Genomic DNA, 55,607 nt, shown 5'->3' on the forward strand with positions numbered 1-55,607 from the left:
ACGGCTCGATCCACTTCGGATCATCTGCCGAGATCACCCCACCCATGCCCAACCAACGCGCCAACCGCACCACTGGTTACGGGACAACCTTTAGGTGGCACCGATCCCGCCCGTTGGCCGTCTTGTAGGTCGCGGCGCCGCTCCCTCCCCCCGGAGCGGCGCCGCGCTCACTCCGAAGCCGGAACCGCCGCGTCCAGGAGGCGTCGCAGCCGTAGCCCGTCCGGGGCGACGGCGGTGGTCAGCGCGGCGGGCCCGGCGAGCGGGCCGCGCACTCCCTGCCCTTCCTCCGGCCCCGTGCCCAGGATCCGCACCTCGGGCGGGTCGTCGTCGAACGCCGGGTCCACCACGAGGAGCTGGCCGGTGGCGCGGTTGCCGCCGAGGACCGCGGCGGTGTCCCAGCCGGGAACGCCGGGCCCGTACCCCGTCTCCTGGTCGAGCAGGAGGCGCCCGGCGCGGCGCACCGTCAGGCGGCTGCGCAGCCGCCCCGGCCGTTCGCCGCTGCGCCCCAGCACCTGTTCCTCGCGCAGGACGAGGCGCGCGGTGGGCGCGAGGTGGACGGTCGTCGTCATCCGCAGATCGCTGCCCTCGGCGGAGATGAGCGGTTCCGGCAGCCAGGCCAGCCTGGCCCCGTCGCCGACGGTCAACACCACGTCGTACGTGGCGGGTTCGGCGGTACGCCCCGGCAGCGCGACGGTCGCGGCGGCCGCCGTGACGCACAGGTCGGCGCCGTCCTCGACGGTGGCTTCGACGCGCAGCCGGTCGCCGCCGAGCGGGGCGCTCATGGCGCCGACGACACACACCCGGGCCTGCGCCCCGTACGAACGGACGCGGCGCAGCGCGAGCGGGCCCTCGCCGTCCAGGACGGGCAGGCCGGTGACGCCGCCGGCGCCGGCCCGCGCGGTGATACGGGCCGTGGCACGCAGGCCGTGCGGCACGGGCGTGCGGTCCGGGAGCCGTACCGGCCCCGGGGCCTCGGGCCGGATCCGTTCGGGAGGCGCCAAGGTCATGCGGGGCCCGCGCTCCAGTCGGCGAGGCGTTCGCGGACCCAGTCCGAGACCGGCCGCACGCCGTTCTCCGCCTTCAGGGAGGTGAAGACGACGGGCAGGTCGCCGCGCTGGGTCTTGGCGTCGCGGGCCATGCCCTCCAGGTCGACGCCGACGTAGGGGGCGAGGTCGGTCTTGTTGACGACGAGGAGGTCGGCGGTGGTGACGCCGGGGCCGCCCTTGCGCGGGATGTCGTCGCCGCCCGCCACGTCGATGACGAAGATCTGGGCGTCGACCAGTCCCCTGGAAAAGGTGGCGGTGAGGTTGTCGCCGCCGGATTCCACCAGGATCAGATCGAGGGGGCCGACCGCGTCTTCCAGGTCCTCGACGGCTTCGAGGTTGGCGGAGATGTCGTCGCGGATGGCGGTGTGCGGGCAGGCGCCGGTCTCGACGGCGGTGATGCGCTCGGCGGGCAGGACCGCCTCGCGCAGCAGGAACTCGGCGTCCTCGCGGGTGTAGATGTCGTTGGTGACCACGGCGATGGACAGTTCGTCACGCAGGGCGCGGCACAGCGCGGCGACGGTGGCGGTCTTGCCGGTGCCCACCGGCCCGCCGAGCCCGATGCGCAGCGCGCGGCGGGTGCCGTCGGGGCGCCTGGCCTCCGCGGCGCTGTAGGTGTGCCGGTGGGGGAACCTCTCGTCGAGGTCGTGATCGAGATGCATGGCTGCTCCGTGATCGTGTCGGGTGCGGGTACGGGGGCGGCACGGCTTACGAGGCGAAGAGCCGTACCGGCCAGGCGGCGTGCTGCTGAGCGGTGATGTCGAGCAGCGGCGCGGAGGCGGCGGGCAGCACGCCGGTGCCTTCGGAGGGGACCCGTCGCGCCGCTTCGACGGCCTGCTGCGCGACCTGGTCGAGCGGCGCCGCCAGGCGGGCGAGGACCGCGGTCGCGTCGAACGGGTCCAGGCTCAGCAGACGTACGGACGCGGTGGCCGGGCCGCTGATGTTCTCGTACGCGGCGGCATAGGCGGCGTCCAGTGGGCCGAGCCCCGCCGACCGGGCCGCCAGGCCCAGCACGACGGGCTGGTGGGCACCGCGCGGGCGCGCCGCGGCGAGCGCGTCCAGCTCGGCCGACGGCCAGGTCGCGCGGGCCGCGCGCATCATCTGCCGCCCCAGCCTGCGGGCCGTGAGCCGCAGCGCGGGTACGGGCGTACGGGCGTCGGCGGCCTCGTCCAGCTCCAGCGGGTCGCACCCTGCGGCCGCCGCGGCGGCCAGCCCGGCGGCGACCAGCCCCGCGGTGTGCAGCCGCCCCCGGCAGAACGCCTCCAGGCTCGCCGCGTCCCTGATACGCCCGGCGGTGACGGCCGCCTCGGCGCCCCCGGAGTGCGCGTGCCCGCCGGCGGGGAACCGGCCGTCGGCCAGGACGAGAAGCGCCGCCCTGCTCACCGCCGCACCCCTTTCTTCGGCCTCTCCCGCATGTCCAGGCCCCTCAGAAGAGGAAGTACCGCTGGGCCATGGGCAGTTCGGCGGCCGGCGCGGGCTCGACCACGTCCCCGTCGATGGTCACCGTGAAGGTGTCCGGGTCGACGTGGACGCTCGGCAGCGCGTCGTTGTTGCGCATGTCCGCCTTGGTCACGCCGCGGGTGCTGCGGATGGCCTGGAAGGACTTGGCCAGCCCCAGCCGGCCGGGCAGCCCGTCCGCCAGGGCCTGCTCGGACACGAAGTTGACGGAGTTGGCGCCCGGCGCCCTGCCGAACGCGCCGAACATCGGGCGGGGCAGCACCGGCTGCGGGGTGGGGATGGAGGCGTTGGCGTCGCCCATCTGCGCGTACGCGATCTGGCCGCCCTTGATGACGAGCTGCGGCTTGACGCCGAAGAACGCCGGGTCCCACAGCACCAGGTCGGCCAGCTTGCCGTCCTCGACGGAGCCGACCTCGTGGTCGATGCCCTGGGCGACGGCCGGGTTGATGGTGTACTTGGCGACGTAACGGCGGGCACGCGCGTTGTCCGCGAGCAGGTCGCCGGGCAGCGCGCCGCGCCGCTTCTTCATCACGTGCGCGGTCTGCCACGTCCGCAGGACGACCTCGCCGATGCGGCCCATCGCCTGGGCGTCCGAGGACATGATCGAGATGGCGCCGAGGTCGTGCAGGATGTCCTCGGCCGCGATGGTCGAGGGCCGGATCCGGGACTCGGCGAAGGCGAGGTCCTCCGGCACGGCGGGGTTCAGGTGGTGGCAGACCATCAGCATGTCGAGGTGTTCCTCGACGGTGTTGACGGTGTGCGGCCGCGTCGGGTTGGTGGAGGCGGGCAGCACGTTCGGCTCGGAGACCATGGCGATCATGTCGGGCGCGTGGCCGCCGCCGGCCCCCTCGACGTGGTACGCGTGGATGCCGCGCCCCGCGATGGCGGCCAGGGTGTCCTGGAGGAAGCCCGCCTCGTTCAGGGTGTCCGTATGGATGGCGAGCTGGGCGCCGCTCTCCTCGCACACGCGCAGACAGGCGTCGAGTACGGCGGGGGTGGCGCCCCAGTCCTCGTGGATCTTGAAGCCGAGCACGCCCGCGCGCAGCTGGTCGCGCATCGAGGCGGCGGACATGGTGTTGCCCTTGCCCAGCAGTCCGACGTTGACGGGCAGTCCGTCCATCGACTCGAACATCCGGGCAACGTGCCAGGCACCGGGCGTGATGGTGGTGGCCTTGCTGCCCTCGGCCGGGCCCGTGCCGCCGCCGACCAGGGTGGTGACGCCGGAGGCCAGGGCCTCGTCGACCTGCTGGGGGCAGATGAAGTGCACGTGGGTGTCGATGGCCCCGGCGGTGAGGATCTTGCCGTTGCCCGCGATGACCTCGGTCTCCGGGCCGATCACCAGGTCGGGGTGTACCCCGTCCATGGTGTCGGGGTTGCCGGCCTTGCCGAGCGCGACGATCCGGCCGTCCCGTATGCCGACGTCCGCCTTCACGACCCCCCAGTGGTCCAGGACGATCGCGCCGGTGACGACGGTGTCGGGCGCGCCCTCGGCGCGGGTGGCCCGGGACTGGCCCATCGATTCGCGGATCACCTTGCCGCCGCCGAAGACCGCCTCGTCACCGGCGTGGCCCGGACCGCCCGAGCGGTCCTCGGTGATCTCGACGAAGAGGCCGGTGTCGGCCAACCGCACGCGGTCGCCCGCGGTCGGGCCGTACAGGTCTGCGTAGGCGGCGCGGGTCAGGTCAGCCATCGAGGGGGCCTCCGGTCTCGCCGCGCAGGCCCGCGACGATCCGCTTGCCCGCGACGGGGACGAGTTCGACCTCGGTGGGGATGCCGGGCTCGAAGCGCACGGCGGAGCCGGCGGGGACGTTGAGGCGTTTGCCGTGCGCGGCCGCACGGTCGAAGTCGAGGCCCGGGTTGGCCTCGGCGAAGTGGTAGTGGGAGCCGACCTGCACGGGGCGGTCGGCGGCGTTCAGCACGGTCATACGGGTGACGGGGAGCCCCTGGTTCAGGCGCACCGGCTCGTCGGCGTGGAGGATCTGTCCCGGGATCATCGGCGGTCTCCCGGCTTCAGTTGATGGGCTCGTGGACGGTGACCAGCTTGGTGCCGTCGGGGAAGGTCGCCTCGACCTGTACGTCGTGGATCATCTCCGGGACGCCTTCCATGACCTCGTCACGGGTGAGCACCTTGCGCCCGGTCGACATCAGCTCGGCGACGGTACGGCCGTCCCGCGCGCCTTCGAGGATGTGCGCCGTCAGCAGCGCGACGGCTTCCGGGTGGTTCAGCCGTACCCCGCGGGACCGCCGCTTCTCGGCCACGTCCGCCGCCACATGAATCATCAGGCGTTCCTGCTCATGCGGGGTCAGTTGCATGCCTTCACCTCACCGTCTTCGCGCTGGGCACAAATGCCCAGGTCACGGGTGGCGACACACCCGCAAAAGCAGATGTATCACACACTGTTTAAAGGCGGAGCAAACTGCTCGCCAGCTCCGCTCCATCAACGCCCCGCCGCCCGCAGGCTAGTTCGACGCGATTTCGCCGGCGTTAACCCGGCGAGTCGGCCGCGAAACGTCACCGGCCCCGGCCCGGCCCCCACTCCCGCCCCCGCGTCCGGTATCCGCTCTTGACGCGGCGCGGATCGGACACGATCCTCATGGCCACATCAAAACTCTCGGCGCATACCCCACAACACCCCCACAGCGCCATCCCCCCACACCAGCATCGGAGCCACATCGTGACCCGCGTGCACCCCACGCCCCAGACTTCCTCCCTCCCCCACACCCCTCGTTCCGCTCGTCCCGCGCGAATACGTCGTACCGCGCTCGCCGCCGGCGCGTGCGCCGCCCTCGGCGCCGCGCTGCTGGGGCCGGTGGCCGGGGCGGAGGCCGCGCCGGCCACCGCCCCTGACATCCCGGTCGCCGGCGTCAAGGCCCACCTCGACCGGCTGCAGGCGATCGCGGACGCCAACGGCGGCAACCGCGCCCACGGTACGGCCGGCTACCGGGCCTCCGTCGACTATCTCAAGGGCAAGCTGGACGCGGCCGGATTCACCACCACCGTCCAGGAGTTCACCCGTAACGGCACCAAGGGCTACAACCTCCTCGCCGACTGGCCGGGCGGCAGCGCCGAGCGGACCGTGATGGCCGGCGCCCACCTGGACTCGGTGACCGAAGGCCCCGGCATCAACGACAACGGTTCCGCCTCGGCGGGCGTCCTGGAAGTCGCGCTCGCCGTCTCCCGCACGCATTTCAAGCCCGCCCAGCACCTGCGGTTCGCCTGGTGGGGCTCCGAGGAGAACGGCATGGCCGGCTCCCGGCACTACGTGGACTCGCTGGCCGCCGGCGACCGCGCGAAGATCGACGCGTATCTGAACTTCGACATGATCGGCTCACCGAACCCCGGCTACTTCGTCTACGACGACGACCCGCGCCTGGAGAAGGTCTTCAAGGACCACTTCGCCGCCGAGAACATCGCCACCGAGATCGAGACGGAGGGCGACGGGCGCTCCGACCACGCCCCGTTCAAGGACGCCGGCGTCCCGGTGGGCGGGCTGTTCTCAGGAGCCGACTACATCAAGACCGCGGAGCAGGCGAAGAAGTGGGGCGGTACGGCGGGCAAGGCGTTCGACGCCTGCTACCACGCGTCCTGCGACACCGCGAAGAACATCGACGACACGGCGCTGGGCAACAACACCGCCGCGATCGCCGACGCGGTCTGGAAACTCGGCTCCTGACCCCGGCCCCGGCCGGACCCGCCACCCGGCGGCCGCCACCGCGCGTCCCGTGCGGCCCGGTCAGCGCTCCCCCGCGCCCGGGCCGCCGTGCTCGCCCGTCGCACCGCGGTCACCCGCCGTACCGCGGTGCTCGGCCGCGATGCCGAAGCGGCGCCATTCACCGGGCGGCGACGCGAACGGCCGCACCACGGAGACCGTGCTGATCACCTGCTCCTCCGCCGCGGCCTCCTCCGCCGCCCGGTACGCCTCCAGACGCTCCAGGTCGGCGGCGGAGACCAGCCCCACCAGAGGCTTGCCGTGGCGCGTGACGACCACCCGCTCGCCGGCGTAGACGACGCGGTTGATCAGATCCGCCAACTCTGCCCGGGCCTGCGTCACCGGAATCTCATAAGCCATGGACCCAGCTTAAGAGCCCGTGTCCACTCCCCGGCCGGGGCGGCGACCGGTCGGATGTCGAGCCGGGCGGCGCCGGTGCGGTGGCACTCCACGCGCACCGCGTCCTCGGCGGCCATCGCGCACCGCCTGGCTATGGTCCCGCTGCCACCCCGGCGGAGCAGCCGGGTGCGGGCGGCCCGGCAGCGGATGCCGGGCCGCCCGTGCCGGCCGCGGTCAGGCGTCGGTGCGGTCGGCCGGTTCGCGGCTGCCGCACTTGGCCAGGCCGCGGCTGAGCATGTAGCCCACGGTCAGCAGCGTGACGTAGAGCCACGCTTGGTCGGCGGGGAAGCGGTCCACGTCGCGGAAGCCGTCGCCGACGACGGCGGAGGCGACCAGGACCGCCACCACGGCGGCGAGGTAGACGAAGAACTCGGTGCTTTTGAACGCGGGTTTGGTCTCCGCGCCCACGCGCCGCTCGGTGCGGGCGGCCTGGGACCGGCCGGACTCCGGGTATCCGGCTGACGAAGCGGTAGCCATCGCGTCCTCCTGGACTCGATTCGGCCCGATGGCTCGGGTCCGCCGGGTGGGTACCCGGGCTCTCCCAACCGGAACGGCAGTGTCCGTACGGGCGGGTTCCACAAGGCGCGCTCCGGCCAGGGGCCGGCGCGGCAGGAGTCGCCTCGTGCAGCCCCGCGGGATTCCGGGCGGGCTCGGTGTGGCCCCGGAGGAAGTCCGGCACACGCCGCACACCGGGGAGGCGCCGGGGCGCGCGGGCGACTTCGGCCGGAACGCTGCACCACGGCGCTCCGCGGGAGTCGCTGTCAAGGCTCCGGTTGCGGCGGCCAGTTGGCGCTGGCCGTGCTCAGTTCCGTGTAGAGCGGGAAGACCACGGACAGCCCGGCCCGGAGGAAGTTGCGCAGCGGCGACCCGCTTAGGCCCACCAGCCGGACGCTGCCGCCTTGGGCGAGGGCCTGCCGGCGTATGTAGATCAGGGCCCCCAGCCCGCCCACGTCGCACCGTTCCAGCCCCGCGAGGTCGAGTATCAGGTGGTCGCGGCGCAGCGCGATCTGTCCTTTGGCCTTCATGCGCAGCACGACCTGCGAGTCGTCGTTGAGCTGGCCGGTGACGACGATCACGGCACCGGTGCCGACGACCCGGGTGACGACCACCCGCAGCGGGATGCTCTCCTCGTCGCCCACGCGCCCGCTCCCTCCGCCCCGCTCTCACCACACGGGTATATGACCGCGAAGGGGTCGGCGCAATCAGGGCCGCCGGCTCGGACGGGCCGCTGGGAGGCCAGGAGGAGCAGCGCTTCGCGCAGTGGGGCCGGCGGGACGTCGAGCTGCCGGATGAGCACGCCGGCCAAGGGGCCGGAGCCCCTCGGCCGTGCGGGCCCCGGCTGCCGTCAGCGGCCGGGACCCGCACGAAACGGTTCAGCTGTCGGTCATGCCGCGCTTGCACAGGTTGTGAACCCTGCCGTCGGCGTCGTTCACGGAGTACGAGTCGCATACGCCGCGCCGGTTGGTGAAGATCCAGCGCTGCTTGAGCTGCGGGTGCAGCGGGTTGCCGAGCTCGACGAACTGGAAGCCGTGGCCGCGGTGCCCGGCGTTCTTCACGTGCTCGTACGCACGCGCCGGCGCCAGTCTCGGACCCTTGATCGGCGCGTTGTCCAGCCAGGCACCCCGGCCCGGCTGCGGCCGCCCGACGGCACCGCCGAGTACGGCGTCGACATACGCGCCGAGCACGGGCTTGGCGCGGCCGTTCCCGCGCTGCGGGACCTCGTAGATGAACCGCCAGCGGGTCACCTTCGCCATGTTCGTGGTGGGCCCCGTCGGCGCGTGCCCGTAAGCCGTCACCAGCCGTGCCCCGGGGTAGACGGCGCGCACCTTGTGCGTGGCCCGGCTGTAGGTGAGGCGCCACAGGGCGTCGGCCCGGTCCCGGCTGTCGTACCGCTTGGTGTCCTCGTGGGTGGCGGCCGGCCCGGCCGGCGGAGGGGCGGGCGCGGCGGCGGAGGTGCCGGCGGCGCCGAGGACCGTGGTCGCGGTGAGGGCGGCGGCCCCCAGAAAGACGCGTATGCGCATGGTGCGGTTCTCCCTGCTGAGGTGTTCGGAGTACTTCCAGAGCAGCCCATGAGCGGTCGCATCGCACGGCGTATCGGGCATTTGCGTGACACAGGGGATGTGCGCGGTAACTCCGGGCAACCGGCGGCATCGGCGGGGCACGCAGAAGGACTTGGCGCGCCGGGCGCCCCACCCTCCCAACCTGATGACACGACAGGTCGCCAGCGCCTCACGTCCCATCAAGTCGCCCCCATGCCCCTCTTCCTGACTCCTCGTGCGCGTTTCGCCCTCAGCGATCACCCACCCCCTCTCCCGTTCGGGACATTGCTTCGGCCGACAGAACGTGCTCCCATCTAGCTCTACGTACGTTCTGTACATTTTTTACAGATGGACAGGGAAGAGGAGTCCTCCATGAACCGTCCCGCGGCCCGCCACGTCCTCCCGGAGTTCACCGAACGCACCTCTTACGGGTCCCGCACCATGGACCCGTACTCCAAGCTGCTCGGCGAGCGGATCGTCTTCCTCGGCACACCGGTCGACGACACCACCGCCAACGACGTGATCGCGCAGCTCATGCACCTGGACTACGACGCTCCCGGCCGGGACATCTCGCTCTACGTCAACTCCCCCGGCGGCTCCTTCACCGCGATGTCCGCGATCTACGACACGATGCAGTTCGTGGGCTGCGACATCGAGACGGTCTGCCTGGGCCAGGCCGCCTCCGCCGCCGCGGTGCTGCTCGCGGCCGGCACGCCCGGGAAGCGCCTCGCCCTGCCCGGCGCCCGGATCCTCATCCACCAGCCCTCGTTCGGCGAACCCGTCCAGGGCCAGGCCGACGACCTCCGGATCCAGGCGGACGAACTGCTGCGCACCCGCGCGCTGCTGGAGGAACTGCTCGTACGGCACACCGGCCAGCCTCCCGAGCGGATCGCCCAGGACCTCGAACGCGACAAGGTCTTCAGCTCCGAGGCGGCCGTCGAGTACGGCCTCGTCGACGGGCTCACCCGCAGCCGCAAGCAGCGCCCCACGACGTCCGGTGCGAGGTGAGCCGGGGTGTTTCCGCCCGAACTGCCGCCGCTGCCCGCGCTGACGCGCGCCGAGGGTGAGGTCGTCGACAGCTACCTGGCGGTGCTGGACCTGCTGGGCCGGATCAACCCGGCCCGCGGTACGGACACCTACGGCGCCCTGCGTGCCGCGCAGGCGCTGGTCGGCAAGTCCACCGCGCTGCGGGACGCGTTGACCTTGATGCACGACCGGGGCGAGAGCGAACTGCACGCGGGGGCGCTGGCGCAGGCCCTGCGCGTACTGGACGGCGAGCGCCGGGCCGGCCTCATTTCCGTGCCACCGCCGCGAGGTTGACGGCGCGTCGGCGAAGGGCGCCCGCACGGGGGTCGGGCGCCCTCCGCCAGGCCCGGCACACCCGTCACAGCGCCCCGGGGTGCCGACACGAAGCCCGATCGGGCTCGCCCGATCGGCGTATTCACGCGCGGCGCACCACACCACACGGCTTGCGCGAAGGGTGTACGTGCCGCTCGGAACCCAGTGTTCCGGGCCTGGTGCGGGGGTCGCCACCCGTCGCGCGCTCCCCGCGGAACAGCCGCTGTCCACCCGAACGGCGCAGACGTGACCAAGCTCACATATGCCGCTTCCGCTCGGAATCCGGGCGCCGGGTGCGTAACCATCGCTTCGACGACAAGCCCCCGCCACAGCGGTGGGGCGGTCCGGACGGACGCCCAATCCTGCCGCCGCACCGGACGTCTGGTCGATGCGCCTGGACGGCAGGAGCGGAGGACCCGAGCACGACGGGACCGCCGGCCGCCACGGCCGTACGGGCCCTTGGGGTGAAGTCGTGACCGCGACCGGGCATCTTCGCCTGCCCGAACCCGACAGGCACTCCTTCGCAGGCGGCAGACGAAGGGTTGCGCATGACTGCGCGTACCACCATCTCCCCCATGCTGGCGCGAGCCGGAGTCACCTCCTTCCTCGCCCTCGCCACGATCGGCGGGACACTGGTCGTACCGGGAGCCACCGCGGACGCCGAAGCCGCGACGACCTCGGCAGCAGCACTGCGGATCGCCGCTTCCAAGAAGGGAGCGCCCTACAGGTACGGAGCCAGCGGTCCCCACCGTTTCGACTGCTCGGGACTGACCCTGTACTCGTTCAAGCGGGCCGGCAAGCGCCTGCCGCGCACCGCGTCGGCACAGTACAACCGCACCCGGCACCTCCCCGCCGCCTCGCGCCGCCTCGGCGACCTGGTCTTCTTCCACTCGCGCAGAGGCATCTACCACGTGGGCATCTACGCGGGGAACGGCCGGATCTGGCACGCGCCCAAACCCGGCGCCGTCGTGCGCCTGGAGCGCATCTGGTCGCGCAGCGTCTCCTACGGCCGGGTCCGCTGATCCGTGGGCCCGCGGGGCGGTACGCGTGCGGGTTCGCGTACCGCCCCGCGCGTACGGGGAGTGATCAGCGCCTCGGCGGATACCCGTACGCAATGGCCCCTTTCACCGACGACGACCGCACCGAACCATCCGATCCGCCCGGGCCGTCCAGGTCTGCCCGGTACGCCACCTGCGCGGACCGCAACGAGACGCCTCTTGAGCGCTATGACCGCAACTTCGGCGAACTGCTCCAGGAACTCCGCGTCCTGCAGACCGGTGTGCAGATCCTCTTCGCGTTCCTGCTGACGCTGGCCTTCACCCCGCGCTTCGTCTCCCTGGACGCCACGCAACGCGGTTTCTACGTCGGCACCTTGCTGCTGGCCGTGCTGGCGACCCTGCTGCTCACGGCGCCCGCCGCGGTGCACCGGGTGCTGTTCAGGCGGCGCGCGAAGGCGCTGGTCGTGGAGGTCTCGGCGCGGCTGACGGCGGCCGGCATGGCGGTGCTGGCACTGGCGCTGGCCGGGGCCGTGCTGCTCGTCGTCGACGTCGTGCTGGGGCGGGGCGCGGGCGTGATGGCGGGTTCGGTGACGCTGGTGACGTGCGCCGGCCTGTGGGCGCTGCTGCCGCGGGTGCTGGGTCACCGCAACGGCCACATCAAACCGGCGGAGCGCGGCCGCTCCTCCTGACCCGGTCCACCGGCTCGTTCTCCTGTGCGCCCCGGTTTTGTGACCTGGTCGTCCTTGCTTTGGCGACGGCAAACCGATGAAGTCTCCTTAGCACGTGAGGAGACCCATGCACACGCTCAAGCCCCAGCCCACGCACACCGGGAACGACTCGTGAACCTGCGCGGACTTCTGCGCCGCCGCTCGCCCGCCACCCCCTGCCCGGCCTGCGGCAGCACGGACGTGCTGTGGGAGGACGAGGGCGTCTACGGCGCCGGAGAACTGCTGTGGTGGTGTGCCTCCTGCCTGCATCAGTGGCACCCCGGCGACCTCGCTCCCGGCGCGCCCGCGGCACCGGCCGGTTTCCCGGGCCCCACCACCCCCGTAGCGCCCACCACCCCCGCAGCACCGGCCACTCCCGCACCACCGACCGTCCTCGCGGCCCCGCCGGCCCTTGCCGGCCCGATGCCTCCGGCCGTTCCCATGCCACCCGCCGCCCCTGCGGCCCCGGCTGTCCCCGCACCCGCTGCGGCCTCCCCCATCCCGGCCGTACCGTCCGAGCCGCCGAGGATTCCGCCGCCGCCCGGTCCGGTCACACCCGGCCCTGCCACCGTTGCCGAGCGGGTCATGTACGCGGCCGGGTTCACGCCGCTGGTCCCCTGCCCTGGTGCCTACGAGCCCTGGCCGTGCCGCTGTTCCTCCTGCGGCCGGGAGTCCAGCCCCACGTACCGGCAGGTGCGGGACGAGGGCGCGAACTGCGCTTGCGGTGCGGGCCGCCGTCGGAAGTCACGTTTCCTCGCCAGGCCCTGAGGACGCCGCCGCGCCCCCCGGGGCGCCCGGCGGCGGGCACCGGACCGCTAGGGAAGGAACAGCCTCCAGGGCAGGGCGACCCAGACGGTCTTGCCCCCGGCCTCGGTGGGCTCGACCGTCAGCTGCCCGCCGGACTCGGCGGTGAGGAAGCGGACGATGACCATGCCCCGCCCGTTGTCCTGCTGGACGGCGGCCGGCAGCCGCTTCGGCCAGCGCGGGTGGTCGTCGGTGACGCCGATCCGCAGCCGCTCGTGCCGGTCGAGCCGGACGTCGACGGTGAAGGCGGGCGACTGGCCGAAAGTGTGCTGTACGGCGTTGGTGGCGAGCTCGGAAACGATCAGACGTACGGTGTCGGCCGTATCCGTTCCGTCCGGCAGGCCCCATTCGGCCAGTACGCCCATGACGTGCCTGCGGGCCTCGGCGACCGATGCCGGTGTGCTGGACAGGGTGAGTGAGGATTCCTGGTGGTCTGCCATCGCGATGCCGTCCCTTTCCCACCGAGGCTCGAATCCTGCCCTCCGCCGAAGGGAGCCGCCGTCGCGGTCCGGCCTTTTCGGTCCCCTCGGCTCCGGCCTCGGACTGCTTCTGTGCGCCAGAGTGCCACTCATGCTGCAACTGTGACGGGCCATCCACCAGGAGGTGCATATATCTGTCGCCCGAAGCAGTGAACTCTGCGACGCGAGACCGGATTTGCGCGGCACACTGTCGGATCGGAATCGGCCATCGGCCGAAGGGCGCGCCCGCGGCGCGTTCTTCGCCGCACAGGACGGAGGACACGGTATGCGGTACGGGCCCGCGGTGCGCCGCCGCAAACTGGGTGCCGAGCTGCGGCGCCAGCGGATGCGGGCCGGACTCACCAGTGGTGGGGCGGCCTGCCTGGTCGGGTGGCACCAGTCCAAGATCAGCCGGATCGAGACCGGGCGCAGCGGGGTCAGGCCCGCCGATGTCGAACGGCTGCTCGACGCGTACGGCGTCCGGGAGGCGGAGCCGCGCGCCCTGCTCGCGGCGCTGTGCGGGGACGGCCCGGGGGAGGGCGGCGGCGCCGGCCGGCAGGGCTGGTGGCAGGCGTACCGCGATCTGCTGCCGCCGGAGTACCGGGATTTCATCAGCCTGGAGTACGAGGCGTCCCGGGCGCGCACGCTGGAGACGACGGTGGTGCCGGGGCTGCTACAGACTCCGGACTACGCGCGGGCGGTGACCCGCGCGGCGCTGTCGGGTCTGCCGGCGGAGCAGGTCGACGAGTTGGTGGACGTGCGGATCGCCCGTCAGAAGGTGCTGCGCGGCGAGCGGCCGCTGGAGCTGTGGGCGGTGCTGGACGAGGCGGTGCTGCGGCGGGAGGTAGGCCCGCCCGGGGTGATGGCCGCGCAGCTGCGGCACATTCTGGACGTGGGGCGATTGCCTCACGTGCGACTACAGGTGCTGCCTTTTGCGTCCGGTGTACACATTGGCATCACGGGTCCTTTCGTTATCTTCTCCTTTCCGCTCATTGCTGACCTAGATGTGGTTGTTCTCGACCATTTGACGAGTAGCCTCTACCTCGAACAGCAAGCGGACCTCAGGGCGTACAGCGATGCGTTCGACACGCTGCGGGGGCACGCCCTCTCATGCGAGAAGTCATCGGAATTCATCGCCCGGATCGCCGCTGCCCGACCGGCCGGCACCGGCGCCTGAGGAGGCACCATGTCCGTCCCGCTCCGGCACGAACCCTGCGGCCCCGCGGTGCGCGGCGCGCGGTGGCGGCGCAGCAGCCACAGCACCGGCATGAACAACTGCGTCGAGACGGCCCGCATCAGCCGCGGCCTGCTCGCCGTACGCGACTCCAAGAACACCGCGGGCCCGGCCCTGTTGTTCACCGCCGACGCCTGGACGTCCTTCGTCCACGGGCTGACCGACGCCCGCTTCGCCAAGGTGGGGTGAACCGGCGCGCCCGGCAGCCAGCCGCTCTCAGCCCGGCGGCGCGGTTCGTACGATCGTGCGGACCGCCTCCCGCAGCTGCCGGGGGGTCAGGTCGGCGCGGGCGGTGAGGCGGAGCCGGGAGACGCCGTCCGGCACGGACGGCGGCCGGAAGCAGCCGACCGCCAGGCCGGCGGTGCGGCAGTCGGCGGCCCATCGGACGGCCAGTTCCGGCGAGGGCGCCCGTACCGACACCACCGCGGCGTCCGGGCGTACGACCGCCAGCCCGGCGTCGCCCAGCCGCTGGTGCAGTTCGCACGCCACCTCGCGGACCCGGCCCGCCCGTTCCGGTTCGCGGCGCAGCACCTGGAGCGCCTTGCGGGCCCCGCCGACCGCCGCGGGGGCCAGCCCGGTGTCGAAGATGAACGTGCGGGCGGTGTTGACCAGGTGCTCGACGACCCGGGCCGGGCCGAGGACCGCGCCGCCCTGGCTGCCGAGCGACTTCGACAGGGTGACGGTGGCGACCACGTCCGCGTCCCCGGCCAGTCCGGCCGCGTGCAACGCACCGCGCCCTCCGTCGCCGAGTACGCCCAGCCCGTGTGCGTCGTCGACGAGCAGGGCCGCGCCGTGCGCACGGCAGGCGCCGGCGAGGGCGCGCAGCGGCGCGGCGTCGCCGTCCACGGAGAAGACGGAGTCGGTGAGGGCGAGCGCCCTGCCGCCGTGCCCGTCCAGCGCCTTGCCGACCGCGTCCGGGTCGGCGTGCGGCACCACGTCGGTCCGGGCGTGGGAGAGCCGGCAGCCGTCGATGAGCGAGGCGTGGTTGCCCGCGTCCGAGACGATCAGGCCGCCGTGGCCGCTGAGCGCGGTGACGGCGGCGAGGTTGGCCGCGTAGCCGGAGGACAGCACGAGGGCGGCCTCGAAGCCGCAGAACTCGGCGAGTTCGGCCTCCAGCCGGGTGTGCAGTTCGGTGCTGCCGGAGACCAGCCTCGACCCGGTGGCGCCGGCGCCCCAGCGATGCGCGGCCTGCGCGGCGCCGCGGGTCACCTCGGGGTGCCGGGCCAGGCCGAGGTAGTCGTTGCTCGCCAGGTCCAGCAGCGGCGATTCGACCGGCCGCGGCCGCAGCGTGCGTACGAGGCCGGCCCGTCGGCGCTGTTCGCCGGCCGCATCGATCCAGCCGAACGCGGCGTCCCCGGCGCCGGCACCGGGCCCGGCGTTCCGGCGGGCGGCGCCCGGCTCCGCCGGCACGTCGCGAGGCAGGGCCGGCACGTCGTGGAGTCGCGGCGGGGCTGGGTCGTCCTGATGCATCGGCTTCCTTCTCGTTTGTGGGCTGTCGATAGACGTTAGCGGTCGTTACTCGCTCCTACGGTGTGGCCATGCACACACCCCCGATCGGCGCCCTTGTTGGGTTCCTCCATGGTCGCGGGTGGTGGACGTACGCCAGGATCGTCGCCATGGATCTGCTGACAACGCTGGTGGACAAGGGGCTGCGGCGCGAACTGCCGACCCGCGAAGAGGCGCTCGCCGTACTGGCGACGTCCGACGACGACCTGCTCGACGTGGTGGCCGCGGCCGGAAAGGTGCGCCGCCGGTGGTTCGGGCGGCGGGTGAAGCTCAACTACCTGGTCAACCTCAAGTCCGGGCTGTGCCCCGAGGACTGCTCGTACTGCTCGCAGCGGCTCGGCTCCAAGGCCGAGATCCTCAAGTACACCTGGCTCAAGCCGGAGGACGCCTCCAAGGCCGCCGCGGCCGGGGTGGCCGGCGGCGCCAAGCGGGTCTGCATCGTGGCCAGCGGCCGCGGGCCGACGGACCGGGACGTGGACCGGGTGTCGCAGACCATCGCCGCCATCAAGGAGCAGAACGAGGGCGTCGAGGTGTGCGCCTGCCTCGGTCTGCTCTCGGACGGCCAGGCGGCCAGACTGCGGGAGGCGGGCGCGGACGCCTACAACCACAACCTCAACACGTCCGAGGCCACCTACGGGGACATCACCACCACGCACACCTACGCGGACCGGGTCGAAACGGTCCAGCAGGCGCAGGCGGCGGGCCTGTCCGCCTGTTCCGGGCTGATCGCGGGCATGGGCGAGAGCGACGCGGACCTGGTGGACGTGGTCTTCGCGCTGCGCGAGCTGGACCCCGACTCGGTCCCGGTCAACTTCCTCATCCCCTTCGAGGGAACACCGCTCGCCAAGGAGTGGAACCTCACCCCCCAGCGTGCGCTGCGCATCCTGGCGATGGTCCGTTTCGTCTGCCCCGACGTGGAAGTACGGCTGGCCGGCGGGCGCGAGGTGCACCTGCGCTCGATGCAGCCGCTGGCCCTGCACCTGGCCAACTCCATCTTCCTCGGCGACTACCTGACCAGCGAGGGCCAGGCCGGCAAGGACGACCTGGCGATGATCGCCGATGCCGGCTTCGAGGTGGAGGGAACCGCGACCACCACGCTGCCGGAGCACCGCGCGGACGCGCTCGCGGGCGGCTGCGGCGGCCACGGCGGCGCGGGCGGCGGCTGCGGGCCGTGCGGGGACGGCGAAGCGGAGGCGGAACCGGCCGGCGAGTCCCGTACGGACCTGGTCGCGGTACGCCGCCGGGGCGCGGGTACGGAGCTGCCGCCGAATGCCTGAGGCCACCCGGCTCACCGCCGCCGAACTGCTGGCGCTGGACCGGCAGCACGTCTGGCATCCGTACGGTCCGATGCCCAACCGCGTCGATCCGCTGGTCGTCGCGTCAGCGTCCGGTGTACGACTGAGGCTGGCCGAACCGGTCGAAGGCCGGACCGAATTGGTGGACGGCATGTCCTCCTGGTGGTCGGCGGTGCACGGTTACCGCCACCCCGTGCTCGACGACGCCGCCCGCGGCCAGCTGGACCGGATGAGTCACGTGATGTTCGGCGGCCTCACCCACGAGCCCGCCGTACGCCTCGCCGCCCGGCTGGTGGAGATCACCCCCGACGGCCTGGAACACGTCTTCCTCGCCGACTCCGGATCGGTGTCCGTCGAGGTCGCCGTGAAGATGTGCCTCCAGTACTGGCGCTCGGTCGGGCGGCCGCGCAAGCAGCGGCTGATGACCTGGCGCGGCGGCTACCACGGCGACACCTGGCAGCCGATGTCGGTGTGCGACCCGGACGGCGGCATGCACGACCTGTGGCAGGGCGCGCTGCCCCGCCAGCTCTTCGCCGACCCGCCGCCCCCCGGCTTCGACGCCCCGCCGGACCCGGCGTACGCGGCGCAGCTGCGCGACCTGGTGGCACGGCACGCCGACGAACTGGCGGCGGTCATCGTGGAGCCGGTGGTCCAGGGCGCGGGCGGGATGTCCTTCCACTCCCCCGGCTACCTGCGAGTGCTCCGCGAGGCGTGCGACGAGCACGGCGTCCTGCTCGTCTTCGACGAGATCGCCACCGGCTTCGGCCGTACGGGATCCCTCTTCGCCGCCGGACACGCCGGTGTCACACCGGACGTGATGTGCCTCGGCAAGGCGCTGACCGGCGGATACCTCACGCTGGCCGCGACGTTGTGCACGGCCGCCGTGGCGGACGGGATCTCCAGGGGCGAGGTGCCGGCGCTCGCGCACGGGCCGACCTTCATGGGCAACCCGCTGGCCACCGCGGTCGCCAACGCCTCGATCGACCTGCTCCTCTCCCAGGACTGGGCGCGCGAGGTCAAGCGGATCGAGGCCGGGCTGCGGGACGGGCTCGCCGGGGCCCGTGCCGTCGAGGGCGTACGGGACGTCCGCGTCCTGGGCGCCATCGGTGTCGTCCAGCTCGACCACGAGGTGGACATGGCGGCCGCCACGCGGGCGGCGGCCCGGGAGGGCGTGTGGCTGCGCCCGTTCCGTGACCTCGTCTACACGATGCCCCCGTACGTCACCGGGGACGAGGACGTGGCCCGGATCTGCGCGGCGGTGCGCGCGGTGGCGGCCGAGGGATGAGGGCCGGGCCCCGGCGGTGGAGCCGGGGCCCGAAACCTCCGAGGGGGCGGCAACCAGGCCCCCGCACGCTCGAAGACAGGAGAAACCCATCGTGTCGGTACTGTTCGTGACCGGAACGGGCACAGAGATCGGAAAGACCGTGACCACGGCGGCCCTGGCCGCGACGGCGCTGGCCCAAGGCCGCTCCGTGGCGGTGCTCAAGCCCGCCCAGACCGGCGTCGCCGCCGGTGAACCGGGCGATACGGCCGAGGTCGTACGGCTCGCGGGGCCGCAGGTCGAAACCGCCGAACTCGCCCGCTACCCCGAGCCCCTGGCGCCCGCCACGGCCGCGCGCCGCGCCGGCCTGCCACCGGTGCGCCCCGAGGAGATCGCCGAGGCGGCGGCCAAGCTGGCGGCCTCGCACGACCTCGTGCTGGTCGAGGGCGCCGGCGGTCTGCTCGTACGGTTCGACGAGCGCGGCGCGACCCTGGCCGACGCGGCACGCCTGGCCGGCGCCCCCGTGCTGGTGGTCGCACAGGCCGGGCTCGGCACGCTCAACGCGGTGGCGCTCACCGCGCTCGCCCTGCGCTCGTACGGCGTCGACTGCCCCGGCGTCGTGGTGGGCAGCTGGCCTTCCGCTCCCTGCCTGGCCGCCCGCTGCAACCTCACCGACCTTCCCGAGGCGGCCGGCGCGCCGCTTCTGGGCCGCGTCCCGGAGGGGGCGGGGAGCCTGCCGCCCGGAGAATTCCGCGCCAAGGCGCCGGGTTGGCTGGCACCGGCCCTCGGAGGCACCGCGTAGGAGCCGGTGTCCAAAACCCGGCATGGCCCGCCCGGTGGTCCCGCGGCACGGCACGGCGGGACACTCGAACCGGAGAACGTCGTCCGGCGAGAGGATCCAGCCATGCCGCAGCGCAGCAAGGTCGCGCGAGGAGCCGTGCACCATCCGGTCTTCGCCCACTGGTACGCGCGCTACGCGCCGTTCGCCGACCGCCACGCGGGCCTCGCGGACCTACGGCGCGACCTGCTCGCCGGTCTGTCGGGCCGGGTGATCGAGATCGGCGCCGGCACGGGAGCGAACTTCCCCCACTACCCCGGCACCGTCTCGGAAGTGGTGGCGATCGAGCCGGAACGCACGTTGCGGCGGCGGGCCCTGACCGAGGCGGCCCGCGCCGGCATACCGGTGGACGTCGTACCGGCCACGGCAGAGGCGCTGCCGGTGAAGAGCGAGGCGTTCGACGCGGCGGTGCTGTCACTGGTGCTGTGCTCGGTGCGTGACGTACAGCGCGCGTTGTCGGAACTGCGGCGGGTGCTGCGGCCGGGCGGCGAACTGCGCTTCTTCGAACACGAACGCTCCCGGCGGAACGGGCCGGCCACGCTCCAGCGGGCCCTGGACCGCTCGGTGTGGCCGCTGTTGATGGGCAACTGCCATCTGTCGCGCGATCCGCTCGGCGCGATACGGGCCGCGGGGTTCGAGGTCGGCGCGTTCCGGCGGGGCCGCCTTCTGGGCCACGGCGCCAAGCCCGCCCCGCCGTGGACAGTAGTGGGCGTCGCACGGCCGGCGGGGGACCACCGAGAGAGATAGCCGCACCGGATCGCGGCACTGGTGTCGGGTGGGAGGCGGTCCGGCGGGCCGGTGCCGTACGGTTCGCGCGCGCCGTGCCGGTTCTTCCGCACGCCATCAGACCATGGTCGTACAGGGGCAGGCGCGGTGGCGTCGCGGGCGGCGCCCGAGCTGCCGGGCGCCGGCCGAACGCCCAGTTCACAGGCGGTCGGACCGCTCGCTCCGGCCGCCCGGGAGCCGCCCCGGCATCCTCCCCGGGTCGTACACGCACCGTGTCCGCAGCACCGGACGCCTCGTCGGCGCAGCCGGCCCGTCCCAAGAAACCGCAGGTCAACGCCACGCCCCCGGACGCTCCTTACGGGCGTACCGACGGCCATGACCAACCTTGCGGCCGACGCGCGGGCCCAGCGGCGGAGCCTAACGTCATCCGCATGGTCAGACTGTTCCGCGCGGCCGGTACCGCCGCCTTCGCTCTCGCGCTCAGCCTCCCGCTGCCCCTCGCCGCGGCCGGCACGGCCTCCGCCGCGCCCGCGTCCACCACAGCGTCCCCACCGGCGTCCGCCGCGCAGTTGCAACTCCCCGCCCCCACCGGGCGGTACGCGGTCGGCCGCGCCACGCTGCCCCTCACCGACCACAGCAGACCCGACCCGTGGGTGCCGGCGGCGAAGGCCCGGGAGCTGATGGTCGATCTGTTCTACCCGGCGCGCTCCGGCACCGGCACACCCGCGCGGTACGCCACCACCGAGGAGATCCGGCTCCTGCTCAAGGACCGTGGCCTGGAGGACGTGGTCCCGGCCGAGGCGGTGAGCGGCACGGCGACCCACAGCCGCACCGGCGCCCGCCCCGCGACCGGTACGTACCCGCTGCTCGTCCTCTCGCCGGGCTTCACCGCTTCCCGCTACACCCTCACGAGCCTCGCGGAGGAACTCGCCAGCCGGGGCTACGTCGTCGCCACCGTCGACCACGCCTACGAGAGCGTCGGTACGGCCTTCCCCGGCGGCCGGATGCTGACGTGTGCCGCCTGCCCGCAGGTGCACGACAGGGAGACCGGCCGGTACGCCGCCACGGGCCGGGCCAAGGACGTCTCGTTCGTCCTGGACCAGCTCACCGGACGCCGGCCCGCCTGGCGGTACGCTCACCTGATAGACAAGAACCGCATCGGTGTGGGAGGCCACTCGCTCGGCGGCGCGAGCGCCGTCTCCGCCATGGCGCTGGACAGCCGGATACGGGCCGGCGTCAACATGGACGGCTCGTTCCACGACCCCGTACCGGCCGGCGGGCTCGGTTCCCGTCCCTTCCTCATGCTGGGCACCGACAACGAGGTCCACCGGCCCGGCGGCAAGGACACGACCTGGGACGAGACCTGGCGCCGGCTGGACGGCTGGAAGCGCTGGCTGACCGTCGCCGGCTCGGACCACTACACGTTCACCGACACCCCGGCCCTCGCCGACCAGCTCGGCATGCCCGACCCGGCACCTGCCCTGTCCGGCAAGCGGTCGGTCGACCTCACCCGCGCCTACGTAGGAGCCTTCTTCGACCTGCATCTGCGCCACATACCGCAGCCCTTGCTCCAGGGCCCGGACAAGGAGCATACGGAGGTGAAGTTCCACCGTCCCGCCTGAGGCGCATATCAGGGGCGGGTCCTCCGGCAGGAGGAGGCGGCGGGCCCGTCAGGGACCCCGCAGAGGGATACCCGGGCGCCGGGAGCTGCCCTACTGTCGGGGTCCACGCGGGAGTTGCCGCCCCGTGATGCGCGGGGCCGACGTCGGGGAGGCTGACGTGTCCACACCGGTGGCGGGTACGGCGGAGGGTGTCACCGAAGGCGGCGAGGCGGCCGCGCGAGCGGTGTCGTTGGTCAAGACGTACGGAATGGGCGAGACGCAGGTCGTCGCGCTGGACGGCGTCGACGTCACCATCGGGCGCGGACGGTTCACGGCGGTGATGGGGCCCTCGGGTTCGGGGAAGTCCACGTTGATGCACTGTCTCGCGGGCCTGGACACGGTCTCCGCCGGCCGGGTGTGGCTGGGCGGGCGGGAGATCACGGGCCTGAACGACCGGCAGCTGACCCGGCTGCGCAGGGACCATGTCGGCTTCATGTTCCAGTCGTTCAACCTGCTGCCCACGCTGACGGCCGAGGAGAACATCACGCTGCCCCTGGACATCGCGGGCCGCGCACCGGACCGGGAGTGGCTGCGCGAGGTGATCGGCACGCTGGGGCTCGGCGACCGCTTGCGGCACCGGCCCGCCCAGCTCTCGGGCGGGCAGCAGCAACGGGTGGCCTGCGCCCGTGCCCTGGCCGCCCGTCCCGACCTGATCTTCGCGGACGAGCCGACCGGCAACCTGGACTCGCGCTCCGGCCTGGAGGTGCTCCACTTCCTGCGGAAAGCGGTGGACGCGCTCGGGCAGACCGTCGTGATGGTGACCCACGACCCGAACGCCGCGGCCCACGCCGACCTGGCGCTCTACCTGGCGGACGGGCGGATCGTGGACGAGATGGCGCGGCCGACCGCGGAAGCCGTGCTGAAGCGGATGCAGATCTTCGCGGCGGCCCCGCACCCCGGCCCCCGCCGGAACGGCTGACCCGCCGTGCTCAGAGCCACGCTCCGCGGGTTCTTCGCGCACAAGGGGCGGCTGCTGCTGTCCGCTCTCGCGGTGGTGCTGTCGGTGGCGTTCGTGGTGGGCAGCCTGATCTTCTCCGACACGACCGGCGCCACCTTCGACCGGCTCTTCGCCTCCACCGCCTCGGACGTGGAGGTGGCGCCGCGGCAGGACTTCGACGCGCCGGGCGGCATCGGCTCGGCCGAGACGCCGACCGTACCGGCCGCGCTGCGCGGCCGGGTGGCCGGCGTCCCGGGGGTGGCGGGCGCGCACCTCGACGTCCAGGTGGGGAGGGTCACCGTCACCGACGCGCGCAACCGGCCGGTGGGCGTCACGCGAAACGCCCCGTCCATCGCCGCCAACTGGTATCCCACCGACCGCAGTCCCGTACGGCTGGCCGACGGCCGTGCGCCGCGCGGCGCGGGCGAGGCGGTGATCGACCGGGACACCGCGGACCGGGCGGGCATCCGCATCGGTGACACGCTGCGCGTCATCGCCCCGCCGGGCACCACGTCCGTACGCGTCGTCGGCATCGCCGCCTTCACCACCACGAATCCGGGCAGCTCGCTGGTCTTCCTGGAGACCAGGGCCGCGCAGCGCGCTCTGCTGGGCGGCACGGACCGGGCTACCGGCATATCCGTCGACGCCGCCCCCGGCGTGCCGGACAGCGTGCTCAAGAGCCGGATCACCGCCGCGCTCGGCACCGGCGCCGCCGCGTACGACGTCCGGACGCGGGATGAGCAGAAGAAGAGCCAGGCCGAGGAGCTGGGCGACTTCCTGAGCATCCTGAAGTACATGATGGTGGGCTTCGCGGGCGTCGCCGTGCTCGTGGGGATCTTCCTGATCGTCAACACGTTCTCGATGCTGATCGCGCAGCGCACCCGGGAGCTGGGGCTGCTGCGGGCGCTCGGCGCCGACCGCCGCCAGGTGCGTCGTTCGGTGCTGCTGGAGGCGCTGCTGCTGGGTGTCTTCGGTTCCACGGTGGGGCTCGCGGCGGGCGTGGGGCTCGCGGTGCTGCTGGTCGTCGCGATGGGCTGGCTCGGGCTGCGGCTGGACACCGCCGATCTGGTGCTGGGCTGGCCGACGCCGGTCGCCGCGTACGTCGTCGGCGTGGGCGTGACCTTCGTCGCCGCGTTGCTCCCGGCGCTGCGGGCGGGCCGGGTCTCCCCGATGGCCGCGCTCGCCGACGTGGAACTGCCCGGCAAAGGCCGTTCGTTGCGCCTTCGCACGGTCGCGGCGGTCCTGGTGGGCCTCGCGGGCGCCGGCGCGCTGGCGGGCTGTGCGCTGAGCGACCGGACGGCGAGCGCCGGGCCCCTGCTGGCGCTGGGCGTACTGCTGACGCTGGTGGCCGGTGTGATCGCGGGGCCGCTGCTGGTGCGTCCGGTGATCCGGCTGTTCGGCCGGGCGCTGGAGCCGGCGTTCGGCGCGGTGGGCCGGATGGGCCGCCGCAACGCGCTGCGCAATCCGCGCCGTACGGGCGCCACGGCGGCGGCCCTGATGGTGGGGCTGGCGCTGGTGGCCGGGCTGTCGGTGGCCGGGGCCTCGGCCGCCGCGTCGATCACGCGGCAGATCGACCGGACGCTGGGCGCGGACTTCGTCGTACAGAACCCGTCGTTCGTGCCGTTCTCCCGGCAGGTCACGGACCGGGTGCGCGCGACACCGGGAGCCGGCACGGTCGTACGCCAGCGCGTGGTGCCGCTGCGGCTGAGGCTGCCGGACGGCCGGTCGGTCACCACCGTGGCCGGGGCGTTCGACCGGGACTTCGACGCGGTGGCGAAGGTGGAGTACACGGCGGGGAACACCGCGGCGGCGCTGGCGCCCGGACGGGTCGCCGTGCAGCGGAAGTTCGCGCTGGAGCACGGCCTGCGGGTGGGCAGCCGGCTGGACGCGGTGCTGGCGTCGGGGCGGCCCGCGCGCTTCACGGTCGGTGCGCTGACCGAGGACACCGGCTCGGGGCCGGGGACCGAGGGCGGGCTTTTCATGGGGATGGCGACCCTGGAGAAGTACGTCCCGCGCGGCGAGGACTCGGTGCTGTTCGTGAACGCCGCCCAGGGGACCGCTCCGGACGCGCTGCGGGCGGCCCTTGAGCGGACGCTCAAGCCGTTCCCACAGGTACAGGTGAGCGACCGGGCCGACTACAAGGAACTGGTCAGCGGCCAGATCCAGGGGCTGCTCAACCTGTTGTACGGGCTGCTCGGGCTGGCCATCGTCATCGCGGTGCTGGGCGTGGTCAACACGCTGGCCCTGGCCGTCGTCGAACGCACCCGCGAGATCGGGCTGCTGCGCGCGGTCGGGCTGTCCAGGAGGCAGCTGCGCCGGATGATCCGGCTGGAGTCCGTGGTGATCGCCCTGTTCGGCGCGGTCCTCGGCCTCGGGCTCGGGCTGGTCTGGGGCGTCGCCACGCAACGGGTCCTGGCGCTGGAGGGGCTGACGGTGTTCGCGGTGCCGTGGGCCACGGTGGTGGCGGTGGTGGCCGGGTCCGTGGTGGTCGGGCTGCTGGCGGCGCTGCTGCCCGCGCTGCGCGCTTCCCGGCTCAACGTACTGGCCGCCATCGCCCACGAGTGACCCGGCGCGCCCGTACGCCGGGTCGCCCGCACCATGGTTCGACAAAAAGCGAACCTCCACTACACTCACCAGCTGTCCGCACCACACGACCACCACACACGCCGGCCGGCTGCCGCGCGCACTCCAAGGGGGCCCCATGCCACGTCCGTTCCGCTTCGGCGTCAACATGCTCACCATCGAGTCGGGATCCGCTTGGCGGCAGAAGTGCCGCCGGGCCGAGGAGCTGGGTTACGACGTGGTGCTCGTGCCGGACCACATCGGCTGGCCCGCGCCGTTCCCCGCGCTGATCGCCGCCGCAGAGGCCACCGAGCGCCCGCGCGTGGGCACCTTCGTCCTCAACGCGGGCTTCTGGAACCCGACGCTGCTCGCCCGCGAGGTGGCCACCACCGATCTCCTCACCGACGGCCGGCTCGAACTGGGCCTGGGCACCGGGTACGTACGCGACGAGCACGACAAGGCGGGCCTGCCGTGGGGGTCGCCCGGCGAGCGCGTGGATCATCTCACCCGTACGGTCGAGGAGTTGGACCGCCTGCTGGGCGACCCGGAACACCTGCCGAAGGCGGCCCAGCAGCCCCGGCCGCCGCTGCTGATCGGCGGCAACGGCCCGCGCATGCTGCGGCTCGCCGCCCGGCACGCGGACATCGCGGCCTTCACCGGCGGCCGGGCGGCCCCCGGCAAGCCGGAGGGCACGCTCGAACTCCTGACGGCGGAGGCGCTCGACGACACCCTCGCCGTCTACCGGAAGGCCGCCGCGGACCGCGAGCGGCCCGCCGAGCTGAACATCCTGGTCCAGCGGGTCCTGGTCACCGACGACCGGCGCGCCGCGGCACGGGAGATCGCCGGGCACGACATCGGCGTCGACGAGGAGCAGGCGCTGCACGTACCGACGTTCCTCATCGGCACCGCTTCGCAGATGGCCGAACAGCTGCGGGCACACCGCGAGCGCTACGGCTTCTCCTACATCACCGTGCTGGACCCCTCCATGGAGGCGTTCGCGCCGGTCATCGAGGAACTCAAGGGAAGCTGAGCCCGCCCGCGTCCGCTATCCGAAATACGCTGACAGGCCGCCGGGCCTGTGTTTGGCTCACGGGCATGAACGACATACGGATCCGGACGGCCGTGCCGGGCGACGCCGAAAGCGTGCTCGCCTTCTGGCGGGAAGCCGCGGAGGGCACATCCATCACCGACGACGTGGACGGGGTGACCCGGCTCGTCGAGCGGGACCCGCAGGCGCTGATCCTCGCGGAGTCCGGCGGGGTCCTGGTGGGCTCGGTGATCGCCGGCTTCGACGGCTGGCGCTGCTCCCTGTACCGGCTGGCGGTCCTGCCCGCGTACCGTCGGCAGGGGATCGCGACGGCGCTGCTCGAAGCGGCCGAGCGGCGCTTCGAGGCAGTGGGCGGCCGACGCGGCGACGCCATGGTGCTGGAGGCGAACGAGCGGGCCCAGCATGCTTGGGCGGCCGCCGGGTACCAGCGGGAGAACCACTGGCGGCGGTGGGTGAAACCGCTGGTACGGGCTTGATCCCGGCCCGCTCCAGCCCCTGCCGCCGCACCCCGCCCCTCGTCCGCCTGCCGCTACCGCCGTTCCCACACTCCCCACTCGCACGCCACCCGCTTTGCACATCCTTTAATATTGACGTTTCCCCCGTCGTCCAGCGAAAGGAGTGAGCGTCCAGCCATGGGCGAGCCTCCCAGTCGTCCCCGCGTCTGCGCCCGGAGCGCGAACCTCCCGGTCCTGTTCGATCATGGGACGGAGGTGACCCGATGACCGAGCTGCTCCTCCTGGCCGTGGCCCTGCTCCTGACCCTGGCCTGCGGCGTCTTCGTCGCGGCCGAGTTCTCCCTGACGACCGTCGAGCGCAGCGACCTGGAACGCGCCGTGGAGCGCGGCGAGCGCGGCGCGGACAGCGCGCTCAAGGCCGTCCGCAGCCTGACCTTCCAGCTCTCCGGCGCGCAGCTCGGCATCACCGTGACCAACCTGGTCATCGGCATGCTCGCCAAGCCGTCGATCGCCACGCTGCTGGCCGGCCCGCTCGGCGCCGCCGGGCTGCCGCCGGCCGCGGTCGACTCGGTGGCCCTGGTCCTCGGTACGGCGGTCTCCACGGTGGTCCTGATGGTCGTCGGCGAACTGGTCCCCAAGAACTGGGCCATCTCCAGCCCGCTGCCCATCGCCCGCCGGGTCGCCACCGCGCAGCGCGGCTTCAGCGCCGCCTTCAAGCCGCTCATCGGGCACCTCAACAACACCGCGAACCGGGTGATCCGCCGGATGGGCATGGAGCCCGCCGAGGAACTGGCCTCCGCCCGCGGGCCGCAGGAACTGGTCGCGCTGGCCCGGCACTCCGCCAAGGAAGGCGCCCTGGAGCACGACACCGCCGAACTGTTCGTCCGGACCCTCAACCTCGCCGACCTGACGGCGGAGAACGTGATGACGCCCCGCGTCCAGGTCACCGCCCTGGACGTGCAGTCCACGGCCGAGGACGTGGCCGCCGCGACGCGCGTCACCGGCCTGTCCCGCTTCCCCGTCTACCGCGGCGGCCTGGACTCCGTGGTGGGCGTCGTGCACATCAAGGACGTCCTGGCCGTCCCCGCCGACCGCCGCTCCCGGTACCCGGTGTCCGAGCTGCTGCGCGAGCCGCTGCTGGTGCCGGAGACCCTGACCGTGGACAAGCTCCTGGACCGGCTGTCCGGCAAGCGCACGATGGCCGTGGTCATCGACGAGTACGGCGGTACGGCCGGGGTCGTCACCCTGGAGGACATCGTCGAGGAGGTCGTCGGCGAGGTACGCGACGAGCACGACCCGATGGAGACCCCGGACCTGGCGCCCGCCGGCGAGGACGCGGACGGCCGCATCCGCTACGACGCGGACGGCGCCGTACGCGCCGACCAGCTGGAACAGATCGGTCTCAAGCTGCCGGACGGCCCGTACGAGACCCTGGCCGGACTGATCGCCACCGAGCTGGGCCGGATCCCGGCCGCCGGGGACAGCGTCGAGGCCGCGGGGTGGCGGATCGACGTCGTGGACGCGTCCGGGCACCGCGCGGCACGGGTGCTGCTGCACTCGCCGCTGCCCGACGGCGCCGGCCGGACCGCGGAGGACGCCCGATGACCGCGCTCCAGCTCTTCGTCGGCCTGCTCACGCTGGTCGTCAACGCGTTCTTCGTGGGCGCCGAATTCGCGATGATCTCGGTGCGCCGCAGCCAGATCGACACCCACGCCGAGGACGGCGACCGCCGGGCGCACAGCGTCCTGTGGGGGCTCCAGCACGTCTCCGCCGTGATGGCGGCCGCGCAGCTCGGCATCACCCTGTGCACCCTGGTGCTCGGCGCCGTCGCCGAGCCCGCCATCGCCCACCTCCTGGAGCCGCTCTTCGACGCGGTCGGCGTGCCGGGCGCCCTGACCCATCCGATCTCCTTCGTGATCGCCCTGGCCCTGGCGACGTATCTGCACATGTTCTTCGGCGAGATGGTCCCGAAGAACGTGGCGCTGGCCGAGCCGGTGCGCACGGCCCTGGCGCTGGGGCCGCCGTTGGTCGCGCTGACCCGGGCGCTGCGCCCGGTGATCTTCGCGATCAACGCGTTCGCCAACGCGCTGCTGCGGTTGCTGCGGGTGGAGGCCAAGAACGAGGTGGCCGCGACGTTCTCCGACGACCAGCTCGCCAAGATGGTCGAGGACTCGCAGGCCGCCGGGCTGCTGGACGACCGGGCCAAGAAGCGCCTGCGGGACGCCCTGGAGCTGGGCCGCCGGCCGGTCACCGATGTGGTGCTGCCGGCGGAGAAGGTGGTCTCGGCACGGCTCGGCGTCACCCCTGAGGGCATCGAGGAACTGGCCGCGCAGTCCGGTTTCTCCCGTTTCCCCGTCGTCGACAGCACCCAGCGCATCCTGGGATACCTGCACGTCAAGGACGCTCTCGACGCCGCGCCGCGGGACCTTCCCTTCCCGGTGCCGGCGCTGCGCCCGATTGCCCGCGTACGGGCCGAGACGCCGCTTGACGACGTCCTGACGGCGATGCGCGCCTCCCGCACGCACCTGGCGGCGGTCATCGGCAAGGACGGCCGGCTGGCCGGCCTGGTCACGATGGAGGACGTGCTGCGGGAGCTGGTGCTCCAGCAGCAGCCCAAGAAGGCGGGACCGGCCGGGGGCGCCCCCGGGTAGGATTCCTCCGCCATGGAGATCAGTGCCTCATACACCAGTTTCGTCGCGGTAGGCGACAGCTTCACCGAGGGCATGTCCGACGAGCTGCCGGACGGCTCGTACCGCGGCTGGGCGGATCTGCTGGCTGCGCGGCTCGCGGCCCGTACCCCCGGCTTCCGGTACGCCAACCTCGCGGTGCGCGGCAAGCTGATCGGGCAGATCGTCGCGGAGCAGACCGGGCCGGCGGCCGCGATGGGCGCCGACCTGGTCACCCTGGTGGGCGGGCTGAACGACGTCCTGCGGCCCAAGTGCGACGTGAACCGGGTCTGCGGCCTCCTGGAGGAGGCCGCAGGGCGGCTGGCCAAGGACTGCGGGCAGCTCGTACTGATGCGCAGCCCTGGCCGGCAGGGGCCGGTGCTGGAGCGGTTCCGGCCGCGCATGGAGCAGCTCTTCGCCCACATCGACGCGCTGGCCGAACAGCACGACGCGATCGTGGTGGACCTCTTCTCCTCCCGCGCGCTGGCCGACCGGCGGATGTGGGCGGAGGACCGGCTGCACCTGAACGGCGCCGGGCACGAGCGGGTGGCCGAGGCCGTCTGGCAGGCCCTCGGCTTCCCGGCCGAATCCGACTGGGACGCGCCGCTGCCCGCTTCCGTACCACCGGGCTGGGCGGCCCGGCGGACGTCGGACGTGCGCTTCGCGCGCCGGCACCTGGTGCCGTGGATCGGCAGGCGGCTGAGCGGCCGCTCCAGCGGGGACGGCCGCCCGCCGAAGCGCCCCGACCTGCTGCCCTACGAGGACTGAACCGGCGCGCCGCCCTCACGCCTCCTTGCGGAGGACCGTCCGGGTGTAGTGCTCGGCTATCTCGTCGCTGGTCGTCAGCCACACGCCGGGGTGGTTGGCGATGTGTTCGAGCGCCTGGTCCAGGTACTTGTGCCGGAACGGCTGGTTGATGACGAACGGGTGCAGGACCAGCGACATGACCCGCCCGCTGCCGGCCGAGTCGGCGTGGAGCTGCTCCGGCTGGTCCTTGACGATCTGCACGAAATCCGGCCCGCCGAGGCTCTTGCCGACGAACAGGCTGATGTCGCTGACCTCTCCATGGTGCCGACGACCTCCGCCCAGCAGGCGCGCTCCTCGTCGACGGTCATGTCCGCCTGGAAGGTGGAGTTGTCCCGGCCGTGCGCGACCCACGCCCAGCCGCGCCAGCCGTAGTTCAGCGGATCGGGAGCCAGTGCCGCGGCGCCCGGGGAGATGCTCGTCGAGGGGCCGCCGGTCTTCCGGCTGACGCGGTCCCACTCGCCCCGGCGGGCAGACCGGCCCGCGCCGGGGCGACCGGGCGGGCGGGCGGCGGGCCTGCCACCGGCGAGGCATGTCCACGTGACCAGTAGACTCTGGTCACGTGACTGCCAAGCCCCGCATTCCGAATGTCCTGGCCGGCCGCTACGCCTCCGCGGAGCTTGCCGTCCTGTGGTCCCCCGAGTACAAGGTCAAGCTGGAGCGCAAGCTGTGGCTGGCCGTGCTCCGCGCGCAGAAGGACCTCGGGGTCGAGGTGCCCGAGGAGGCCCTCGCCGACTACGAGCGGGTGCTGGAGAACGTCGACCTGGCGTCGATCGCCGAGCGGGAGAAGGTCACCCGCCACGATGTCAAGGCCCGCATCGAGGAGTTCAACGCGCTCGCCGGGCACGAGCAGGTCCACAAGGGCATGACCTCCCGCGACCTGACCGAGAACGTCGAGCAGCTCCAGGTGCGGCTGTCGCTGGAGCTGGTGCGGGACCGTACGGTCGCCGTGCTGGCGCGGCTGGGCCGGCTGGCCGGTGAGCACGCCGAGCTGGTCGTGGCGGGGCGTTCGCACAACGTCGCGGCGCAGGCGACCACGCTCGGCAAGCGCTTCGCGACCACCGCCGACGAGCTGCTGGTGGCGTACGGGCGGCTGACGGACCTGCTGTCGCGCTACCCGCTGCGCGGCATCAAGGGCCCGGTCGGCACCGCGCAGGACATGCTGGACCTGCTGGGCGGGGACGCCGCGAAGCTGGCCGAGCTGGAGCAGCGGATCGCCGGCCACCTCGGCTTCGGCCAGGCGTTCACCTCCGTCGGCCAGGTCTACCCGCGCTCGCTGGACTACGACGTGGTCACCGCGCTGGTGCAGCTGGCCGCGGCGCCGTCCTCGCTCGCCAAGACGATCCGGCTGATGGCCGGCCACGAGCTGGTGACCGAGGGCTTCAAGCCCGGCCAGGTGGGCTCGTCCGCGATGCCGCACAAGATGAACACCCGGTCCTGTGAGCGCGTCAACGGCCTGATGGTCATCCTGCGCGGCTATGCCTCGATGGCCGGCGAGCTGTCCGGCGACCAGTGGAACGAGGGCGACGTGTCCTGCTCGGTGGTGCGCCGGGTCGCGCTGCCGGACTCCTTCTTCGCCCTGGACGGCCTGCTGGAGACGTTCCTGACCGTGCTGGACGAGTTCGGCGCCTTCCCCGCCGTCGTCGCGCGCGAACTGGACCGCTACCTGCCCTTCCTCGCCACGACCAAGGTGCTGATGGGCGCCGTACGGGCCGGGGTGGGCCGCGAGGTGGCGCACGAGGCGATCAAGGAGAACGCGGTCGCCGCGGCGCTCGCCATGCGCGAGCAGGGCGTGGAGCGCAACGAGCTGCTGGACAAGCTGGCCGCGGACGAGCGGATCCCGCTGGACCGGGCGGGGCTGGACGCGCTGATGGCCGACAAGCTGTCCTTCACGGGCGCCGCCGCCGACCAGGTGGCCGCCGTCGTGTCCCGTATCGAAGAGATCACCAAGCAGTACCCCGACGCCGCGGCGTACGCGCCGGGCTCGATCCTGTGAGGCCCCGCTGAGATGGGATTCACCCCCGAGGAACTGCGGGCCGCGCGCGGCCGCCTCGTCCCCGACGTGGCGGCGCCCGGCCTGCGGGTGCTTTTCTGCGGTATCAACCCCGGACTGATGTCGGCCGCCGCCGGCTATCACTTCGCCCGGCCCGGCAACCGCTTCTGGCCGGTGCTGCACGCCGCCGGTTTCACGCCGCGGGTGCTCAAGCCCGCCGAGCAGGAGGAGATGCTCGCGTACGGCATCGGCATCACCAATGTCGTGGAGCGGGCGAGTGCCAGGGCCGACGAGCTGTCCGCCGAGGAGTTCCGCGAGGGCGGCCGGCAGCTGGTCGAGAAGGTGAGGCGGCTGCGGCCGAGATGGCTCGCCGTGGCGGGGGTGACGGCCTATCGGGTGGCTTTCGACGACAAGCACGCGAAGGTGGGGCCGCAGGAGTGCACCATCGGTGACACCCGTGTCTGGGCGCTGCCCAATCCGAGTGGCCTGAACGCGCACTGGTCCCTCGCCACCATGGCGGAGGAGTACGGGCGCCTGCGCGCCGCGGCCTTCGCCGAAGACGGTGCCACGCCGGACGTGTGAGCTGCCCGTTTCGGGTAAGGCGAGCGTTGTGTGTAGGACGCACGGGGTGGAAGGGCCGTGCGGGACGCGTAGGCCGTACGGGAGATTTGCGCCGTATACATACGGCCAGTGAGCCGATAAGCCATCCAGCGTCCCTTTGGTCCCATCTATCTCGTTCCTATGCTGGTTCTGCCGATTTCGATCTTTGCGTTGATACTCGGAGAAACCAATGTGCCGCTCAGCCCCTAGCGACAGGACGAGATGACTACCGGTCAGCCTCAGCCGCCGCGCCTCCGGCGGAACAAGCGGTCGGACGGAGGAAACAACTCCGACACCGACCGGCTGCTGCGCACTCTGCTGCGCCGCCGCAAACGCCAGCTCAGCGTCGAGGAAGTCACCGTCACCGACAGACCGCAGGTACGCCGCGCGGTCACGGCGGCCGCCCTCGGCAACATGATGGAGTGGTTCGACTTCGGGGTCTACGCCTATCTGGCGGCCACGATGGGCAAGGTCTTCTTCCCGTCCAGCTCCCCCGCGGCCCAGCTCGTCTCCACCTTCGCCACCTTCGCCGCGGCCTTCCTCGTACGGCCGCTCGGCGGTCTGGTCTTCGGGCCGCTGGGCGACCGCATCGGACGGCAGCGGGTGCTGGCCGCGACCATGATCATGATGGCGATCAGCACCTTCGCGGTCGGGTTCCTGCCCACGTACGCCACCGTCGGGTTCGCCGCTCCCCTGCTGCTGCTCGTCTGCCGGCTGGTGCAGGGCTTCTCGACCGGCGGTGAGTACGCCGGCGCCACGACCTACATCGCCGAGTACGCCCCCGACAAGCGCCGGGGCTTCCTCGGCAGCTGGCTCGACTTCGGTACGTTCGTCGGCTACGCGCTGGGCTCGGGCCTGGTCACCGTGCTCACCGCCGTACTGGGCACGGACGGCCTGGAGAGCTGGGGGTGGCGTATCCCCTTCATGATCGCCGGTCCGCTCGGCCTGATCGGCCTCTACATGCGCCTGAAGCTGGAGGAGACCCCGGCCTTCAAGCAGGAGGCGGAAGCGGCGCGGCAGGAGGCCGAGGCGTCGGAATCCGGCGACACGCCCGTCGAGGAGGCCCGGCAGTCGGGCAAGGGCCGGCTGAAGGAGATCTTCACCGGGCACTGGGAAGCCGTGCTGATCTGCATGGGACTGGTGCTGCTGTACAACGTCACCAACTACATGGTGACCTCCTACCTGCCCACCTTCATGACCGAGACGCTCGGCGAGGATCCGACGACCGCGCAGCTGCTGGTCCTCGGCACCATGGTCGTCGTCGCGCTGACGATCACGACCGTGGGCCGTACCTCGGACCGCTGGGGTCGCCGGCCGGTGTTCATCGCGTCCAGCATCGCGCTGGTGGCGCTCTCCTACCCGGCGTTCCTGCTGATCCGTCAGGGCGGCATCCTGCTTCCGGCCCTCGGGTGCCTCGTCCTGGGTCTGCTGCTGGTGTGCTTCGCGGGAACCTCCGCCTCCACGCTGCCTGCGCTCTTCCCGACCCATCTGCGCTACGGCGCGCTGTCCATCGCCTTCAACATCTCGGTGTCGCTGTTCGGCGGCACCACGCCGCTGGTCGCCTCCGCGCTGGTGGCGTCCACCGGCAGCCACATGATCCCCGCGTACTACCTGATGGTGGCGGGCGTCATCGGCTTCATCGCCGCCTTCTTCCTGCACGAGACGGCGGGCAAGCCGCTGCGGGGCTCCGGTCCGATGGTCGAGACCCCGGAACAGGCCCGCAAACTGGTGGCCGACAGCCGGTCCGAGGCGGGGCGCCAGGCCCGGGACATCTGGATCCGCCTGCGCCACCCCTGGGGCCGCCATCACCGCGACGACCAGGGCAACCAGAACAAGTAGGCACCGCAGGAGCGACGGGACGGCCGCGCCGGCACGGTCCGCGCGCGGCCCCCGCCCCGCCCGCCCTCGCTCCGCACGGTCCCGGCACGGGCGGCGCCGGTGGCGCGGCCGGTCCGTACCGCAACCGCGCCCGCCGCTCCCGCTCAGCCCACGGCATCCGCGCGGCCCACCGCCGCCAGCAGCTGGAAGACGGGCATCTCGGGATCGCCCTCCCCCAGCCCCACCGCTACCCAGCGCCCCTCGGCACGCCAGGCGTACACGCGCGGTACCTGGGCGCACAGCACGTCGAGCGGCGGCTGGACGGGCATGCCCATGGCCACCCGCTCCAGATGCCCCGCGAGGTCCAGCACCTCCGGCTCGCCCCAGCGTAAGCAGAGAGCCGATATGAGTCCCTCCAGCTCGGCCCGGTACTCCTGCGCCGTCTCCTTGACGACCGCGGGGTCCGCTTCCCAGAGCTGCTCGTCGCCGCGCAGTTGGGCGACGTGGAACCCGGGGCCGCTCTCGACCATGGCGGAGCGGACCGGACCGTCGGGGAAGGCGCGGCCGCGGAGGAGGTCGATGGCGGTGAGATGCTGTGCTGTGGTCGATTTCGTCATGCCGTCAGTAAACCGCCGGGGTCTGACAATTGGCCCGGCGTCAGCGCATCAGCGGTGGCCGGCCACCCCGGACCCGGCTCCGGCGCACGGCCGCGCGGCTGCCTCCCGGCGGTCCCCCGTCCACCGCCCGGGACTCGCCGCACACCGGCTGACCGGCTACGATCCGCCACACACGCAATGCGAGGGAGACGGACGTTGGGGCGGCTAACCGGTGGGGACCCCTCGCTGCTGCGACGGATCAACTCCGCGGTGGTGCTGCACGCGCTGCGCGCCGCCGACACCCCCACGCTCACCCACCTCGTGGAAGTGACCGGCCTCTCCCGGCCCACGGTCGAGGGGGTGGTCGAGGGGCTGATCGAGACCGGCCTGGTGGCCGAGGCGCCCGCCGACGAGGGCGCCGCCCGCCGTCAGGGCCGGCCCGCCCGCCGCTTCCGCTTCCGTACGGAGGCCGGACACCTGCTGGGCGTCGAGATCGGCCCGCACCGGGTGGCGGCGCTCCTGTCCGACCTGGGCGGCCGGGTGCTCGGCTCCGCCCAGCGCACGGTCGCGGAGACCGCGCCTGCGGACGAACGGCTGGAGAAGGTACGGACCGCGGTGGCCGAACTGCTGCGGCGGGCGGGCGTGGCCCGCAGTTCGCTGCGGGCGGTCGGCGTGGGCAGCCCCGGCATCGTGGAGGCGGACGGCACCGTACGGCTGGGAACCGCCCTGCCGGGCTGGACCGGGCTGCCGCTCGGTGACCGGCTGCGCCGCTCGTTCCGGTGTCCCGTCCTGGTGGAGAACGACGCGAACACCGCCGCGGTGGCCGAGCACTGGAAGGGCGCGGCAGCCGGCTCGGACGACATCGTGTTCGTCCTCGCGGGGCTGAGCCCGGGGGCCGGCGCGCTGATCGGAGGCCGGCTGCACCGCGGCTTCGGCGGCGCAGCCGGGGAGATCGGCGCGCTGCACCTGCTGGGGCGCGAGGCCACTCCGGAGAAGCTGCTCTCCACGACCGGCCAGCCGCTGCACCCGCTGGACGAGGCACAGGTGGCGCGGGTGTTCGAACTCGCGCGCGACGGTGACGCACGGGCCAGGGAAGCGATGGACCGTTTCATCCGGCGGCTGGTGCACGACGTCGCGGCGCTGGTGCTCGCGCTGGACCCGGAACTGGTGGTGGTCGGCGGCTGGGCCGCGGGCCTGGACGACGTACTGGAGCCGCTCCGCGCCGAACTGGCCCGCTACTGTCTGCGGCCGCCGCAGGTGGCCCTGTCCGCACTGGGTGAAGCGGCGGTGGCCACGGGCGCGCTGCGGCTCGCGCTGGACCATGTCGAGGGCGAACTGTTCGCGGTCGAGGGAACGGTCACGGCCCGGCGCTGAGTGACGCGCTCCGGCCGGGACCTTGCCGTACCCCTACCCCGGCTCGCCGGGGACCCCCGTCTCCTGGGACGAGCCGACGACCACCCGTGACAGGACGCTCTGGTGGTTGGTGACCGGCAGTTCCACGAGGTTGCCGGTCTTGGACGACTCGGCCGGCGGCGAAGTCGGCGTCTGGGACTCCGACGGCCCGGCAACCGCCTCCTCGTCCTCCGGAGGCTGTTCGAGCGGCTGCTCGCCCGCCGGCTGTTCCTCGGCGGGAACGTGATCCGTCGGCGGTGCGGACGCGGCCGCCTGCCCCGTCCCCGGAGGCGGTGAGCTGCTCGAAGGGCGGGAAGACGGGCTCGCCGCCGACCCGGCTCCCGGATCGGGCCGGGGAGCGGGAGCCGCCGTGGCGGACGCGGTGCCCGTACGCCCGGACGACGTGCCCCCGGACGGTGTACTCCCGTACGCCGTACCGCGTGACGAGTCGCCCCCGGACGCCGACGCGGTGCCGTGCGACTCCTCCGGCGGGGCCGGGGCACTCCACGGGAGCTGCGCCATCGGAAGGTCGGTACCGCCGTTCCCGTACCCGACCCCCAGCCCGAGCGCGAGCGCCACCAGGGAGTTCCAAGCGATGCGGCGCCCGATGCGCGGGGACGCCGGCGGTGTACGGTGACCGCCGGCGAGGCCGCCGGAAGAGGTCCCCCGCCTGCGCGTCCCGCCCTGCCGGTTCCTCGCGGATCCCCGGCTCCGGCGTGCGAGCTTGCCGCTCTGGTCCCCCAGTGGGCCCTTGACCTCCGTCGCCGGTCCGCCGTCGGCCGGGGAACTCGAAGAGACCAGGTCGAAGTCGTCCCGCCCCGCTTCCACGAGGAGGTCGGCGAACGCGAAGGGCGCGACGACCGGGAACCAGCGGGCGACGCTGCGCTTGGCGCCGCCTTGGCAGGTACGGCACTGGCCCGCGTGGCGGGTGACGGTGCGGCACACGGCGCCCGGCAGGGCTTCGGTGCTGTTCGCGTCGGCGAGGAAGCGCTCCAGGACGTCCACGGCCCGCCGCGCCCGGTCGGCTGCGGCATGGTCCCCCGCCACCGCGGCGGCCGCGGCCTCGGCCGCCCGGGACGCCACCGCGTCCGCCAGGATGTCCGCGAGCCTCCCGCACGCCTCCCGGTTGCGCGGGTCCTTGGCCAGCACGTTGGCCCGGAAGGCCTTGCGCAGCGCCTCGTTGTGGTCCTTGGTGCTCCCGGTGGCGCGTCCGAGCCGCCGGGCCAGCTCGGCCCCGGTCAGCTCCTCGCCGACGTAAAGGTCGTGGAACCGCTGCGTGCCGGGGCCCAGGGCCACGGCGATGTTCCTGGTCAGCGTCAGCGCACGGCGGCGACGGACCGTGAAGTCGGCGTCGTCTTCCGCGATCTGCCGCAAGCGTCGGGCCGTCTCCCGGCCGGCCGACTCCTCCGAGTCGGTCCAAGGAACCGCTGCGTTCCGGGGCCGCTTGCGCCTCTGCTGGGCGCAGCGCCGCCAGGCGATCTGGTAGAGCCAGGACTCCAGGGCCTCCGGGTGCTCCAACCGGTCCAGCTTCGACCAGGCCGTGAGGAAGGTTTCCTGGAGCGCTTCCTGAGCGGCGTCCCGGTCGGGCAGCAGCCGCTTGAGACAGAAGCCGTACAGGCGTGCGTAGTGGCTTTCGTAGAGTTCGTCGAAGAGGGCGCGACGCGCCCGCCGGTCGGTGGTGGACTGGAAGCGCCTGACCCAGGCGGCGGCGTCCACGTCGGCCATTGTGCGCCTGATGCTGGGCGATGTCGTCACTGCCCCACCCCGTTCGTGTGCTCCGGCGCGCGGCCGGAGTACGAGCGTCGCACGCGGGCTCGTACAGCGATCCGCCACGGCAACGGCGCACGGGTGGGCACACACCGCGCACGGTGGTGCAAGGGGCGCGGACGGAGCGCGACAGCGCCGATGAGCACATCGGCGCACAACACCAGCAGGTCCCTGAGGGTGCCAGGAGGCAGCAACAGGTTCACCAGGGCCATCACCGGCCCCAGCAACGCCACCCGTACCGCGCCCGGCACAAGCCTCCGATTCATGGTCGTTCTCCTTCGACTGCTCCGGTTGAGATCGGTCGAAGGAGTAAGGGCGCGGGAAGGCACCCGCCGGGGGCACTTCCCCGGAAAAACTTTTGGCGGCCGGGCCGCGGCGCGACGCGGAGGCGTTGTCAGACCCCCCGGCTAGTGTGCTGAGCAGCTGGTCCGGAGCCTGACCGAGCAGAGGTCAGAGGCCGGGCACCCGCCGTGCCGAACCGGGGAGAGAGCGTTGAGCGAGGACAGGGACTCCACCACGTATCCGTCGTCCGCCGGGTACGCCCGCGTCAACGGCCTGAATCTGTACTACGAGGTCCACGGCACGGGACGGCCACTGGTCCTGCTGCACGGCGGCATGCTCACCATCGACCTGACCTTCGGCGGCATACTCCCCGCGCTCGCCGCGACGCGCCAGGTCGTCGCCGTCGAGTTGCAGGGGCACGGGCACACCGGGGACATCGACCGGGAGCCCGCGCTCTCCTACCTGGCCGACGATGTGGCGGGGCTGCTGGACCACCTCGGGATCGACCGGGCCGACGTGTTCGGTTTCAGCCTGGGCGGCCTGACCGCCCTTCAGCTGGCGGTCGCCCGGCCCGCGCGGGTCGACCGGCTGGTGCTCGCCTCCACCCACTACCGGCCCGACGGCTACCACCCCGAGGTCCGCGACCCCTCCGCGCGTCCCGGCTCTCCCCGGATGCCCACCGAGAGCGACTTCCAGGAGATGTACGAGGCGTACACGGAAGTCGCCCCCGACCCGGGGCGTTTCGAGGCGTTCGCCGAGAAGCTCCAGCCGGCGGTGTACGCGTTCGAGGGCTGGTCCGCGCAGGCGCTGGCCGGCATCGAGGCGCCGGTCCTCCTGCTGGTCGGCGACACCGACTTCGTCCGGCTGGAGCACGCCGTCGAGATGCACGGCCTGATCCCGGGCTCACAGCTCGGCGTGCTCCCGGGCACCACCCACCGCGACCTGCCGCGGCGCGCCGACCTGGTCGTACCGATGGTGAAGGCGTTCCTGTCCCGGTCCGGCCCGCCAGGCGTCGGCTCGCCGGGGCTCAGCTCACCAGGGCGGTGACGCCCGCCTCGGCCTCGTTGTCGCCGAAGGTGAGGCGGCAGGTGTCGGCGCGGTACGTGGACAGCGCCACGGCGGCGGTACGGCCGCCCGTGAAGTAGCGGGTGGTGACGACGAGGACCGGGGCGCCGGGCAGCCGGTCCAGTTCCCTGGCGTCGTCCGCGCGGGCCGAGCCCAGCTCCACGGCCCGGTCCTGGCCTTCCAGTTCGAGCTGCTGCAGCTCGCGGAGGACGACGCGGGCGCGGGCCGGCGCGTCCACCGCGGCGCCGGCGGCGGCTCCGGGCACGCAGCGGACGGGCACGTACAGCTGCTCGGCGGCGACCGGCTGGCCGTGCGTGACCCTGCTGCGGTGCACGATGTGCACCCGCTCGTCGGGCGTCAGCTCCAGCAGGCGCGCCACGGCCACGGGAACGGTCTGCGACTCGACGGCGTCGACGGGTTGCCAGTCGTCACCGGCCGCGCCCGGCCAGGTGTGGCGTACCGGCGCCACGGCCACGCCGACGCGGGGCGGCGCGACGGTCGTGCCCACGCCCCGGCGGCGCTGCAGGCGGCCTTCCAGCTCCAGCTGCTCCAGCGCCTGCCGCAGCGTGGCGCGGGCGACGCCGAAGCGCGCCGCGAGCTCCCGCTCGTTGGGCAGTACCTCGCCGACCGAGAATTCCGAGTCGAGCGCCTCGCTGAGCACGGTCTTGAGGTGCCAGTACTTCGGCTCCGGCACCGTTTCGAGCTGCGTGGTCCCCACCCTGTCCTCCGCCATGGCCGTCTTCGCGACGGGGCCGGCCCCCGTCGCATGCGCGCCCGGTCCCGAGCCCGCATCCGCGCTCCTGATATGAGCGCTTCTTTATTAAAGGTTGTTGCAGTATCCCTGCGACGATATGGCCGCCCCCACCCTTGGTCAAGACCAATCGTCGGATCCGTTCGCGGGCCGGTGAAACGCGCACGGCAGCTCGTACACGAACGGGATCACCGCCCGGGGCAGGGGGCAAGGCAGAGCAAGGCAGGGCAGCGCGAGGCAGGGCAGGTGGTACGGCCGGTACGGTCCGCCCGTACCGGATGAGGTGGTCAGTTCTCGCCGATGGAGGCCAGCTTGTCCGTGTTGCGGATGATATAGACAGTTTGGATGCGGCCGTCCGCCACGTCGAGCTGCAAGAGCGAGTCCGGCTTGCCGCCGGAGCGCACCAGCAGCGCGATGCCCCCGTTGAACTCCAGGAATTCCATCCCGGCGTCCGGGAGGCCGCCCTTGATGACGCCGAGCAGGAACCGGCCGACCTTGTCGGCGGACTCGATGATCCGCAGCGGCGCCTTGGCCTTGCCGCCGCTGTCGCCGACCAGGCGCGCGTCGTCGGCCAGCAGGCTCAGCAGCCCGTCCAGGTCTCCGCCGGCGGCCGCCGTCAGGAAGCGCTCGGTCAGGTCGCGCTGCCGGACGGGGTCGACCTCGAAGCGCGGCCGGCGCTCCTCGACGTGGCGCCGGGCGCGTCCCGCGAGCTGGCGCACCGCGGCCTCGCCGCGGTCCAGGACCGTGGCGATCTCGGCGTACGGGTAGCCGAACGCCTCGCGCAGCACGAACACCGCGCGTTCCAGCGGCGACAGCGACTCCATGACCACCAGGACGGCGAGGGTGACGGACTCGGCGAGGACGGCGCGCTCGGCGGTGTCGGTGACGGTGCCGCCGAAGTCCGTGGCCAGCGGCTCGGGCAGCCAGGGGCCGACGTACGACTCGCGGCGCGCCTGGACCTGCCGCAGCCGGTCGATGGCCAGCCGGGTGGTGACGCGCACCAGGTACGCGCGCGGCTCGCGGACCTGTCCCCGGTCGGCGGCCGACCAGCGCAGCCACGCCTCCTGGACCACGTCCTCGGCGTCGGCGACCCGGCCGAGCATGCGGTAGGCCACGCCCAGCAGCACCGGGCGGTGTTCCTGGAAGACATCGGTTGCGGAGTCCGTCTGCACCCGTTCATCCCAGCGGGCCGCCCGCACGTTGTCCAGCACGGATGTCCGGAAAGCGACAATCGCGGACGTGGTGTGCGGCACAGCGCGGCGCAATACGCTCCATAAGGGCGGGGCTTCGAGTCAGAAAGAACAAAAGAAGTCGAGAGCCGCCTACTCCCAGCACGCGCCACGGGGCGCCCGGGGCATCCCCGACACGGCGCGTCGCGGACCGCGGCACTCCCCCGCGGTTCACCGTGCGTTCGCCCGCGCGGCACCGGGCAACGATACGAACAGGACGTCACCAAGGCCGGTCGTTCAACGGGAGGTTTCACATGGCGCAGGGATCCGGCAGAGCCGTCAACCGGCGGTCAATACTGCACGGCGCGGCCCTCGGTACCGCGGCGCTCGCCCTCCCCGCCGTCGCCAACGCCGCGAGACCGGGCCCCTCGGCCGCCCCGTCCCGTATCGCGGGGGCGCCCGCCCAGGCGCGCGCCGGGCGGCCGAGCGCCCTGTGGGGCGTGCAGACCGGAGACGTGACGGCCTCCTCCGGGCTGGTGTGGGCGCGTTCCGACCGGCCGGCCCGGATGATCGTGCAGACGGCGGCGACCGAGGCGTTCCGCAACGCGCGCACCTGGCACGGTCCGGTGCTCGGTCCCGGCACGGACTTCACCGGCACCACCGCGCTGCACGGCCTGCCGTCCGGCGAGCAGATCCACTACCGGGTGCTGCTCGCCGACCCGCACGACTACCGGCGTACGGGCGAGCCGGTCACCGGGACCTTCCGTACCGCCTCGGCCGGGCGCCGCGACAGCGTGCGGTTCACCTGGTCGGGCGACCTGGCCGGGCAGGGCTGGGGCATCAATCCGGACCACGGCGGCTACCGGATCTACGAGGAGATGCGCCGCCGCGACCCGGACTTCTTCCTGTGCAGCGGTGACAACATCTACGCCGACAACCCGATCGAGGCCAGTGTGCGACTGCCCGACGGCAGGATCTGGCGCAATGTGACCACCGAGGAGAAGTCCAAGGTCGCCGAGACACTGGCGGAGTACCGCGGCGCGTTCCGCTACAACCTGCTCGACGCCAACCTCCGCGCCTTCAACGCACAGGTGCCCACCGTCATCCAGTGGGACGACCACGAGGTGCGCAACAACTGGTACCCGGGCCAGATCCTCGACGACGCCCGGTACACGGAGAAGGACGTGGACGTGCTCGCGGCGCGTTCGCTGCGAGCCTTCCGGGAGTACTTCCCCATCCGTACGCTCCGGTCCGACCGGGGCGGGCGGGTCTACCGGGTGATCAACCACGGGCCGCTGCTGGACGTGTTCGTGCTGGACATGCGCACGTACCGGAACGCGAACTCCCCCAACCGGCAGACCGACGACCGGCAGGGCATCCTCGGGGCCGAACAGCTGGCGTGGCTCAAGCGGGCGCTGTCGCGGTCCCGCGCCGTGTGGAAGGTGATCGCCTCCGACCTGCCGCTGGGGCTCGTGGTCGCGGACGGCACGGCGGACTTCGAGGCGGTGGCGCAGGGTGACCCGGGCGCGCCGCTCGGCCGGGAGCTGCAGATCGCGGAGCTGCTGCGGCACATCAAGCATCGCCGCGTCACCGGCACGGTGTGGCTGACCACCGATGTGCACTACACCTCCGCCCAGCACTACGACCCGTCACGTGCCGCCTTCGAGGACTTCGCGCCGTTCTGGGAGTTCGTGTCGGGGCCGCTGAACGCGGGCGGGTTCCCCGCGGTGCCGCTGGACGGCACGTTCGGGCCCGCGCAGCCCTTCGTCAAGGCGCCGCAGCGGGCCAACGTCTCGCCCGCCGAGAGCCCGCAGTACTTCGGCGAGGTGGACATCGACGGGGACAGCGGCGAGTTGACGGTACGGCTGCGCCAGGAGGGCGGGCAGGTACTGTTCAGCCGGGTGTTGCAGCCGGGGCGGGTGGGGCAGCCGGACCGGTAGCGCGCTCTGCGTACCTGTCGGGTCCGCAGCGCAACCCGCCGCCTTTTGCCTCGAATGCGCCCTTTACTCATCGGTCACAGAGCGTTCGCGATCAGGCAACACCGGTCGGCGAGGCTGTCCGCATGACTGACGCGACATCTGCCAAGAGCTCCCGCCGCCACCACTGGCGGCGGGACCTGGTCGAGCTGGCGGCCCTGTTCACCGCCGTGTCCGTGGCGGACGCCCTCGCCAACGCCATCGCACACGGCCCGTCGGGACCGGTGCTGCTGTGCTGCTCGGCGGCCGCCCTGCTCGCCACGGCCGCATTCCACGTCTGGTGGTCACGCCGCCACGAACACGCCCCGCCGCCGACCGATACCCGCGCCGCGGCGCCCGAGCCTCCCGCCCGCTCCGACGGGGAGCGGCAGGAGACGGCGCTGTGGCGGATGCGCACGACCGTACGGGACGAGCCGGGCAGCCTCGCCTCGCTGTGCACCGCGCTGGCCGGGCACCGGGTGGACATCCTGAGCCTGCAGACCCACCCCCTGTCGGACGGGACGGTCGACGAGTTCCTGCTGCGCGCCCCCGCCCCGCTGCCCGCGGCCGAGCTGTCCCGTACGGTCGGCGCCGCGGGCGGCGCGCACACCTGGCTGGAGCGGGCCGACGCCCACGACCTGGTGGACGCGCCGACCCGGATGCTGGGCCTGGCCACCCGAACCGCCCTGGACTCCGCCGAACTGCCGCTCGCGCTACGCCAGTTGCTGGGGCGCTGCACCATCCATTCGGTGCCCGCGCGGTCCCTGAACGGGCGATCGCGGGCCGAGCGGGTGCCGGACGAGGGCATCCTCGAAGAGCACACCATGAAGTTCCGCGACCCGTCCGGGGGCTCCGTCACCATCGAACGCCCGCACCTCCCCTTCACGCCCACCGAGTTCGCGCGGGTACGGGCGCTCGTCGAGCTGGACGCCCGGCTCGGCCAGCGCGTACCGCCGCGCCGCGACGTGCTGAGCCTGCCCGAGGGCAGCCCCATCACGGTCCGCCGCGCCGGCGCCGGCGACCTGGCGGCGGCGCGTGCGATGCACTCCCGCTGCTCGGCGCGGACGCTGGCGATGCGCTACCACGGCCCGGTCGCCGACGCGGAGCGCTACCTGGACCACCTGCTCGGCCCCCGCTTCGGCCGCACGCTCGCGGTCGAGACGGCGTCCGGGCGACTGGTGGCCCTCGGCCACCTGCTGTGGGACGGCGAGGAGACCGAGGTGGCGCTGTTGGTCGAGGACGCGTGGCAGCGGCGCGGCATCGGGGCGGAGCTGCTGCGCCGGCTGGTCGGCATGGCGGCCGACGCGGGCAGCGCGAGCGTGTACGCGATCACCCAGGCGTCCAACACCGGGATGGTGGCGGCGATGCGCGGCCTCGGGCTGCCGCTGGACTACCAGATCGAGGAGGGCACGCTGGTGATCACCGCCCGCCCCGCCGGGGTGTCCGCGCTGCGGGAGCCCGTACGGCGGGAGCCCGTACGTCCCGAGGCGGCCGGGGCCGCGCCCGACGCGGGTCCCCGGACGACGTGACCTCGCGCGCGGAATCAGCGGAAACACATGCGCGCGGGAGCGGAGGTGGGGCCGGCCGGTACGCGAGCGCTCGTACCAACCGGCCCCGGGCGGTACGGAGACCGGTGCGGATCGGTCCGTACCTCAGTGGTCCTCAGTGGTTCCCATCAGCAGCCGTGACCGCCGTGGTTCTCAGGCCTGCTCCCAGAGGGACGGTGCGTTCGAGGGCTCCCAGCCCGGCTGGGCCTGGTGGCTCTGCAGGCAGCGGTAGGTGGCACCGCCGTGCGTGACCTGGGCGCCCGCCTCGTACACGGTGCCGGCGGACCAGGTGCCGTCGGGCTCGCTCGGGCCAGGGTTCTCGGAGCCGCTCGTGCCGGTCTTCAGCGTGAGGCCGTAGCCCTGGAGCAGCGGGTTGATCGGCTGGTAGAAGGTCGTGCCGCCGGAGCGGCAGTTGCCGGACCCGCCGGAGGTCACGCCCTGGGCCTGGCTGCCGGAGATGAAGGAGCCGCCGGAGTCGCCCGGCTCGGCGCAGACGGAGGTCCTGGTCACGCCGCTGACGGTGCCCTGCGGGTAGGTGACGCTGGTGTTGTGCTGCTGGATCGTGCCGCAGTGCCAGCCGGTCGTGGAACCGGAGCGGCAGATCGAGGAGCCGACCGGCGCCTGGGTGGACCCGGCGACGCGGACGTTCTGGCCGCCCTGCCCCTTGACGTACGGCGTGGCGGTCCAGTTGCTGTTGGTGGCGACCCAGGCCGTGTCGCGGCCGGGGAAGGTGGAGGCCTGGAAGCTGCCCTGGGCCACCTGGTTGTATCCGGTGGTGGAGGTGCCGGTGCGGCCGCAGTGGCCCGCGGTGGCGAAGCCCTGCTGGGAGCCGCGGGTGATCGCGAAGCCGACGGAGCAGCGGCCGCCGCCCATGTAGTACGCGTCGCCGCCGCGGATGTCGTAGAGCGGGCGGGGGCGCTCGGCGGTCGCTCCCACGCTCACCAGGCCGCGGTCCACGCCGCTGGCGGCGACGAACGACCGGGCCGACGGCAGGTCGGCGGCGCGCAGCTGCACCGTGTTGGTGCGGACGTCCACCGACCAGGAGGAGGCCGTGGGGGCGGCCCGGTGCTTCGACGCGCGGTCCAGCCCGGCCTTGGCGGCTTCGAGCCGGGTGAGCGTGTTCGGTACGTGCGCGGCGCGTGCGCCCGCCGCGCGGATGGCCTGGAGACGTGTGGCGTCGGTGGTGGCCACGGTGAGCGTGGCGGATTCGGTGCCGCTGACCCAGGCGCCGGCGAACGAGCCGCCCAGCGCGTTCCGGAGGTGCCCGGCGACCGCGCCGGCTTCCGCCTCGTTGGCCAGCCGGCGTTCGGCCTGCGCCCGGTTCAGGCCCAGGTCGCGCTGCATCGCCTGGAACACGGCGTCGGACGTCGAGCCGACGGACAGGGTCTCGGCCGCCGTACGGGGTGCCTGCGGCGTCGTCGAGTCGGCGTGCGCCGCCCCGGAGCCGGGCAGCCCGGTCAGGACGAGTGCGCCGACGGCGGCTATGACGGCACACGCGCTGGTTCGGGCGTGTCTGTGGCGCATGGGGAGAACTCCTCGGTCTCGGGGGGGGTGGAGGTGCCGAAACCGTAGGACCGCGTGCCGGCCCGCGGGAGATGCCAGTTGTCCTTCTGCCCGGTGATATGGATGCCTCGGTGGCATCACGGGTAGTCGACGGCCCCGGGAGGCCCGGGGTCGGCCGTCGAACGGCGGTCGGCGAGCCAGGCCGAATAGCTCTCGCTGCGCGCGGCCGCCTCGGCGTGGGCGGCGCGCGCCTGGGCCACGACCTCCGGCGCGGAGTCGGCGGCGGGTGTCCCCGGATGCCAGCCCACCAGGTGCCGCCAGGTCAGCGGCGTACCGGCGAGCGGTCTCGTCACCATTCCGGGCGTGGTCGGCAAGGTCGCCCGGCACAGCCCGGCGGCGCGGCCGACCTGGACCAGGTGGATGCAGGACGAGGTGTCCGTCTCGTACACCCGGACCGGGGTGAAGCCGGCGCGGGCGCAGGCCAGGGTGAAGCAGTCCGCGAAACAGCCGTCCCCCGGCACGTCCGCCCACGCCTCCGCCGCCAGTTCGCCCAGGCCGATCTCGCGCCGGCCGGCCAGCGGGTGGTTCTCGGCGAGCATGACGAAGACCGGGTCCACCGCGATCTCCCGCCAGGTGAGCCGTTCGGGCTCCGGCGCCGGGCTCTCCCCGCAGGCACCGACCAGGGCGAAGTCCAGCCGCCCCGCGGCCACCGACGCGGCGATCTCGCGTTCGGACCAGGTGGTGAACGTGGTCACCGGCACCCCCGGGTAGGCGGTCGCGAGCCGGTCCACCAGCCCGCCCAGCAGCGGGCCGTGGGTGCCGCCGATCCGGAAGCCCGCCATCCGGTCACCGGCGTGCCCGAACCGTACGGCTTCCTGCTGGAGTTCGCTGATCGCCGGCAGCACCACACGCGCACGGTCGAGCACGAACTCGCCCAGCGCCGTGGCCCGTACCCCGAAGCGGCCGCGCTCGAAGAGCCGGCCTCCCAGCGCCCGTTCTATCCGTTTCAGCTGTGCGCTCAGAGCGGGCTGGGCGAGGCCGAGCCGGGCTGCGGCCTTGGTGAGGCTCCCCGCGTCGGCGATCGTCCGGATCGTCTTCAAATGCCGCAGTTCCAGGTCCATCCTGCGAGCTTGGTGCTCCGCCGTGACGGCAGGCAATAGTCCGGTCCGGACCAATGACGGACCGCGTCCGGTTACCCGTCCCGTTCGCCCTACGCGGACGCAGGCCCCGCACGGGCACCGGGCGGCGCGCTGATGATGACGTACCGGGGCCCTCCGTACGAGGATGGTGCCCATGTCCCACACCACTGCTTCCGACAGCGCTCCGCTCCCCCGCCAGGTCGCCGACACCTATGTCGACGCCCTGGTCGACCTCGACCCCGTCACCGGTACCTTCCTCGGCGTCCCCGAGAGTTCGAGCCGGCTCCCCGACTTCTCGCCCACCGGCCAGGAAGCCGTGGCCCAGCTGGCCCGCACCACGCTGGACCGGCTCGCCGAGGCCGAGCGGCGGCCCGGGGCGGACAGCGAGAGCGAACGGCGCTGCGCCCGGCTGCTGCGGGAGCGGCTGACCGCCGAGCTGGCGGTGCACGAGGCGGGTGAGGGGTTGCGCGCGGTGAGCAACCTGGAGTCGCCGCTGCACTCGGTCCGCGAGGTCCTGACCATCACGCCGGTCGACACGGACGCCGACTGGGCGGCGCTCGCCCAGCGGCTGCGCGCCGTGCCCGCGGCGCTGGAGGGCTACCGCGCCTCGCTGGACGCCGGGCTGAAGCAGAACCTGCCCGCCGGACCGCGCCAGGTCGCCACGGTCATCGGGCAGTTGGACACCTGGATCGGTACGGACCGTAGCTGGTTCCACGACCTGACCGAGCCGGGCCCGCAGGCGCTGCGCGCCGAGCTGGACGCGGCGGCGTCGGTGGCGACCGGCGCGCTCGTGGAGCTGCGCGACTGGTTCCGCGACCACTACGCGCCCCAGGTCGAGGGCGCGCCCGACGTGGTGGGCCGGGAGCGCTACGCCCTGCGTGCCCGCTTCTACAACGGCACCGACCTCGATCTGGACGAGGCGTACACGTACGGCTGGTCGGAGTTCCACCGGCTGCACGCCGAGATGGTCAAGGAGGCCGAGAAGGTCCTGCCCGGGGCACGCACCCCGTGGGAGGCGCTGGCCTGGCTGGACGAGAACGGCGAGGCCGTGGTGGGCGTCGAGGAGACCCGCCAGTGGCTCCAGGCGCTGATGGACCAGGCCATCGAGGCGCTGGACGGCACGCACTTCGACCTCGCGGAGCGGGTCAAGCACGTCGAGTCGCGCATCGCGCCGCCCGGTGGCGCCGCCGCCCCGTACTACACGAGCCCCTCGCTGGACTTCTCCCGCCCCGGCCGCACCTGGCTGCCGACCATGGGGCAGACCCGCTTCCCGGCGTACGACCTGGTCTCCACCTGGTACCACGAGGGTGTCCCCGGCCACCACCTCCAGCTGGCGCAGTGGGCGCACGTCGCCGAGGACCTCTCGCGCTACCAGACGACGGTGGGCATGGTCAGCGCCAACGCCGAGGGCTGGGCCCTGTACGCCGAGCGGCTGATGGACGAGCTGGGCTTCCTGACCAGCGCCGAGCGCCGGCTCGGGTACCTGGACGCGCAGATGATGCGCGCGGTCCGCGTCATCATCGACATCGGCATGCACCTGGAACTGACCATTCCGGCGGAATCGCCGTTCCACCCGGGTGAGCGCTGGACGCCGGAGCTGGCCCAGGAGTTCCTGGGGCGGCACTGCAGCCGTCCGGCGGACTTCGTCGAGAGCGAGATCATCCGTTACCAGGGCATGCCGGGCCAGGCCATCGGCTACAAGCTGGGCGAGCGCACCTGGCTCGCAGGCCGCGAGGCGGCGCGGCAGCGGCACGGCGCGGAGTTCGACCTGAAGGCGTGGCACATGGCCGCGTTGTCGCAGGGTTCACTGGGACTGGACGACCTGCTGACCGAACTGTCGCGCATCTGAGACGGGCCGGTGGCCACGGCGGCCGGGTGCACGAGGACGGCGCGCCCGGCCGCTCGCCAGGTCCGGGCGCTCGCCGTCTCCGGGCGCACTGCGTGTCCGGGCGCGCTCCGTGCCCCTTCGTCCCGTCTCATTTCACGGCGCTGTGCACCTCGTACCGCCAGAAGGCACGGAGCCGCCAGAATTCCACCGCCGACATGGAATTCACCGCGTGCCGGTGCAGCCCCGCGGCTTTGGCGGCCGCGTAAGGCGTCCGCGCGATCGCGGCGAAGCATTTGAGCATGGGCCACATGTGACGGGAGATGTCCTCGGCCCGGACGTCGGAGAATCCGGCTTCGGACGTCAGGCGTTCCAGCGTTCCGTAGGTGAAACGCTGGAACGACGGCATCGCGGCCCAGGTGTTCAGCTGCCGGAAGAGATCGGCCGCCGACGGGGGCATGCGGTCGTCGGATTCCCGGACGTACTCGAACATGACCAGCCGTCCGCCCGGTTTCAGTACGCGGTGGAATTGCCGCAGGGCGGTCTCCGCCTCCGCCGCGTGCACCAGGGTCTCCATCGTGTACACGGCGTCGAAACTCTCCTCGGGGAAAGCCGACGCCGCGTAGTCACCGTGGGAGAAGGAGAGCAGGTGGCCGAGCCCGCGCCGGCGGGCCCGGCGCGCCGCCGTGGCGACATGGAAATCCAGCAGGTCCACGCCGTGGATCCGCAGCCCGAAACGGCCTGCCAGGTGACCGGCCACATCGCCCACACCGCAGCCCGCGTCCAGCACGCGCGCGCCGGGCGGCAACGCGAGCGTCTTCCCCATCTGGTCCTCCATACGGCGCAGCGCCTTCGACCACTGCCACGGGGAATCATTCGCGCGGTAATAGCCGAAGTGCTTGGTGCCGTTGAGGAACAGGGGATATCCCAGTCGGGATCCCGGATGCCGGTAATACCCGCTGACCTCGCGTTCGTTGCCCACATCCGGAACCATGCCAGCCGGAGCGGTGCCGGTGCACTGTTTCGGCGCCGAAATCCCCCTTCCGTGTCGACCGTGCCAGGGCTAGGCCGGCCACTCGGGCAAAGGCATGGGCAGGTTCCGGTGCAGCCTGAGCAGAGCGGCGCGCTGGGTGTCCCCCGGACTCGCAGGGCCGGGCAGGGCATCGAGGAGCAGGCAATGAGAGTGCGCCACATTGGCCGAGTGTCCGGTGAGCACCGCCAAGGGGGCGGCATACCGGCGGAAATATTGGACGGCCCAGCGCAGTTCGGGTCCGAGGGCGGCGCGGAAGCACGGGCCGTCGTCCACGCCGCGCCCCTTGGCCACCAGCGCTGCCACGTCGTCCGTCACCTGCGCGGGGGGCCTCGCCGCGGGCGAACGCCTCCGCGGTCGCCACGGTGGCGTGCTGCGTCCCGGCGTAGAGGGACGCCTTGTCCGCGGTCGTCCAAGCTCCCCAGTAGAACGCGAATCCGGGGTCGTGGGCGATCACGTGCAACTCGGCGTAGGCGAGCACGGCCTCACAGGAGGGAGCAGGGCCGGGCTCGGGGCCCGTCTGGGCGACGATCGCGTCGCGCAGGCGGGCCGGCACGTTGTGGGGGATGACGCGCGACCACGCGTGCGACGACACACTGCCCCGGCAAAACCCTTGATCCGCCGGGGATTCCACTGCTAGACACCTCCCATGACCGGCTATTCCCCTGACGCCACCGACTGGCGCATCCTCGACGTCCTGCAGCGCAACGGCCGCGCGGGTTACGCCGAACTGGCCCGCGCGGTGGGCATGTCCGCGAGCGCCGTGACCGAACGAGTACGGCGCCTGGAGGAGGCCGGGGTGATATCCGGATACGCCGCGGTGATCGCCCCGGACGGCATCGGCCTGTCCGTACTGGCCTTCGTGCGGCTGCGCTACCCGGACAGCGACTACAGACCCTTCCACGAACTGCTGGACAGCACCCCCGAGATCCTGGAGGCGCATCACGTCACGGGCGACGACTGCTTCCTTCTGAAGGTCGTCGCACGCTCGATGAAGCACCTGGAGGAGGTGTCGGGACGGGTGGGCGCCCTGGGCGCGGTGACGACCAGCGTCGTGTACTCCTCACCGCTCCCCCGGCGGCCGATCAGCGCCTGAGGCGCCCCGGTCAGCCGTGCCACACCCCGGTCACGGCGGTGGCTCCGGCGCAGTCGTGCGTGGCCGTCCTCGGTGAGGGCGGCCACGGCGACGTCGGGGATGTCGTCGGCACGGAATCCCTCCGAGCCGGCACCGGGAGCGGGCCGCTACTGCCGTACGGCGGTAGCGTGTGGTCAGTCCGGCACCCGGTGGCGTACGGACGAGCCCGCGCGGTCCTTGACGACCTCCAGGCGGGCCGGGATGCGTTGCCTCAGGTCCGCTACGTGGCTGACGATGCCGACGCTGCGGTCCCGTTCGCGCAGTGAGTCCAGGACGTCCAGCACCTCGTCCAGCGTCTGCTCGTCCAGGCTGCCGAATCCCTCGTCGATGAAGAGGGTGTCCAGGCGGGTGCCGCCCGCCTCGTCGGTGACGACGTCGGCGAGTCCGAGGGCCAGCGCCAGTGAGGCGAAGAACGTCTCGCCGCCGGAGAGGCTGGCGGTGTCCCGTTCGTGGCCGGTCCAGGCATCGATGACGTGCAGGCCCAGGCCGGAGCGGCGGGCGCCGCCGGCCCGTTCGTCGGAGTGCACCAGCGTGTACCGGCCGGAGGACATGCGGTGCAGGCGCGAGCTGGCGGCGGCCGCGACCTGTTCGAGCCGGGCGGCGAGGACGTAGGACTCCAGGCGCATCCGCCGCTCGTTCTCCGCCGACGTGCCGGCGGCGAGCGAGGCCAGGCGGGCGACCCGTTCGTACTCGGTGCGCAGCGGGGTCAGCCGGCGGGCGTCTGAGTGGGCCCGCGCGCCGAGCCGGACGAGTTCGGCGCAGCGTTCCTCGGCGGCCGCGTGTGCCGCGCCCGCGGTGCGCAGCCTGCGGCTCGCGTGCTCCAGCTCGGCGTGTGCCCGGTCCGGGTCGGCGGGTGGCAGGTCCGCCGCCGCGACCGCCTCCGGGTCGGCCAACTCCGCTTCCGCAGCGGCGGTTTCGGCCTGGTAGCGGTCGAGCCGCTGTTGCAGTTCGCGCCAGTCGGCGTCGCTCAGCAGCGCGGCCGACGCGTCGTGCGGGGTGTCGAATCCGGCGCGGTAGGCGGTGTCGGACAGGTGCGCGTCGGCCTCCTTGAGCCGCTCGGCGCACGCCTCGGCGGTACGGGCCGCCGCTGCGGCGTCGGCCAGCAGCGCGACCTGCCGGTCCAGGCGCCGGGCTCGGTCGGCGACGCTCGCGCAGTCACCGCGCGCCTCCGCCAACTCCTCTTCGAGGCCAGCGAGTTCGCGGTCGAGGGCCTCGCGGTGGGAGGTGCGCGCGGCAGCCCGGCGCTCGGCCTCCTGCTGTTCGGTGCGGCGGCGTTCGTACTCCCGCTCGGCGCGCGACAACGCCTCCCGTGCGGCGTGCAGGCCGGCGCCGGCGGCCCGCTCGCGCGCATACTCTTCGCGCAACTCCTCGTATGCGAGGGCGAGTTCGGCGACCGGCGTGTCGCCTGCCGTGGCGGTCGCGGCGGCCAGCTCCTCCTTCAGGGGCTGGCGGGCACGCTCCGCTTCCTCGCGTACGGCCTCGGCCTGCCGGTAGGCCTCCAGCGCCGCTTCCTCGGCCCTGCGGTCCACGTGCCCGGCTTCGGTACGGGCGGGGGCGGGGTGCTCGGTGGCGCCGCACACCGCGCATGCCGCGCCGTCCTCCAGTCCTGCGGCGAGTTCGGCGGCGATGCCGCGCAGGCGGCGGTCCTTGAGGTCGAGCCAGTGTTCACGGGCCGCCGCCGAGTGTTCCCTGGCGTGCAGCGCCTCCTCGTCGGCGGCGCGCACGTCGCTCCCGAGCCGGTCGCGCCGCCGCGCGGCCTCCAGCCGCTGCCGGGCCGGGTCGAGCTGCGCGTGGAGCTGTTCGGCGCGGGCCGCCGCCTCCTGGGCGGCCTCGATGCGCCGCTGGTGTTCCTGGTGGACCGGCTCCCACTCCGCGAGCCAGGCAGCCGCGTCCAGCAGTGTCTGTTCGTCGGCGCGCGCCTCGCGTTCGATTCCGGCGCGCTCCCGGCCGATGTCGGCGGCACGGCTCTCCGCGCGGCGGGCCGCGGTCAGCGACCCGAGGTCCTGTCGCAGCTCGCGTTCGAGCGCGGCGAGCCGTTCGCCGTCCGCGCCCGCGAGGTCGGGCGGCAGCTGGGACCGGCCGCGCCGCTCGGCGGCCTGTGCCGTCTCGTGCTCGCGCCAGGCGGCGTCGCGCAGCGCCAGTGCCGGGGCGACCTCGGAAGCCGCGCGGGCCCGCACCAGCCGGTCCCGGGCCCGGTCCCGCTCGCCGGACTGCGCCGCCAGCGCCGCCGCGCGCCGCCGGGCCTCGGCGTACCGCCGCTGGAGGCGGTCGCGTTCACGCTCCTCGTCCGCCCGCGCCCGGGCGGCGGCCTCCGCGGCCTCGGCGGAGCGTACGGCGAGCCGGGCGATGTCGTACCGCTCGCGCGCGCTGGATCGCGCCACCGCCGCCCGTACCAGTACGGCTTCGGCGAAGCCCGGCTCGCCGGGGCTCGGCGCCTCGACCGCCTGCACGGCGGCGGACGCGTCGGCCCCCCGCCCGTACTGCCCCGGTACGAGGGCGGTGACGGTCGCCGTGCCCTGGGAGGCCGCGCCCGTACCGGCAGTCCGCGCCGCCCGTCCCGTACCGCCACGGCGGCCCGCTGCCGGAGCCGCCGCTTCGGGTGCGCGCCCCGGCGCGGGGACCGACGGATCGGCGAGGTCGGCCGGCTCCCCCGCCGCCTGGTCCATGCGGTGGGCGAGCGCCAGCAACCGGTCGTCACCGGCGGTGACCCGGTCGGCGGCCGCCTTGCGGCGGATGGCGAGCTGCTCTTCGAGGGCGGCGAACCTGCGGGTGTCGAAGAGCCGCCCCAGCAGGCGGGCGCGGGCCTCGGCGTCGGCGCGCAGGAAGCGCGCGAAGTCCCCCTGCGGCAGCAGGACGACCTGGCAGAACTGCTCCTTGCTCATGCCGAGGAGCTGGCCGATCTCCTCGCCGATCTCCTGGTGGGACCGGCTCAGCGCCTTCCAGTGGCCCCGGCCGTCCCCGGTGCCGCCGTCGGCCCCGCCGTCACCGGTCACGTACTCCCGCAGCCGGCTCTGGGCCTTCTCGCGGGTCGTGCCGGTGCCGCGCTTCTTCGGGCGGGGCTGTTCCGGCAGCCTGGTGATCTCCAGCCGGCGTCCGCCCACGGTCAGTTCGAGGACCACTTCGGTGGGCGTCAGCGGGTCGGCGAGGTCGCTGCGCAGCGCCTGCCCGCTCTGCCGCGTGCCCGGCACGGACCCGTACAGCGCGAAGCAGACCGCGTCCAGGACGGAGGTCTTGCCCGCGCCGGTCGGCCCGTGGAGGAGGAAGAGACCGGCCTGCGAGAGCCGGTCGAAGTCGATGGTCTGGGTCCGGCCGAACGGCCCGAAGGCCGTGACCGACAGCCGGTGCAGCCTCACCGCGCCACCTCCCCGAGCGCGTCGCCCGCCCGTACGTCGTCGATCGCGGAGCGCAGCACGGCCCGCTCCTCCTCGTCCACGGCGCGCCCGGTCCTTACGTGCGCCACGAAGTCCTCGGCGATCTCCTGGTCGCTGCGGCCGCGCAGCCGCTGGGCGTACGAGGCCAGCGAGCGGGCGGCGCCCTCCTCGGGCTCGAAGGCGAGGCTGAGGACGTGCGGGAAGCGCTTGGCCAGCCGGGCCATCGGCTCGTGCGGGCGTGCGGTGTCGGTCAGCGTCGCCTCCACCCACGCCTCCTCGTGGGCGGCCAGCGCCGGATCGGCCAGCAGGTCGTCCAGCTTGCCCCGGAGCCGGGCCAGCGCCCGTGGCACCGGGCAGTCCAGGCGCTCGGCGGTCACCGCACCCGCGGCGTCCAGGTCGACGAGCCACATGGACTTGCGGTGCCGTTCCTCGGAGAAGGAGTAGGCGAGCGGCGAGCCGGAGTAGCGGACCCGGTCGGTGATCGTCTGGCAGCCGTGCAGATGGCCGAGGGCCGCGTAGTCGACTCCGTCGAAGACGGACGCGGGTACGGACTCCACGCCGCCGACCGTGATGTCGCGCTCGCTGTCGCTGGGCGCGCCGCCGGTGACGAAGGCGTGCGCGAGGACCACCGAGCGGGTGCCCGCCGGGCGGCCGGCGAGATCGCCGCGCACCCGGTCCATGGCCGCGCCCAGCACCTGCGCGTGGTCGGCCCGCGCGGCGCCG

General features: G+C 73.1%; 51 protein-coding genes (1 of these 51 running past the window's edge). 28 read left to right on the forward strand and 23 right to left on the reverse strand.

The window, feature by feature from the left end:
* Positions 1-167 precede the first annotated feature (167 nt).
* From ACH4K4_RS32805 to ACH4K4_RS32830, 6 genes are read right to left on the reverse strand one after another with little or no spacing between them, the layout of a single operon-like run.
* Positions 168-1,007 (reverse strand): urease accessory protein UreD, encoded by an 840-nt coding sequence (locus ACH4K4_RS32805; protein ID WP_398172437.1) that lies wholly within the window; start codon positions 1,005-1,007, stop codon positions 168-170.
* Positions 1,004-1,705, reverse strand: a complete 702-nt coding sequence (ureG, locus tag ACH4K4_RS32810; RefSeq protein ID WP_398172439.1) for an urease accessory protein UreG — start codon at positions 1,703-1,705, stop codon at positions 1,004-1,006. The genes ACH4K4_RS32805 and ureG overlap by 4 nt, the downstream gene beginning before the upstream one ends.
* Positions 1,706-1,751: 46 nt before the next feature.
* Entirely contained in the window at positions 1,752-2,426 is a 675-nt protein-coding gene (locus ACH4K4_RS32815) for an urease accessory protein UreF (RefSeq protein ID WP_398172441.1), read from the reverse strand.
* A 43-nt stretch (positions 2,427-2,469) separates the two neighbouring features.
* Positions 2,470-4,191: an urease subunit alpha gene (locus ACH4K4_RS32820; RefSeq protein WP_398172443.1), complete on the reverse strand. Its 1,722-nt coding sequence runs from the start codon at positions 4,189-4,191 to the stop codon at positions 2,470-2,472.
* Positions 4,184-4,495: an urease subunit beta gene (locus tag ACH4K4_RS32825; protein WP_398172445.1), complete on the reverse strand. Its 312-nt coding sequence runs from the start codon at positions 4,493-4,495 to the stop codon at positions 4,184-4,186. The genes ACH4K4_RS32820 and ACH4K4_RS32825 overlap by 8 nt, the downstream gene beginning before the upstream one ends.
* A gap of 16 nt (positions 4,496-4,511) precedes the next feature.
* On the reverse strand, positions 4,512-4,814 hold the full coding sequence (locus ACH4K4_RS32830) for an urease subunit gamma (RefSeq protein WP_398172447.1): 303 nt from the start codon (positions 4,812-4,814) through the stop codon (positions 4,512-4,514).
* A gap of 371 nt (positions 4,815-5,185) precedes the next feature.
* On the opposite strand from ACH4K4_RS32830, the gene ACH4K4_RS32835 reads away from it, so the two are divergent.
* Positions 5,186-6,175, forward strand: a complete 990-nt coding sequence (locus ACH4K4_RS32835) for a M28 family metallopeptidase (RefSeq protein ID WP_398172449.1) — start codon at positions 5,186-5,188, stop codon at positions 6,173-6,175.
* Between the two features lie 60 nt (positions 6,176-6,235).
* On the opposite strand, the gene ACH4K4_RS32840 is transcribed toward ACH4K4_RS32835, so the two are convergent.
* From ACH4K4_RS32840 to ACH4K4_RS32855, 4 genes are all read right to left on the reverse strand, one after another.
* A complete protein-coding gene (locus ACH4K4_RS32840) occupies positions 6,236-6,571 on the reverse strand; it encodes a type II toxin-antitoxin system Phd/YefM family antitoxin (RefSeq protein ID WP_398172451.1) in 336 nt (111 codons plus the stop codon).
* A gap of 213 nt (positions 6,572-6,784) precedes the next feature.
* Positions 6,785-7,087: a hypothetical protein gene (locus tag ACH4K4_RS32845; RefSeq protein ID WP_398172453.1), complete on the reverse strand. Its 303-nt coding sequence runs from the start codon at positions 7,085-7,087 to the stop codon at positions 6,785-6,787.
* A 284-nt stretch (positions 7,088-7,371) separates the two neighbouring features.
* The gene (locus tag ACH4K4_RS32850; protein WP_398172455.1) at positions 7,372-7,749 is read right to left on the reverse strand and encodes an STAS domain-containing protein; all 378 of its coding nucleotides are present in this window, start codon (positions 7,747-7,749) and stop codon (positions 7,372-7,374) included.
* A gap of 234 nt (positions 7,750-7,983) precedes the next feature.
* A complete protein-coding gene (locus ACH4K4_RS32855; protein ID WP_398172457.1) occupies positions 7,984-8,631 on the reverse strand; it encodes a hypothetical protein in 648 nt (215 codons plus the stop codon).
* Between the two features lie 390 nt (positions 8,632-9,021).
* On the opposite strand from ACH4K4_RS32855, the gene ACH4K4_RS32860 reads away from it, so the two are divergent.
* The 4 genes from ACH4K4_RS32860 (at position 9,022) to ACH4K4_RS32875 (ending at position 11,674) form a co-directional block, all read left to right on the forward strand.
* On the forward strand, positions 9,022-9,657 hold the full coding sequence (locus ACH4K4_RS32860) for an ATP-dependent Clp protease proteolytic subunit (RefSeq protein ID WP_398172459.1): 636 nt from the start codon (positions 9,022-9,024) through the stop codon (positions 9,655-9,657).
* A gap of 6 nt (positions 9,658-9,663) precedes the next feature.
* Positions 9,664-9,969, forward strand: coding sequence for a hypothetical protein (locus ACH4K4_RS32865; RefSeq protein WP_398172461.1), 306 nt, complete (start codon positions 9,664-9,666; stop codon positions 9,967-9,969).
* A 566-nt stretch (positions 9,970-10,535) separates the two neighbouring features.
* Positions 10,536-11,009, forward strand: coding sequence for a C40 family peptidase (locus ACH4K4_RS32870; protein WP_398172463.1), 474 nt, complete (start codon positions 10,536-10,538; stop codon positions 11,007-11,009).
* Between the two features lie 92 nt (positions 11,010-11,101).
* Complete coding sequence (locus tag ACH4K4_RS32875; RefSeq protein WP_398172465.1) at positions 11,102-11,674, forward strand: DUF6328 family protein; 573 nt, start codon at positions 11,102-11,104, stop codon at positions 11,672-11,674.
* An 833-nt stretch (positions 11,675-12,507) separates the two neighbouring features.
* Here ACH4K4_RS32875 and ACH4K4_RS32880 read toward each other — a convergent pair.
* On the reverse strand, positions 12,508-12,936 hold the full coding sequence (locus tag ACH4K4_RS32880) for an ATP-binding protein (protein ID WP_398172467.1): 429 nt from the start codon (positions 12,934-12,936) through the stop codon (positions 12,508-12,510).
* A gap of 304 nt (positions 12,937-13,240) precedes the next feature.
* Between ACH4K4_RS32880 and ACH4K4_RS32885 the strand changes: the two genes are divergently transcribed.
* Both ACH4K4_RS32885 and ACH4K4_RS32890 read left to right on the forward strand, forming a co-directional pair.
* Positions 13,241-14,131: a helix-turn-helix domain-containing protein gene (locus ACH4K4_RS32885; RefSeq protein WP_398172469.1), complete on the forward strand. Its 891-nt coding sequence runs from the start codon at positions 13,241-13,243 to the stop codon at positions 14,129-14,131.
* Between the two features lie 9 nt (positions 14,132-14,140).
* A complete protein-coding gene (locus ACH4K4_RS32890) occupies positions 14,141-14,377 on the forward strand; it encodes a DUF397 domain-containing protein (RefSeq protein WP_398172471.1) in 237 nt (78 codons plus the stop codon).
* A gap of 27 nt (positions 14,378-14,404) precedes the next feature.
* On the opposite strand, the gene ACH4K4_RS32895 is transcribed toward ACH4K4_RS32890, so the two are convergent.
* Positions 14,405-15,658 (reverse strand): 8-amino-7-oxononanoate synthase, encoded by a 1,254-nt coding sequence (locus tag ACH4K4_RS32895; protein ID WP_398172473.1) that lies wholly within the window; start codon positions 15,656-15,658, stop codon positions 14,405-14,407.
* 146 nt (positions 15,659-15,804) lie between these two features.
* Between ACH4K4_RS32895 and bioB the strand changes: the two genes are divergently transcribed.
* The 12 genes from bioB to ACH4K4_RS32955 all read left to right on the forward strand — a co-directional run bounded on the left by bioB (position 15,805) and on the right by ACH4K4_RS32955 (position 29,910).
* Entirely contained in the window at positions 15,805-16,971 is a 1,167-nt protein-coding gene (gene bioB, locus ACH4K4_RS32900) for a biotin synthase BioB (RefSeq protein WP_398172475.1), read from the forward strand.
* The gene (locus ACH4K4_RS32905) at positions 16,964-18,274 is read left to right on the forward strand and encodes an adenosylmethionine--8-amino-7-oxononanoate transaminase (protein ID WP_398172477.1); all 1,311 of its coding nucleotides are present in this window, start codon (positions 16,964-16,966) and stop codon (positions 18,272-18,274) included. Before bioB ends, ACH4K4_RS32905 begins: the two co-directional genes overlap by 8 nt.
* A gap of 91 nt (positions 18,275-18,365) precedes the next feature.
* Positions 18,366-19,052, forward strand: a complete 687-nt coding sequence (gene bioD, locus ACH4K4_RS32910; RefSeq protein ID WP_398172479.1) for a dethiobiotin synthase — start codon at positions 18,366-18,368, stop codon at positions 19,050-19,052.
* Positions 19,053-19,154: 102 nt separating this feature from the next.
* On the forward strand, positions 19,155-19,835 hold the full coding sequence (locus ACH4K4_RS32915) for a class I SAM-dependent methyltransferase (RefSeq protein ID WP_398172481.1): 681 nt from the start codon (positions 19,155-19,157) through the stop codon (positions 19,833-19,835).
* 410 nt (positions 19,836-20,245) lie between these two features.
* Positions 20,246-21,436 (forward strand): alpha/beta hydrolase family protein, encoded by a 1,191-nt coding sequence (locus tag ACH4K4_RS32920; RefSeq protein ID WP_398172483.1) that lies wholly within the window; start codon positions 20,246-20,248, stop codon positions 21,434-21,436.
* 157 nt (positions 21,437-21,593) lie between these two features.
* Positions 21,594-22,394, forward strand: coding sequence for an ABC transporter ATP-binding protein (locus ACH4K4_RS32925; RefSeq protein WP_398172485.1), 801 nt, complete (start codon positions 21,594-21,596; stop codon positions 22,392-22,394).
* Positions 22,395-22,400: 6 nt separating this feature from the next.
* Positions 22,401-24,977, forward strand: coding sequence for an ABC transporter permease (locus ACH4K4_RS32930; protein ID WP_398172487.1), 2,577 nt, complete (start codon positions 22,401-22,403; stop codon positions 24,975-24,977).
* Between the two features lie 136 nt (positions 24,978-25,113).
* The gene (locus tag ACH4K4_RS32935; protein ID WP_398172489.1) at positions 25,114-26,004 is read left to right on the forward strand and encodes an LLM class F420-dependent oxidoreductase; all 891 of its coding nucleotides are present in this window, start codon (positions 25,114-25,116) and stop codon (positions 26,002-26,004) included.
* 65 nt (positions 26,005-26,069) lie between these two features.
* On the forward strand, positions 26,070-26,498 hold the full coding sequence (locus tag ACH4K4_RS32940) for a GNAT family N-acetyltransferase (protein ID WP_398172491.1): 429 nt from the start codon (positions 26,070-26,072) through the stop codon (positions 26,496-26,498).
* Between the two features lie 242 nt (positions 26,499-26,740).
* A complete protein-coding gene (locus ACH4K4_RS32945) occupies positions 26,741-28,081 on the forward strand; it encodes a hemolysin family protein (protein ID WP_398172493.1) in 1,341 nt (446 codons plus the stop codon).
* Positions 28,078-29,127, forward strand: coding sequence for a hemolysin family protein (locus ACH4K4_RS32950; protein ID WP_398172495.1), 1,050 nt, complete (start codon positions 28,078-28,080; stop codon positions 29,125-29,127). Before ACH4K4_RS32945 ends, ACH4K4_RS32950 begins: the two co-directional genes overlap by 4 nt.
* Before the next feature lie 12 nt (positions 29,128-29,139).
* The gene (locus ACH4K4_RS32955; protein ID WP_398172497.1) at positions 29,140-29,910 is read left to right on the forward strand and encodes an SGNH/GDSL hydrolase family protein; all 771 of its coding nucleotides are present in this window, start codon (positions 29,140-29,142) and stop codon (positions 29,908-29,910) included.
* 15 nt (positions 29,911-29,925) lie between these two features.
* On the opposite strand, the gene ACH4K4_RS32960 is transcribed toward ACH4K4_RS32955, so the two are convergent.
* Positions 29,926-30,150 (reverse strand): hypothetical protein, encoded by a 225-nt coding sequence (locus ACH4K4_RS32960; RefSeq protein WP_398172499.1) that lies wholly within the window; start codon positions 30,148-30,150, stop codon positions 29,926-29,928.
* 358 nt (positions 30,151-30,508) lie between these two features.
* Between ACH4K4_RS32960 and purB the strand changes: the two genes are divergently transcribed.
* From purB to proP, 3 genes are all read left to right on the forward strand, one after another.
* Positions 30,509-31,942: an adenylosuccinate lyase gene (gene purB / locus ACH4K4_RS32965; RefSeq protein ID WP_398172501.1), complete on the forward strand. Its 1,434-nt coding sequence runs from the start codon at positions 30,509-30,511 to the stop codon at positions 31,940-31,942.
* A gap of 12 nt (positions 31,943-31,954) precedes the next feature.
* Positions 31,955-32,521, forward strand: a complete 567-nt coding sequence (gene mug, locus ACH4K4_RS32970) for a G/U mismatch-specific DNA glycosylase (protein ID WP_398172503.1) — start codon at positions 31,955-31,957, stop codon at positions 32,519-32,521.
* Positions 32,522-32,842: 321 nt separating this feature from the next.
* Positions 32,843-34,378 carry a glycine betaine/L-proline transporter ProP gene (proP, locus tag ACH4K4_RS32975; protein WP_398172584.1) on the forward strand — a complete coding sequence of 512 codons (1,536 nt, stop codon included), beginning with the start codon at positions 32,843-32,845 and terminating at the stop codon, positions 34,376-34,378.
* A gap of 143 nt (positions 34,379-34,521) precedes the next feature.
* Here the strand turns inward: proP and ACH4K4_RS32980 are convergent, their stop codons facing one another.
* Positions 34,522-34,974, reverse strand: a complete 453-nt coding sequence (locus ACH4K4_RS32980) for a hypothetical protein (protein ID WP_398172505.1) — start codon at positions 34,972-34,974, stop codon at positions 34,522-34,524.
* A gap of 195 nt (positions 34,975-35,169) precedes the next feature.
* Between ACH4K4_RS32980 and ACH4K4_RS32985 the strand changes: the two genes are divergently transcribed.
* A complete protein-coding gene (locus ACH4K4_RS32985) occupies positions 35,170-36,327 on the forward strand; it encodes an ROK family transcriptional regulator (protein ID WP_398172507.1) in 1,158 nt (385 codons plus the stop codon).
* A gap of 33 nt (positions 36,328-36,360) precedes the next feature.
* Here ACH4K4_RS32985 and ACH4K4_RS32990 read toward each other — a convergent pair whose 3' ends face one another.
* Together ACH4K4_RS32990 and ACH4K4_RS32995 are read right to left on the reverse strand one after the other, a co-directional pair.
* Complete coding sequence (locus tag ACH4K4_RS32990) at positions 36,361-38,070, reverse strand: sigma-70 family RNA polymerase sigma factor (protein ID WP_398172509.1); 1,710 nt, start codon at positions 38,068-38,070, stop codon at positions 36,361-36,363.
* 26 nt (positions 38,071-38,096) lie between these two features.
* The gene (locus ACH4K4_RS32995; protein ID WP_398172511.1) at positions 38,097-38,378 is read right to left on the reverse strand and encodes a hypothetical protein; all 282 of its coding nucleotides are present in this window, start codon (positions 38,376-38,378) and stop codon (positions 38,097-38,099) included.
* Between the two features lie 226 nt (positions 38,379-38,604).
* Between ACH4K4_RS32995 and ACH4K4_RS33000 the strand changes: the two genes are divergently transcribed.
* Positions 38,605-39,441 (forward strand): alpha/beta fold hydrolase, encoded by an 837-nt coding sequence (locus ACH4K4_RS33000; protein WP_398172513.1) that lies wholly within the window; start codon positions 38,605-38,607, stop codon positions 39,439-39,441.
* Here ACH4K4_RS33000 and ACH4K4_RS33005 read toward each other — a convergent pair.
* Both ACH4K4_RS33005 and ACH4K4_RS33010 read right to left on the reverse strand, forming a co-directional pair.
* Complete coding sequence (locus ACH4K4_RS33005; protein ID WP_398172515.1) at positions 39,422-40,177, reverse strand: GntR family transcriptional regulator; 756 nt, start codon at positions 40,175-40,177, stop codon at positions 39,422-39,424. The genes ACH4K4_RS33000 and ACH4K4_RS33005 overlap by 20 nt on opposite strands.
* 320 nt (positions 40,178-40,497) lie before the next feature.
* Positions 40,498-41,382, reverse strand: a complete 885-nt coding sequence (locus tag ACH4K4_RS33010; protein WP_398172586.1) for an RNA polymerase sigma-70 factor — start codon at positions 41,380-41,382, stop codon at positions 40,498-40,500.
* A 311-nt stretch (positions 41,383-41,693) separates the two neighbouring features.
* Between ACH4K4_RS33010 and ACH4K4_RS33015 the strand changes: the two genes are divergently transcribed.
* Together ACH4K4_RS33015 and ACH4K4_RS33020 are read left to right on the forward strand one after the other, a co-directional pair.
* Positions 41,694-43,319 (forward strand): alkaline phosphatase D family protein, encoded by a 1,626-nt coding sequence (locus tag ACH4K4_RS33015; RefSeq protein WP_398172517.1) that lies wholly within the window; start codon positions 41,694-41,696, stop codon positions 43,317-43,319.
* A gap of 122 nt (positions 43,320-43,441) precedes the next feature.
* The gene (locus tag ACH4K4_RS33020) at positions 43,442-44,863 is read left to right on the forward strand and encodes a GNAT family N-acetyltransferase (RefSeq protein ID WP_398172519.1); all 1,422 of its coding nucleotides are present in this window, start codon (positions 43,442-43,444) and stop codon (positions 44,861-44,863) included.
* Positions 44,864-45,034: 171 nt separating this feature from the next.
* Here ACH4K4_RS33020 and ACH4K4_RS33025 read toward each other — a convergent pair whose 3' ends face one another.
* Together ACH4K4_RS33025 and ACH4K4_RS33030 are read right to left on the reverse strand one after the other, a co-directional pair.
* Complete coding sequence (locus tag ACH4K4_RS33025; protein WP_398172521.1) at positions 45,035-46,405, reverse strand: carbohydrate-binding protein; 1,371 nt, start codon at positions 46,403-46,405, stop codon at positions 45,035-45,037.
* Between the two features lie 116 nt (positions 46,406-46,521).
* Positions 46,522-47,505 (reverse strand): LysR substrate-binding domain-containing protein, encoded by a 984-nt coding sequence (locus ACH4K4_RS33030; RefSeq protein ID WP_398172523.1) that lies wholly within the window; start codon positions 47,503-47,505, stop codon positions 46,522-46,524.
* Positions 47,506-47,677: 172 nt separating this feature from the next.
* On the opposite strand from ACH4K4_RS33030, the gene ACH4K4_RS33035 reads away from it, so the two are divergent.
* Complete coding sequence (locus ACH4K4_RS33035) at positions 47,678-49,372, forward strand: DUF885 domain-containing protein (protein ID WP_398172525.1); 1,695 nt, start codon at positions 47,678-47,680, stop codon at positions 49,370-49,372.
* A gap of 127 nt (positions 49,373-49,499) precedes the next feature.
* On the opposite strand, the gene ACH4K4_RS33040 is transcribed toward ACH4K4_RS33035, so the two are convergent.
* On the reverse strand, positions 49,500-50,330 hold the full coding sequence (locus tag ACH4K4_RS33040) for a methyltransferase domain-containing protein (protein WP_398172527.1): 831 nt from the start codon (positions 50,328-50,330) through the stop codon (positions 49,500-49,502).
* Positions 50,331-51,027: 697 nt separating this feature from the next.
* On the opposite strand from ACH4K4_RS33040, the gene ACH4K4_RS33045 reads away from it, so the two are divergent.
* On the forward strand, positions 51,028-51,474 hold the full coding sequence (locus tag ACH4K4_RS33045; RefSeq protein WP_398172529.1) for an Lrp/AsnC family transcriptional regulator: 447 nt from the start codon (positions 51,028-51,030) through the stop codon (positions 51,472-51,474).
* A gap of 173 nt (positions 51,475-51,647) precedes the next feature.
* Here the strand turns inward: ACH4K4_RS33045 and ACH4K4_RS33050 are convergent, their stop codons facing one another.
* Both ACH4K4_RS33050 and ACH4K4_RS33055 read right to left on the reverse strand, forming a co-directional pair.
* On the reverse strand, positions 51,648-54,866 hold the full coding sequence (locus ACH4K4_RS33050) for an AAA family ATPase (RefSeq protein WP_398172531.1): 3,219 nt from the start codon (positions 54,864-54,866) through the stop codon (positions 51,648-51,650).
* A protein-coding gene (locus tag ACH4K4_RS33055; protein WP_398172533.1) for an exonuclease SbcCD subunit D crosses the window boundary here: on the reverse strand, positions 54,863-55,607 show its 3' portion. 422 nt of this gene lie beyond the right edge of the window; only the last 745 of its 1,167 coding nucleotides appear in the window; its start codon lies off the right edge, out of view; it ends in the stop codon at positions 54,863-54,865. Before ACH4K4_RS33055 ends, ACH4K4_RS33050 begins: the two co-directional genes overlap by 4 nt.

This window comes from Streptomyces sp. NPDC017529 (assembly GCF_044329785.1).
GTDB lineage: Bacteria > Actinomycetota > Actinomycetes > Streptomycetales > Streptomycetaceae > Streptomyces.

What these genes read in the sequence shown, in the direction of transcription:
- ACH4K4_RS32805 (WP_398172437.1), bottom strand. Translation starts at nt 1,007, where the DNA reads ATGACCTTGGCGCCTCCCGAACGGATCCGGCCCGAGGCCCCGGGGCCG.
- ureG (WP_398172439.1), bottom strand. Translation starts at nt 1,705, where the DNA reads ATGCATCTCGATCACGACCTCGACGAGAGGTTCCCCCACCGGCACACC.
- ACH4K4_RS32820 (WP_398172443.1), bottom strand. Translation starts at nt 4,191, where the DNA reads ATGGCTGACCTGACCCGCGCCGCCTACGCAGACCTGTACGGCCCGACC.
- ACH4K4_RS32825 (WP_398172445.1), bottom strand. Translation starts at nt 4,495, where the DNA reads ATGATCCCGGGACAGATCCTCCACGCCGACGAGCCGGTGCGCCTGAAC.
- ACH4K4_RS32830 (WP_398172447.1), bottom strand. Translation starts at nt 4,814, where the DNA reads ATGCAACTGACCCCGCATGAGCAGGAACGCCTGATGATTCATGTGGCG.
- ACH4K4_RS32840 (WP_398172451.1), bottom strand. Translation starts at nt 6,571, where the DNA reads ATGGCTTATGAGATTCCGGTGACGCAGGCCCGGGCAGAGTTGGCGGAT.
- ACH4K4_RS32845 (WP_398172453.1), bottom strand. Translation starts at nt 7,087, where the DNA reads ATGGCTACCGCTTCGTCAGCCGGATACCCGGAGTCCGGCCGGTCCCAG.
- ACH4K4_RS32855 (WP_398172457.1), bottom strand. Translation starts at nt 8,631, where the DNA reads ATGCGCATACGCGTCTTTCTGGGGGCCGCCGCCCTCACCGCGACCACG.
- ACH4K4_RS32860 (WP_398172459.1), top strand. Translation starts at nt 9,022, where the DNA reads ATGAACCGTCCCGCGGCCCGCCACGTCCTCCCGGAGTTCACCGAACGC.
- ACH4K4_RS32870 (WP_398172463.1), top strand. Translation starts at nt 10,536, where the DNA reads ATGACTGCGCGTACCACCATCTCCCCCATGCTGGCGCGAGCCGGAGTC.
- ACH4K4_RS32875 (WP_398172465.1), top strand. Translation starts at nt 11,102, where the DNA reads ATGGCCCCTTTCACCGACGACGACCGCACCGAACCATCCGATCCGCCC.
- ACH4K4_RS32880 (WP_398172467.1), bottom strand. Translation starts at nt 12,936, where the DNA reads ATGGCAGACCACCAGGAATCCTCACTCACCCTGTCCAGCACACCGGCA.
- ACH4K4_RS32885 (WP_398172469.1), top strand. Translation starts at nt 13,241, where the DNA reads ATGCGGTACGGGCCCGCGGTGCGCCGCCGCAAACTGGGTGCCGAGCTG.
- ACH4K4_RS32890 (WP_398172471.1), top strand. Translation starts at nt 14,141, where the DNA reads ATGTCCGTCCCGCTCCGGCACGAACCCTGCGGCCCCGCGGTGCGCGGC.
- ACH4K4_RS32895 (WP_398172473.1), bottom strand. Translation starts at nt 15,658, where the DNA reads ATGCATCAGGACGACCCAGCCCCGCCGCGACTCCACGACGTGCCGGCC.
- bioB (WP_398172475.1), top strand. Translation starts at nt 15,805, where the DNA reads ATGGATCTGCTGACAACGCTGGTGGACAAGGGGCTGCGGCGCGAACTG.
- ACH4K4_RS32905 (WP_398172477.1), top strand. Translation starts at nt 16,964, where the DNA reads ATGCCTGAGGCCACCCGGCTCACCGCCGCCGAACTGCTGGCGCTGGAC.
- ACH4K4_RS32915 (WP_398172481.1), top strand. Translation starts at nt 19,155, where the DNA reads ATGCCGCAGCGCAGCAAGGTCGCGCGAGGAGCCGTGCACCATCCGGTC.
- ACH4K4_RS32920 (WP_398172483.1), top strand. Translation starts at nt 20,246, where the DNA reads ATGGTCAGACTGTTCCGCGCGGCCGGTACCGCCGCCTTCGCTCTCGCG.
- ACH4K4_RS32935 (WP_398172489.1), top strand. Translation starts at nt 25,114, where the DNA reads ATGCCACGTCCGTTCCGCTTCGGCGTCAACATGCTCACCATCGAGTCG.
- ACH4K4_RS32940 (WP_398172491.1), top strand. Translation starts at nt 26,070, where the DNA reads ATGAACGACATACGGATCCGGACGGCCGTGCCGGGCGACGCCGAAAGC.
- ACH4K4_RS32945 (WP_398172493.1), top strand. Translation starts at nt 26,741, where the DNA reads ATGACCGAGCTGCTCCTCCTGGCCGTGGCCCTGCTCCTGACCCTGGCC.
- ACH4K4_RS32950 (WP_398172495.1), top strand. Translation starts at nt 28,078, where the DNA reads ATGACCGCGCTCCAGCTCTTCGTCGGCCTGCTCACGCTGGTCGTCAAC.
- ACH4K4_RS32955 (WP_398172497.1), top strand. Translation starts at nt 29,140, where the DNA reads ATGGAGATCAGTGCCTCATACACCAGTTTCGTCGCGGTAGGCGACAGC.
- mug (WP_398172503.1), top strand. Translation starts at nt 31,955, where the DNA reads ATGGGATTCACCCCCGAGGAACTGCGGGCCGCGCGCGGCCGCCTCGTC.
- ACH4K4_RS32980 (WP_398172505.1), bottom strand. Translation starts at nt 34,974, where the DNA reads ATGACGAAATCGACCACAGCACAGCATCTCACCGCCATCGACCTCCTC.
- ACH4K4_RS32990 (WP_398172509.1), bottom strand. Translation starts at nt 38,070, where the DNA reads ATGGCCGACGTGGACGCCGCCGCCTGGGTCAGGCGCTTCCAGTCCACC.
- ACH4K4_RS32995 (WP_398172511.1), bottom strand. Translation starts at nt 38,378, where the DNA reads ATGAATCGGAGGCTTGTGCCGGGCGCGGTACGGGTGGCGTTGCTGGGG.
- ACH4K4_RS33015 (WP_398172517.1), top strand. Translation starts at nt 41,694, where the DNA reads ATGGCGCAGGGATCCGGCAGAGCCGTCAACCGGCGGTCAATACTGCAC.
- ACH4K4_RS33020 (WP_398172519.1), top strand. Translation starts at nt 43,442, where the DNA reads ATGACTGACGCGACATCTGCCAAGAGCTCCCGCCGCCACCACTGGCGG.
- ACH4K4_RS33025 (WP_398172521.1), bottom strand. Translation starts at nt 46,405, where the DNA reads ATGCGCCACAGACACGCCCGAACCAGCGCGTGTGCCGTCATAGCCGCC.
- ACH4K4_RS33030 (WP_398172523.1), bottom strand. Translation starts at nt 47,505, where the DNA reads ATGGACCTGGAACTGCGGCATTTGAAGACGATCCGGACGATCGCCGAC.
- ACH4K4_RS33035 (WP_398172525.1), top strand. Translation starts at nt 47,678, where the DNA reads ATGTCCCACACCACTGCTTCCGACAGCGCTCCGCTCCCCCGCCAGGTC.
- ACH4K4_RS33045 (WP_398172529.1), top strand. Translation starts at nt 51,028, where the DNA reads ATGACCGGCTATTCCCCTGACGCCACCGACTGGCGCATCCTCGACGTC.